General features: G+C 55.0%; 52 protein-coding genes and 3 pseudogenes. 25 read left to right on the forward strand and 30 right to left on the reverse strand.

Annotated elements, in window-relative coordinates:
* Positions 1-193 (forward strand): annotated as a pseudogene (locus tag ADJ24_RS15730) (LysR family transcriptional regulator); the annotation flags it as partial.
* Here ADJ24_RS15730 and ADJ24_RS15735 read toward each other — a convergent pair.
* The 4 genes from ADJ24_RS15735 to ADJ24_RS15750 form a co-directional block, all read right to left on the reverse strand.
* Positions 168-956 carry a substrate-binding domain-containing protein gene (locus ADJ24_RS15735; protein ID WP_023312330.1) on the reverse strand — a complete coding sequence of 263 codons (789 nt, stop codon included), beginning with the start codon at positions 954-956 and terminating at the stop codon, positions 168-170. The pseudogene ADJ24_RS15730 and the gene ADJ24_RS15735 overlap by 26 nt on opposite strands.
* The gene (locus ADJ24_RS15740) at positions 953-2,266 is read right to left on the reverse strand and encodes an MFS transporter (RefSeq protein WP_023312329.1); all 1,314 of its coding nucleotides are present in this window, start codon (positions 2,264-2,266) and stop codon (positions 953-955) included. Before ADJ24_RS15740 ends, ADJ24_RS15735 begins: the two co-directional genes overlap by 4 nt.
* A 282-nt stretch (positions 2,267-2,548) precedes the next feature.
* Positions 2,549-4,198 (reverse strand): class I fumarate hydratase FumA, encoded by a 1,650-nt coding sequence (gene fumA, locus ADJ24_RS15745; RefSeq protein WP_023312328.1) that lies wholly within the window; start codon positions 4,196-4,198, stop codon positions 2,549-2,551.
* 53 nt (positions 4,199-4,251) lie between these two features.
* The gene (locus ADJ24_RS15750; protein WP_023312327.1) at positions 4,252-5,760 is read right to left on the reverse strand and encodes an anion permease; all 1,509 of its coding nucleotides are present in this window, start codon (positions 5,758-5,760) and stop codon (positions 4,252-4,254) included.
* 604 nt (positions 5,761-6,364) lie between these two features.
* Here ADJ24_RS15750 and ADJ24_RS15755 point away from each other — a divergent pair.
* Both ADJ24_RS15755 and ADJ24_RS15760 read left to right on the forward strand, forming a co-directional pair.
* Complete coding sequence (locus tag ADJ24_RS15755; protein WP_023312326.1) at positions 6,365-9,145, forward strand: flavocytochrome c; 2,781 nt, start codon at positions 6,365-6,367, stop codon at positions 9,143-9,145.
* 94 nt (positions 9,146-9,239) lie between these two features.
* Entirely contained in the window at positions 9,240-10,202 is a 963-nt protein-coding gene (locus ADJ24_RS15760) for an FAD:protein FMN transferase (RefSeq protein ID WP_048702928.1), read from the forward strand.
* Here the strand turns inward: ADJ24_RS15760 and dcuR are convergent.
* Together dcuR and ADJ24_RS15770 are read right to left on the reverse strand one after the other, a co-directional pair.
* Positions 10,183-10,902, reverse strand: coding sequence for a two-component system response regulator DcuR (gene dcuR / locus ADJ24_RS15765; protein WP_023312324.1), 720 nt, complete (start codon positions 10,900-10,902; stop codon positions 10,183-10,185). The genes ADJ24_RS15760 and dcuR overlap by 20 nt on opposite strands.
* Complete coding sequence (locus ADJ24_RS15770; protein ID WP_023312323.1) at positions 10,899-12,515, reverse strand: sensor histidine kinase; 1,617 nt, start codon at positions 12,513-12,515, stop codon at positions 10,899-10,901. The genes dcuR and ADJ24_RS15770 overlap by 4 nt, the downstream gene beginning before the upstream one ends.
* Positions 12,516-12,679: 164 nt before the next feature.
* Between ADJ24_RS15770 and ADJ24_RS15775 the strand changes: the two genes are divergently transcribed.
* Complete coding sequence (locus tag ADJ24_RS15775) at positions 12,680-13,543, forward strand: N-acetylmuramic acid 6-phosphate etherase (RefSeq protein WP_023312322.1); 864 nt, start codon at positions 12,680-12,682, stop codon at positions 13,541-13,543.
* 55 nt (positions 13,544-13,598) lie between these two features.
* On the opposite strand, the gene ompC is transcribed toward ADJ24_RS15775, so the two are convergent.
* Positions 13,599-14,774, reverse strand: a complete 1,176-nt coding sequence (ompC, locus tag ADJ24_RS15780) for a porin OmpC (protein ID WP_023312321.1) — start codon at positions 14,772-14,774, stop codon at positions 13,599-13,601.
* A 284-nt stretch (positions 14,775-15,058) separates the two neighbouring features.
* Here ompC and ADJ24_RS15785 point away from each other — a divergent pair, with 284 nt between their 5' ends.
* The 3 genes from ADJ24_RS15785 (at position 15,059) to ADJ24_RS15795 (ending at position 17,709) form a co-directional block, all read left to right on the forward strand.
* Positions 15,059-15,760, forward strand: coding sequence for a phosphohydrolase (locus ADJ24_RS15785; protein ID WP_023312320.1), 702 nt, complete (start codon positions 15,059-15,061; stop codon positions 15,758-15,760).
* Between the two features lie 61 nt (positions 15,761-15,821).
* Entirely contained in the window at positions 15,822-17,237 is a 1,416-nt protein-coding gene (locus ADJ24_RS15790) for a DNA cytosine methyltransferase (protein ID WP_023312319.1), read from the forward strand.
* On the forward strand, positions 17,218-17,709 hold the full coding sequence (locus ADJ24_RS15795; protein WP_023312318.1) for a very short patch repair endonuclease: 492 nt from the start codon (positions 17,218-17,220) through the stop codon (positions 17,707-17,709). Before ADJ24_RS15790 ends, ADJ24_RS15795 begins: the two co-directional genes overlap by 20 nt.
* Here the strand turns inward: ADJ24_RS15795 and yedA are convergent.
* On the reverse strand, positions 17,681-18,595 hold the full coding sequence (gene yedA / locus ADJ24_RS15800) for a drug/metabolite exporter YedA (RefSeq protein WP_023312317.1): 915 nt from the start codon (positions 18,593-18,595) through the stop codon (positions 17,681-17,683). The two genes, ADJ24_RS15795 and yedA, sit on opposite strands and share 29 nt — an antisense overlap.
* 178 nt (positions 18,596-18,773) lie before the next feature.
* Between yedA and ADJ24_RS15805 the strand changes: the two genes are divergently transcribed.
* The 3 genes from ADJ24_RS15805 to dgcQ all read left to right on the forward strand — a co-directional run bounded on the left by ADJ24_RS15805 (position 18,774) and on the right by dgcQ (position 21,708).
* Positions 18,774-19,685: a DUF808 domain-containing protein gene (locus ADJ24_RS15805; RefSeq protein WP_023312316.1), complete on the forward strand. Its 912-nt coding sequence runs from the start codon at positions 18,774-18,776 to the stop codon at positions 19,683-19,685.
* 78 nt (positions 19,686-19,763) lie between these two features.
* Positions 19,764-19,946, forward strand: coding sequence for a YodC family protein (locus ADJ24_RS15810; protein WP_023312315.1), 183 nt, complete (start codon positions 19,764-19,766; stop codon positions 19,944-19,946).
* 73 nt (positions 19,947-20,019) lie between these two features.
* Positions 20,020-21,708 carry a cellulose biosynthesis regulator diguanylate cyclase DgcQ gene (gene dgcQ, locus ADJ24_RS15815; RefSeq protein WP_023312314.1) on the forward strand — a complete coding sequence of 563 codons (1,689 nt, stop codon included), beginning with the start codon at positions 20,020-20,022 and terminating at the stop codon, positions 21,706-21,708.
* On the opposite strand, the gene ADJ24_RS15820 is transcribed toward dgcQ, so the two are convergent.
* Both ADJ24_RS15820 and yodD read right to left on the reverse strand, forming a co-directional pair.
* Positions 21,705-22,505, reverse strand: a complete 801-nt coding sequence (locus ADJ24_RS15820) for a mannosyl-3-phosphoglycerate phosphatase-related protein (protein ID WP_023312313.1) — start codon at positions 22,503-22,505, stop codon at positions 21,705-21,707. The two genes, dgcQ and ADJ24_RS15820, sit on opposite strands and share 4 nt — an antisense overlap.
* A gap of 301 nt (positions 22,506-22,806) precedes the next feature.
* Complete coding sequence (gene yodD / locus ADJ24_RS15825; protein WP_008500310.1) at positions 22,807-23,034, reverse strand: YodD family peroxide/acid resistance protein; 228 nt, start codon at positions 23,032-23,034, stop codon at positions 22,807-22,809.
* A gap of 129 nt (positions 23,035-23,163) precedes the next feature.
* Between yodD and dsrB the strand changes: the two genes are divergently transcribed.
* Positions 23,164-23,352: a protein DsrB gene (gene dsrB, locus ADJ24_RS25365; protein ID WP_023312312.1), complete on the forward strand. Its 189-nt coding sequence runs from the start codon at positions 23,164-23,166 to the stop codon at positions 23,350-23,352.
* Between the two features lie 101 nt (positions 23,353-23,453).
* Here the strand turns inward: dsrB and rcsA are convergent, their stop codons facing one another.
* The 14 genes and pseudogenes from rcsA to fliF form a co-directional block, all read right to left on the reverse strand.
* Positions 23,454-24,077: a transcriptional regulator RcsA gene (gene rcsA, locus ADJ24_RS15835; RefSeq protein WP_023312311.1), complete on the reverse strand. Its 624-nt coding sequence runs from the start codon at positions 24,075-24,077 to the stop codon at positions 23,454-23,456.
* A gap of 287 nt (positions 24,078-24,364) precedes the next feature.
* Positions 24,365-25,157, reverse strand: a pseudogene (fliR, locus tag ADJ24_RS15840) (flagellar biosynthetic protein FliR); the annotation flags it as partial.
* 7 nt (positions 25,158-25,164) lie between these two features.
* Positions 25,165-25,434, reverse strand: coding sequence for a flagellar biosynthesis protein FliQ (gene fliQ, locus ADJ24_RS15845; protein ID WP_008500315.1), 270 nt, complete (start codon positions 25,432-25,434; stop codon positions 25,165-25,167).
* A 9-nt stretch (positions 25,435-25,443) separates the two neighbouring features.
* Positions 25,444-26,181 carry a flagellar type III secretion system pore protein FliP gene (fliP, locus tag ADJ24_RS15850; RefSeq protein ID WP_008500316.1) on the reverse strand — a complete coding sequence of 246 codons (738 nt, stop codon included), beginning with the start codon at positions 26,179-26,181 and terminating at the stop codon, positions 25,444-25,446.
* Positions 26,181-26,555 carry a flagellar biosynthetic protein FliO gene (gene fliO, locus ADJ24_RS15855; RefSeq protein ID WP_023312309.1) on the reverse strand — a complete coding sequence of 125 codons (375 nt, stop codon included), beginning with the start codon at positions 26,553-26,555 and terminating at the stop codon, positions 26,181-26,183. Before fliO ends, fliP begins: the two co-directional genes overlap by 1 nt.
* 2 nt (positions 26,556-26,557) lie before the next feature.
* Positions 26,558-26,971, reverse strand: a complete 414-nt coding sequence (gene fliN / locus ADJ24_RS15860) for a flagellar motor switch protein FliN (protein WP_023312308.1) — start codon at positions 26,969-26,971, stop codon at positions 26,558-26,560.
* Entirely contained in the window at positions 26,968-27,972 is a 1,005-nt protein-coding gene (gene fliM / locus ADJ24_RS15865) for a flagellar motor switch protein FliM (RefSeq protein WP_023312307.1), read from the reverse strand. The genes fliN and fliM overlap by 4 nt, the downstream gene beginning before the upstream one ends.
* A gap of 4 nt (positions 27,973-27,976) precedes the next feature.
* Entirely contained in the window at positions 27,977-28,447 is a 471-nt protein-coding gene (gene fliL / locus ADJ24_RS15870) for a flagellar basal body-associated protein FliL (RefSeq protein ID WP_023312306.1), read from the reverse strand.
* A gap of 106 nt (positions 28,448-28,553) precedes the next feature.
* Entirely contained in the window at positions 28,554-29,786 is a 1,233-nt protein-coding gene (gene fliK, locus ADJ24_RS15875; protein ID WP_048702933.1) for a flagellar hook length control protein FliK, read from the reverse strand.
* On the reverse strand, positions 29,783-30,226 hold the full coding sequence (gene fliJ / locus ADJ24_RS15880; protein WP_023312304.1) for a flagellar export protein FliJ: 444 nt from the start codon (positions 30,224-30,226) through the stop codon (positions 29,783-29,785). Before fliJ ends, fliK begins: the two co-directional genes overlap by 4 nt.
* Positions 30,227-30,247: 21 nt before the next feature.
* Positions 30,248-31,618, reverse strand: coding sequence for a flagellar protein export ATPase FliI (gene fliI, locus ADJ24_RS15885; protein ID WP_023312303.1), 1,371 nt, complete (start codon positions 31,616-31,618; stop codon positions 30,248-30,250).
* On the reverse strand, positions 31,618-32,325 hold the full coding sequence (gene fliH, locus ADJ24_RS15890; RefSeq protein WP_023312302.1) for a flagellar assembly protein FliH: 708 nt from the start codon (positions 32,323-32,325) through the stop codon (positions 31,618-31,620). The genes fliI and fliH overlap by 1 nt, the downstream gene beginning before the upstream one ends.
* Positions 32,318-33,316: a flagellar motor switch protein FliG gene (fliG, locus tag ADJ24_RS15895; RefSeq protein ID WP_023312301.1), complete on the reverse strand. Its 999-nt coding sequence runs from the start codon at positions 33,314-33,316 to the stop codon at positions 32,318-32,320. The genes fliH and fliG overlap by 8 nt, the downstream gene beginning before the upstream one ends.
* Positions 33,309-34,988 (reverse strand): flagellar basal-body MS-ring/collar protein FliF, encoded by a 1,680-nt coding sequence (gene fliF, locus ADJ24_RS15900; RefSeq protein ID WP_023312300.1) that lies wholly within the window; start codon positions 34,986-34,988, stop codon positions 33,309-33,311. The genes fliG and fliF overlap by 8 nt, the downstream gene beginning before the upstream one ends.
* Positions 34,989-35,216: 228 nt before the next feature.
* Here fliF and fliE point away from each other — a divergent pair, with 228 nt between their 5' ends.
* Positions 35,217-35,531: a flagellar hook-basal body complex protein FliE gene (gene fliE, locus ADJ24_RS15905; protein WP_008500329.1), complete on the forward strand. Its 315-nt coding sequence runs from the start codon at positions 35,217-35,219 to the stop codon at positions 35,529-35,531.
* Between the two features lie 74 nt (positions 35,532-35,605).
* Positions 35,606-36,019 carry a lipoprotein YedD gene (gene yedD / locus ADJ24_RS15910; protein ID WP_023312299.1) on the forward strand — a complete coding sequence of 138 codons (414 nt, stop codon included), beginning with the start codon at positions 35,606-35,608 and terminating at the stop codon, positions 36,017-36,019.
* Between the two features lie 138 nt (positions 36,020-36,157).
* Here the strand turns inward: yedD and amyA are convergent, their stop codons facing one another.
* From amyA to fliD, 4 genes are read right to left on the reverse strand one after another with little or no spacing between them, the layout of a single operon-like run.
* On the reverse strand, positions 36,158-37,645 hold the full coding sequence (gene amyA / locus ADJ24_RS15915; protein ID WP_032668508.1) for an alpha-amylase: 1,488 nt from the start codon (positions 37,643-37,645) through the stop codon (positions 36,158-36,160).
* Positions 37,646-37,696: 51 nt separating this feature from the next.
* On the reverse strand, positions 37,697-38,071 hold the full coding sequence (gene fliT / locus ADJ24_RS15920) for a flagella biosynthesis regulatory protein FliT (protein WP_023312297.1): 375 nt from the start codon (positions 38,069-38,071) through the stop codon (positions 37,697-37,699).
* 5 nt (positions 38,072-38,076) lie between these two features.
* The gene (fliS, locus tag ADJ24_RS15925) at positions 38,077-38,481 is read right to left on the reverse strand and encodes a flagellar export chaperone FliS (RefSeq protein WP_023312296.1); all 405 of its coding nucleotides are present in this window, start codon (positions 38,479-38,481) and stop codon (positions 38,077-38,079) included.
* Positions 38,482-38,502: 21 nt separating this feature from the next.
* Positions 38,503-39,927 carry a flagellar filament capping protein FliD gene (gene fliD / locus ADJ24_RS15930; protein WP_023312295.1) on the reverse strand — a complete coding sequence of 475 codons (1,425 nt, stop codon included), beginning with the start codon at positions 39,925-39,927 and terminating at the stop codon, positions 38,503-38,505.
* A 400-nt stretch (positions 39,928-40,327) separates the two neighbouring features.
* Here fliD and ADJ24_RS15935 point away from each other — a divergent pair, with 400 nt between their 5' ends.
* From ADJ24_RS15935 to sdiA, 9 genes are all read left to right on the forward strand, one after another.
* Complete coding sequence (locus ADJ24_RS15935) at positions 40,328-41,152, forward strand: flagellin (protein WP_023312294.1); 825 nt, start codon at positions 40,328-40,330, stop codon at positions 41,150-41,152.
* A gap of 62 nt (positions 41,153-41,214) precedes the next feature.
* Positions 41,215-42,420: a flagellin lysine-N-methylase gene (gene fliB, locus ADJ24_RS15940; RefSeq protein ID WP_023312293.1), complete on the forward strand. Its 1,206-nt coding sequence runs from the start codon at positions 41,215-41,217 to the stop codon at positions 42,418-42,420.
* Positions 42,421-42,549: 129 nt separating this feature from the next.
* The gene (locus ADJ24_RS15945) at positions 42,550-43,269 is read left to right on the forward strand and encodes an RNA polymerase sigma factor FliA (protein WP_014170714.1); all 720 of its coding nucleotides are present in this window, start codon (positions 42,550-42,552) and stop codon (positions 43,267-43,269) included.
* Between the two features lie 54 nt (positions 43,270-43,323).
* Positions 43,324-43,875 (forward strand): flagella biosynthesis regulatory protein FliZ, encoded by a 552-nt coding sequence (gene fliZ, locus ADJ24_RS15950; RefSeq protein WP_023312292.1) that lies wholly within the window; start codon positions 43,324-43,326, stop codon positions 43,873-43,875.
* Positions 43,876-43,961: 86 nt separating this feature from the next.
* Complete coding sequence (gene tcyJ / locus ADJ24_RS15955) at positions 43,962-44,762, forward strand: cystine ABC transporter substrate-binding protein (protein ID WP_023336163.1); 801 nt, start codon at positions 43,962-43,964, stop codon at positions 44,760-44,762.
* 106 nt (positions 44,763-44,868) lie between these two features.
* On the forward strand, positions 44,869-45,855 hold the full coding sequence (gene dcyD, locus ADJ24_RS15960) for a D-cysteine desulfhydrase (protein WP_023312290.1): 987 nt from the start codon (positions 44,869-44,871) through the stop codon (positions 45,853-45,855).
* Between the two features lie 21 nt (positions 45,856-45,876).
* Positions 45,877-46,545 carry a cystine ABC transporter permease gene (tcyL, locus tag ADJ24_RS15965; protein WP_023312289.1) on the forward strand — a complete coding sequence of 223 codons (669 nt, stop codon included), beginning with the start codon at positions 45,877-45,879 and terminating at the stop codon, positions 46,543-46,545.
* Positions 46,542-47,294 (forward strand): L-cystine ABC transporter ATP-binding protein TcyN, encoded by a 753-nt coding sequence (gene tcyN / locus ADJ24_RS15970; RefSeq protein ID WP_023312288.1) that lies wholly within the window; start codon positions 46,542-46,544, stop codon positions 47,292-47,294. The genes tcyL and tcyN overlap by 4 nt, the downstream gene beginning before the upstream one ends.
* Before the next feature lie 220 nt (positions 47,295-47,514).
* Positions 47,515-48,237 (forward strand): transcriptional regulator SdiA, encoded by a 723-nt coding sequence (gene sdiA / locus ADJ24_RS15975; RefSeq protein WP_045356857.1) that lies wholly within the window; start codon positions 47,515-47,517, stop codon positions 48,235-48,237.
* A gap of 66 nt (positions 48,238-48,303) precedes the next feature.
* On the opposite strand, the gene ADJ24_RS15980 is transcribed toward sdiA, so the two are convergent.
* Together ADJ24_RS15980 and ADJ24_RS25865 are read right to left on the reverse strand one after the other, a co-directional pair.
* The gene (locus tag ADJ24_RS15980; protein ID WP_008500345.1) at positions 48,304-48,528 is read right to left on the reverse strand and encodes a DUF2594 family protein; all 225 of its coding nucleotides are present in this window, start codon (positions 48,526-48,528) and stop codon (positions 48,304-48,306) included.
* Positions 48,529-48,553: 25 nt separating this feature from the next.
* Positions 48,554-48,622, reverse strand: a pseudogene (locus tag ADJ24_RS25865) (hypothetical protein); the annotation flags it as partial.
* A 372-nt stretch (positions 48,623-48,994) separates the two neighbouring features.
* On the opposite strand from ADJ24_RS25865, the gene uvrY reads away from it, so the two are divergent.
* Genes uvrY through pgsA form a run of 3 tightly spaced genes read left to right on the forward strand, consistent with a single transcriptional unit; the run spans position 48,995 to position 52,085 of the window.
* Complete coding sequence (gene uvrY, locus ADJ24_RS15985) at positions 48,995-49,651, forward strand: UvrY/SirA/GacA family response regulator transcription factor (RefSeq protein ID WP_013096026.1); 657 nt, start codon at positions 48,995-48,997, stop codon at positions 49,649-49,651.
* On the forward strand, positions 49,648-51,480 hold the full coding sequence (gene uvrC / locus ADJ24_RS15990) for an excinuclease ABC subunit UvrC (protein ID WP_023312286.1): 1,833 nt from the start codon (positions 49,648-49,650) through the stop codon (positions 51,478-51,480). Before uvrY ends, uvrC begins: the two co-directional genes overlap by 4 nt.
* Positions 51,481-51,536: 56 nt before the next feature.
* The gene (gene pgsA / locus ADJ24_RS15995; protein ID WP_023312285.1) at positions 51,537-52,085 is read left to right on the forward strand and encodes a CDP-diacylglycerol--glycerol-3-phosphate 3-phosphatidyltransferase; all 549 of its coding nucleotides are present in this window, start codon (positions 51,537-51,539) and stop codon (positions 52,083-52,085) included.
* Positions 52,086-52,286 lie beyond the last annotated feature (201 nt).

The raw sequence follows: 52,286 nt of genomic DNA on the forward strand, positions 1-52,286 counted from the left end.
GGCGGGGATCGGCATTGCTGCCGTTCCCGCCATGTCGATGCCGACGTCAGAGCACACGCTGCTGACGCATCTGCCGCTGGTGGCGCCGGAAGTGAAACGCACCGTGGGGCTTATCCGGCGCCGGGGGCGCATCCAGTCCTACATTGCGGCTGAACTGGAAAAACAGATCACCGAGCAGTATCGCCGGACGTAACGGGGATCATTCCCGTCTTCTGGATGACGTCCCTGGAGGGCGGTGAGGCGAGATAGGTTAGCAGCGCTTTCCCCTCCGCGGGATATTCTGCGTGACGGGTGACCGCACCCGCGAAGCGCGTGATGTACTGCAGATTATCTGGGATTTTCCCGATAAAGGTGACGCCCTGAACCGGCAGCAGCTCGCTCACCTGCTGGAAACCGACGGCGTATTTTCCTTTCGCCACTTCTGAGGCGACCGGGATACGCTCGACCATTGTCGCTTTATCCGCCACTTCCTTTTCAATCCCCAGCTTTTTGAACAACGTCTGGCTGACGTACCTGCCGCTGGCGCTGTCAGAGTAGGCGATGGAGCTGGCCTGCAGCAGCGTTTTACGCAGAGCCGCCTCGCTGCTGATATCAGGGACATCCGCCCCTTTTTTCACCACCATGCCAACGGGGGAGTCCGCAAGTTCGGTTCGCGAACCCGGCTGGGTCTGGCCGGCTTTTTCGAGCTTCTCCAGCGCATCGCCCACCATAATCACCACGTCGGCTTTCTCGCCGCGCGCCAGTCGGTTTGGGATCGCCTGCGGCGTAGCGCCCATTGAGGGTCCGGGAATAATCACGATTTTATCCCCGGTCCGGCGTTCATAGTCCGGGGCCAGCTTTTCCAGGGCGGCCTTGAAGCCGCCTGAAATCATGACCTTCACGTCCTGGGCACAGGCATTAACGCTCAGGAGCGCCAGCACCAGCGCGCTGGCGGTAAAGCGATAGGTGCGTTTCATACTGCCCCCTGTGACTTGACGGTGTTTTGCAGCGATACCGCGCGGCGGCGGTAGAGGTAGAGCGTGGCCAGCAGGGCACACACGGCGGCGAAACTCATCCAGTAGCCAGGCGAGGCTTTGTCACCGGTGTATTCAATCAGCGCGGTGGACATGACCGGGGTAAAGCCGCCAAAGATCGCCGTTGCCAGGCTGTAAGCCAGAGAGAACCCCGCCACGCGCACTTCAGCAGGCATAATCTCCGTCAGGGCCGGGATCATCGCGCCGTTGTACAGGCCGTAGAGGAAGGAGAGCCACAGCAGCACGATCAGCATCATGGAGAAGCTGGGCGCGCTCGCCAGCAGCGTCAGGGCAGGGTAGCTGGTCGCCAGCGCAAGCAGGGCCATGGCAATCAGCACCGGCTTGCGCCCGAAGCGATCCGACAGCGCGCCGCCCACCGGCAGCCAGATGAAGTTAGAAATCGCCACCAGGAGCGTGACCAGCAGGCTGTCCGAGGCGCTGAGCATCAGCACCTTTTTGCCAAAAGTGGGGGCGTAGACGGTGATCAGGTAGAACGCGGTGGTGGTCATCGCCACCATCAGCATGCCTGCGACCACCACCTGCCAGTTGCCGAGCAGCGTTTTAAAGACCTGACGCATCTCCAGATGCTGGCGGCGCGCGCTGAACTCTTCCGTCTCCTCCAGCTTGCGGCGCAGGAAAAAGATAAACGGCACGATTAAGCAGCCGAACAGGAACGGGATGCGCCAGCCCCATTCGCGAATGGCGCTCTCCTCCATCAGGGCATTCAGGGCAAAGCCCATCGCCGCGGCGACCATAATGGCGACCTGCTGGCTGCCGGACTGCCAGCTGGTGTAAAACCCTTTGCGCCCCGGCGTGGCGATTTCAGCCAGATAAACCGAGACGCCTCCAAGCTCCGCACCGGCGGAAAAGCCCTGCAGCAGACGGCCCGTCAGCACCAGCAGCGGCGCCCACAGACCGATGCTTTGATAAGAGGGGATAAGCACGATCAGGAACGTCCCCGCCGCCATGATGGAAAGCGTGACGATTAGCCCCTTTCTGCGCCCCACCTTGTCGATATATGCGCCAAGCACGATGGCGCCTATTGGACGCATCAAAAAGCCCGCGCCGAAGACGGCGAAGGTCATCATCAGCGACGCAAATTCACTGCTTGCCGGGAAGAACGTGTGGGCGATGTAGGTGGCATAGAAGCCGAAAAGAAAGAAATCGAACTGCTCAAGAAAGTTGCCGGACGTCACGCGAAGTATGGCGCCCGCTTTCGAGCGTACGGTTGCAGGTGAGGTTGAGGAAAACATGGTTATCTCCAGTTTATTGTTGACGTTTTACGCGTCTGTTTTTGAAAACTGGATCAGGATGAGGAAATAGATAAGCGCAAATGCCGCATCGGCTGATGCACTTTTTGCATGAATAGCCTTCGCGGGATAAATACAATTAATGACAACAATAACTTAACAATTAATTGATTTTTTATTCACCACGTTTTGCTAAGTGGCTGATATCACGGTTTTGTGACATGACGCAGGCGCATGTCTTTCTGCGACTGCCGGGCAGCGTTGCGCCACCCGGACTGTCTCGACCTAGCGCTGTGAACAACCCGCGCACTGTTTGTTCTGGATCTGCTGGAAGAAATCGTTGCCTTTGTCATCCACCAGGATAAACGCCGGGAAGTTCTCGACTTCAATTTTCCAGATGGCTTCCATTCCCAGCTCCGGATACGCGACGCATTCCAGGCTCTTAATGCTGTTTTGCGCCAGCACCGCCGCCGGGCCGCCAATGCTGCCCAGGTAGAAGCCGCCGTGCTTATGGCAGGCGTCGGTTACCTGCTGGCTGCGGTTACCTTTCGCCAGCATGATCATGCTCGCGCCGTGGGATTGCAGTAAGTCCACATACGAGTCCATACGACCAGCCGTGGTCGGGCCGAGTGAGCCAGACGCGTAGCCTTCCGGCGTTTTGGCCGGGCCTGCGTAGTAAATCGGATGATCTTTAACGTACTGCGGCAGTTCTTCACCGTTGTCGAGCAGCTCTTTCAGCTTCGCGTGGGCAATATCGCGCGCCACGATGATGGTCCCGTTCAGCGACAGGCGGGTAGAGACCGGGTGCGCGGAAAGCTGTGCCAGGATCTCCTTCATCGGCTTGTCCAGATTGATGCTCACCACGTCGCCTTCGCCCTGCTGGCGCAGTGATTCAGGAATATACTGGCCCGGGTTGTGTTCCAGCTTCTCAATCCAGATCCCGTCGCGGTTGATCTTCGCTTTAATGTTGCGGTCTGCGGAGCAGGAGACGCCCATGCCGATTGGGCAGGAGGCACCGTGGCGCGGCAGGCGGATCACGCGGATATCGTGGGCGAAGTATTTACCGCCGAACTGCGCGCCGAGGCCGAGGTTCTGCGCTTCCTGGAGCAGTTCCTGTTCGAGCTGAACATCGCGGAACGCCTGGCCGTGTTCATTACCTTCCGTCGGCAGCGCGTCGTAGTAGCGCGTGGAAGCGAGCTTCACGGTTTTCAGCGTGGCTTCCGCTGACGTACCGCCAATCACAAACGCGATATGGTAAGGCGGGCAGGCCGCAGTGCCCAGGGTACGCATCTTCTCAACCAGGTAGTTTTTCAGCTTCGCCGGGGTGATCAGCGCTTTGGTTTCCTGATAGAGGTAGGTTTTGTTGGCAGAACCGCCGCCTTTTGCCATGCACAGGAATTTGTATTCGTCCCCGTCCACGCTGTAGAGATCGATCTGCGCGGGCAGGTTGGTACCGGTATTCACCTCTTTATACATGTCCAGCGCCGCATTTTGCGAGTAGCGCAGGTTATCTTCAATGTAGGTGTTATACACGCCCTGGCTCAGCGCCGCTTCGTCACCGCCGCCGGTCCAGACGCGCTGGCCTTTTTTGCCCATGATGATAGCAGTGCCGGTATCCTGGCAGGTTGGCAGAACGCCTTTTGCGGCAATTTCAGAGTTACGCAGGAACTGCAGGGCAACGTATTTGTCGTTCTGGCTGGCTTCCGGGTCGTTGAGAATGGCGGCAACCTGCTTCTGATGGGAAGGACGCAGCATAAACGCGGCATCGTGGAAGGCCTGCTGCGCCAGCAGGGTCAGGGCTTCCGGCTCCACTTTCAGCACTTCCTGACCGTCGAATTCGGCAACGGAGACGTGCTCTTTGGTCAGCAGGTAGTATTCGGTGTCGTCATGGGAAAGAGGGAAGGGGTTCTGATAAAAAAACGGTTTATTCGACATAGTATTGCTCCACAAAAATAAAACCGCCGGAGGAAACGTCCGGCGGTCAGGAATCAGAACATCATGGACATCCACGGATAACCAATCAGCAGCAGGGCCGCCAGGAAGATGGCACCGAAGATGGTGCCGAGGCGCCAGTAGTCTTTGGTTGGCAGGTAGCCGCTACCGTAGTAAATCGGGCTTGGGCCAGTACCGTATGGGGTGATGATCCCCATCACGCCCAGCGAAGTCACCATCAGCAGAACGAACACTTCCATATTCATGCCAGGGATGGTGGAGGCGATGGTCAGCATCGCTGGCAGCAGCGCTGTGGTGTGCGCTGTGGTGCTGGCAAACAGGTAGTGCAGCAGGTAGAACGCCAGCAGCAGAACGATGGTCGCCACGCCCGGAGAGATACCGCTCATCAGCAGACCGCCTTCTTTACCTAACCAGCTGATAAAGCCGGTAGAGGAGAGGCCATCCGCCAGCGCAACCAGGGTGGCGAACCAGACGAAGGTGTTCCATGCGGCCTTGTTACCAGTGATATCGTTCCACTCCAGCACGCCGGTCCACAGCATCAGACCGACGATGAGCAGGGCCGCCATGGCAGGCTCAATCCACGCGGCGGCGAAGATCCACATCAGCAGCGCGCAGCACACGAACACCAGCAGCAGAATTTCGTTGCGGGACAGTTTGCCCAGTTTTTCCAGCTCGCGGGTCGCCCACAGCGGCACTTCGTTATTCACTTTGACTTCAGGTGGGTAGAACCAGTAGGCCAGCAGCGGCATGGTCAGAATCAGCAGGATACCCAGCGGCAGGAAGGCGAGGAACCAGGTGCCCCAGGAGATATCAATCCCAACCGTACTTTTCACCAGCGCCAGGGCCAGCAGGTTTGGCGCGAGGGCGGAGAGGAACATTGAGCTGGTGATACAGGCGGCGGTGATCGCCACCCACATCAGGTATGAACCAATCTTACGCGCGCTTGGGTCATTAGGTTTTGAACCGTACAGCGGCGGCAGGTTAGCGATAATCGGGTAGATGGTTCCGCCGCTGCGCGCGGTGTTGGACGGGGTGAACGGTGCCAGCAGCAGGTCAGCAAACGTAATGGCGTAACCGAGCGTCAGGCTGCGACGGCCGAGGTACTTCACCAGAATCAGCGCCAGACGGCGGCCGAAGCGGGTTTTGTCATAGCCTGCGGCGAACATAAAGGCACCGAAAATCAGCCAGACGGTAGAGTTACCAAACCCGCTCACCGCCCATTTAAAGGAGGCGCCCGCCAGTTTGAATTTCGGGTCAGCCAGCTGATCGGGGCTGAACAGCACCCACTGGCTGCACAGGGCGATGGCGACCACGCCGGTCAGGCCGATCACCGCACCCGGCAGCGGTTCGAAGATCAGACCGACGATCACGCCGACAAAGATGGCGAAGTAGTGCCATGCGTAAGGCGGCAAGCCTTCAGGAACGGGAACAAACAGCAGCAGTACGGCGACGATGACGGGTAGCGCCATCATCAGCAATCGTTTTGCGTTTCCATTTGATGCCTGGTTCGCCACAGGGGGCGTTACAGCAGTTTTTGTATTCATAGTTTCACGTCTTAAGTTGTCAAAAATTCGGTCACAATGAAAAAGCACTTTATTTAATTTCTTTGCTTTTTTTAGTTATTAAAGGTGCTTTCTTGTATTTTCAGTAATAGCGATTTAACGCGTTTTCGTGTGCGCTAAATTAAAAAATGATGATGTTTTTATATTGCGCTTTTGAATGCCATAACTATTGATCGCGATCAAAAAAATAGAATTGCAGCGTTATTTTTATGCTTTTACTGATAACCACTCTGGCGTATGTGGTTATTGCCTGTTTTTGGCATGTTTTTTATCATTTTTTTAACAGTTAAGATTGTGGTGTGTTTGTAGTGCATTGTTTTTATTGATCTTAATTTTGTTTTGGTGAATTGGTTTTACCATTAATCATTTAACGAATTTTAAATTATTGTGAATGGCTGAATTACAGTCGCTAACACCAATGTGTTATTTGTGTTATCGAAGAGATTAAATAGTTTTTTAACTAACGTAATAACTTTAGAAGCTAAAAAAATCATTATATTAATATCATGACATCGGCAAATAACGACGAAATAAAAAATCAATCCGATAACGAATTCTTAATTTTTAAAAGTTTGGAGTTTCTATTATGAGCACTAACGAACGCATTCTTAGCCCTTTCACATTACCGAATGGTACTGAACTGAAAAACCGTTTGTTAATGGCCCCTATGACAACCTGTACCGGCTATTTTGACGGCACCGTCACCAGCGAGCTGGTGGAGTACTATCGTGCCCGTTCCGGCAGCATTGGCACCATCATTGTGGAATGCTGCTTCGTCGACGATCTCGGTCTCGCCTTCCCGGGTGCCATCGGTATTGATAATGATGAGAAAATTGCCGGGCTGGCGAAAATCGCAGAGGCCATTAAATCCAAAGGATCTAAGGCGCTGCTGCAGATCTACCACGGCGGCCGCATGGTCGACCCAAAACTGATTGGTGGCCGCACCCCGGTTGGCCCGAGCGCCGTAGCCGCGCCGCGTGAAGGTGCCGCAACGCCGGTTGCTCTGACCGCAGAAGAAGTGGAAGGCATGATCGGCAAATTTGGTGAGGCCGTGCGCCGCGCCATCCAGGCCGGTTTCGACGGCGTGGAAATCCACGGGGCAAACACCTATCTGATTCAGCAGTTCTACTCACCGAATTCAAACCAGCGCGATGACGAGTGGGGCGGCAGCCGCGATAACCGCGCGAAGTTCCCGCTGGCCGTGCTGGACATTACCCACAAAATGGTGCGCCAGTACGCGGACGACGCGTTTATTATTGGCTACCGCTTCTCCCCTGAAGAGATGGAAGTCCCGGGCATCCGCTTTGACGACACCATGTACCTGCTGGAAAAACTGGCGGCGCGCGGCGTGGACTATCTGCACTTCTCCGTCGGCGCGACCCTGCGTCCTTCCATTGTCGACACTCAGGATCCAACTCCGCTTATCGAAAAATACTGCGCGATGCGTTCTGAAACGCTGGCGCAGGTTCCGGTCATGGGCGTGGGCGGCGTGGTGAATGCTTCCGATGTGAATGAGGCGCTGGATCACGGTTACGACCTGATTGCCGTTGGCCGCGCCACCATCGCTTATCCGGACTGGACAGACCGCATTGCGGCCGGGGAAAGCCTGGAGCTGTTTATGGACAGCACCAAACGCGAAGAGCTCAGCATTCCTGAACCGCTGTGGCGCTTCTCGCTGGTAGAAGCGATGATCCGCGACATGAGCATGGGCGAATCCAAATTCAAACCGGGTACCTTTGCTGAGAAAGTGCAGGATGACGCTAACGAACTGGTGATCAACGTCAGTCTGGAAACCGACCGCATTGCGGACATTGAGCTGGCCTCCGGCCCGAGCGAAGACGTTGAGTTTGTGACCAGCTTTGAAGAGATCCGTACCCGCATTCTGGATGCCAACACCCCGCACGTGGATGCCATCACCGGCGCAACCAGCCAGAGTGAAGCGGTGAAGAAAGCGGTCTCTAAAGCGATGCTGAAATCCAGCAAAGCGCTGGCCGCGGAAGAGGGCGTCGACCCGAACGAAACCCGCAGCGTGGACGTGGTCGTTGTCGGCAGCGGCGGCGCCGGTCTGGCGGCAGCGATCCAGGCTCACGACGAAGGCGCGAGCGTGCTGATTGTCGAGAAAATGCCGACCATCGGCGGGAACACCATTAAAGCCTCTGCCGGTATGAACGCCGCCGAAACCCGCTTCCAACGCGTGAAGGGCATTCATGACAGCAAGGAGCTGTTCTATCAGGAAAGCCTTAAAGGCGGCGGCAACAAGAACAACCCGGAACTGCTGCGTCGCTTCGTCGAAAACGCGCCGCAGGCAATTGAGTGGCTGGCAACGCGCGGCATCATGCTGAACGACATCACCACCACCGGCGGGATGAGCATCGACCGTACTCACCGTCCAAAAGACGGTTCTGCGGTGGGCGGCTACCTGATCAGCGGCCTGGTGCGTAACGTCAACAAACGCAACATCGAGGTGATGCTGGATACCTCCGTCAGCGACATCATCTTCGAGAACGGCGAAGTGACCGGCGTACGTCTGACCACCGAAGAGAACGAAACCGTCACCGTGGCAACCAAAAGCGTGATTGTTGCCACCGGCGGCTTCAGCGCCAACAGCCAGATGGTGGTGAAATACCGTCCGGATCTTGAAGGGTTCGTCACCACCAACCACAAAGGGGCAACCGGCGGCGGCATCGCGCTGCTGGAGCGCATCGGGGCGGGTACTGTGGATATGGGCGAAATTCAAATTCACCCAACCGTTGAGCAGAACACCTCGTACCTGATTTCCGAATCCATTCGCGGCGGCGGGGCGATTCTGGTCAATCAGAAAGGGGAGCGCTTCTACAACGAAATGTCGACCCGCGATAAGGTATCGGCGTCAATCATCGCGCTGCCGGAGAAATACGCATACATCGTCTTTGACGAGCACGTACGTGCCAAAAACAAAGCCGCGGATGAGTACATCGCAAAAGGTTTCGTGACCAGCGCCAGCTCGCCAAAAGCCCTGGCTGAAGCGCTGGGTATGGATTACCACGCTTTCCTCGCGACGCTGGAACGTTACAACGGCTTCGTTGAAAAACAGCATGATGACGATTTTGGTCGTACCACCGCGCTGCGTGCGCCTATCAACGAAGGGCCATTCTACGCCATTCAGATTGCGCCGGGCGTGCACCACACCATGGGCGGCGTGACCATCAACACCGAAACCTGCGTGCTGGACAGCAACCACAACGTGCTGCCAGGCGCGTTTGCGGCCGGTGAAGTGGTCGGCGGGATCCACGGCGGTAACCGTATCGGCGGTAACGCAGTGGCAGATATCATTATTTTTGGTACGCTTGCAGGACATCAGGCGGCTATGCGTTCGAAAAAGCAGTAAGGCCCCTGTGTTGTAGGCCGGATACGCGCAGCGTTATCCGGCATTTTCCCCGGCGGCGCGGTGCCTGCCGGGGCTACATCTGAGGACTCCAGTCATGCCTGATGACCATCGCGTTTACAGTTATTCCGCCGTCCTGATGGGCTCACCCATTCTCCTGAAACTCTTCTCCCACGACGAAGCCCTCGCGTCCCGCGTGTTTCGCCTGATCAAACAGTACGAAGATCTGCTCACCGTTAACCGCGCGCACTCGCAGGTGATGGACATTAACCATGCGGCTGGCCAGCATCCGGTTACCGTCAGCCGGCCGGTTTTTGAGCTGATCCGCTGTGCAAAAGCGGCAAGCCTGTTCAGGGACAGCGCCTTTAACCTGGCGATAGGTCCGCTGGTGAAGCGCTGGAAAATTGGCTTTCAGGGAGACAGCGTTCCGCCTGCGGAGGAAATTGCGTCGCTGCTGGCGAAAACCCGTCCTGAAGATGTCCTTCTTGATGAGGCCAGCAGCAGCGTGTTTTTGACCAGAGCGGGGATGGAGATCGATCTGGGGGCCATTGCCAAAGGCTATATCGCCGACAGGGTGCGAGATTACCTGCATAAAGAGGGCGCTGAGCTGGGGCTGATCAACCTCGGTGGAAACATTCAGACGTTAGGCTCACCGGAAGGGGGCTGGAGCGTGGGGCTGAAAAAACCGTTCGCGGGGGATGCGCTGATCGGCACGATGACCGTAGAGAACCTGTCCGTCGTGACGTCTGGAACCTACGAGCGCTACTTTGAGCAAAACGGCAAGCGCTATCACCATATTCTCGATCCGCGCACCGGGTATCCGCTGGACAACGAGCTGGACAGCGTGACGATTGTTTCGAAAGACTCTATCGACGGCGATATCTGGACGACGCTGATGTACGGCATGGGGGTAGAGAAGGGCTGCGCTGTGCTGCGCTCTCGCCCTGATATCGAAGCGATTTTTGTGACCAAAACAAAAGAAGTGGTGATCTCCTCGATGCACCACTTCCGTTTTACCCTGCTGGATAATGACTACCGCGTTACTGACAGTATTGCTTGAGCAGGCCGGTCTGCTCCGGCTGGAGACGATAGCGATACACCGGACGCCCGGTGGCACCGTAATGAATGCTGGTGAACAGAATGTTGATTTGCGCGAGCCAAATCAGGTATTTACGGCAGGATACGCGGGAGATATTGACGGCGTTAGCCAGGTCATCGGTAGAAAATTCCGTCTCCGGGTGAGCGTCAATCCACTGGCAAATCGTGCGCAGCGTTTGCGGCGTTAACCCCTTCGGCAGCTTTTTACTGTCCGCCAGTTCCGGCGCCCCACCGTGGATCAGCCGGTCAACGTCGGCTTGCTCATAATACTGGTGCGAACCCATCAGGCTGTGCTTTGCCTTCCAGCCGTTCAGCGCCTCTTCAAAGCGCGGGAACTGGAACGGCTTGATCAGATAATCCACCACCCCGTAATGGATAGAGGTCTGGATCGTGGCGGCGTCGGCAGCCGACGAGATCATAATCACATCGATTGGGCGCCCGGATGCGCGAATAACGGGCAGCAGATCCAGCCCGTTATCCTGCTGCATATAGACATCCAGCAGCACCAGATCGACAGGGTGCCCGGGGTTATTAATGATGGCCTCGGCCTGGTTTAGCGTGGAGGCGACGCCGCAGCAGCTAAAACCTTCAACACGGTTGACATACAGACGGTTGAGGTCGGCTACCATGGCGTCATCATCGACAATTAATACATTTATCACGCGATATTCCTCTCGCTATCCCAGGGGATGTGAACAAAAAATTGGGTAAAAACGCCGGGCTCAGACTCGACGGTGATATCGCCGCCGAGGTTCTGGATTTGCTGGCGCGCAAGGAACAGCCCAACGCCGCGGTTTTCACCTTTTGTTGAGAAGCCCTTTGTAAAAATAGCCTCCAGCTGAGCGGGATCAATGCCGGGGCCATCGTCGCTCACTTCGCAGCTGAGCCAGCCGTTCTGATAATGCAGCAGCAGGCCGATCTCACCTTCCTGCTGTCCTTCCATCGCGTCGAGCGCGTTTTCAATGAGGTTACCCAGCACGGTGATCAGCACCGCGACCTGCTCTTCGCTCGCGGTATCCGGTATCTGGAATTCATCCGCCAGCGTCAGGGTGACGCCCGCTTCTTTCGCCCGATTGATTTTACCCAGCAGGAACCCGGCAATAACCGGGGATTTTACCTTGCTCTGTATCGTACCGATATCCGTCTGGTAATTATGTGCCGTCTGGATGATGTACTCTTCCAGCTTGTCGTAGCGCTTCATGTGCAGCAGGCCCAGGATCACATGCAGTTTATTCATAAACTCGTGCGTATGGCTGCGCAGGGCATCGACGTAGTTAACCATGCCATCAATACGCTGCATCAGCTGGCTGATTTCCGTTTTATCACGGAAGGTGGTGATGGCGCCGATCACCCGATCCTGGCTTTTAACGGGCACCATATTGCACAGCAATAGACGCCCGTTACAGCTAATCTCGTGATCCTGGCGCGCGACGCCCGTCTTAGAGACTTCACGCAGGCTGGCCAGCAGGGGGGCGCTGGCGTTTTCGGTCTGCTTGCCGGAGGGGAGAAGCAATATTTCTCTGGCGGTCTGGTTGATCATCGTCACGCGCCCGTGAATATCGACGGCCAGCACTCCCTCGCGAAGCGACTGCAGCATCGCCTGACGCTGTTCGAACAAGGCGGAAATTTCGTAAGGTTCGAGCCCGAACAGGATGCGTTTCAGTACCCGCACCAGACCCCAAATCGCCATGGAGCTCATAAATATACTGAACAAAATGGTCCAGACGGCGTTGAGCCGTCCGCGGGCAATCTGATCTTCCACTTTTTTGAGGGAGATACCGACTACCACCACGCCGATCTGGTCGTGCTGGCTGTCGTAAACGGGGGTGAAGACGCGAAGCGCTTCGGCGAGGGCGCCACGGTTTACGGAGACATTCTCTTTACCTTCCAGCGCAGGTTCCAGGTCGTTGCCAATAAAATGCAGGCCGATGAGGGCTTCGTTCGGGTGCGAGTAGCGAATTCCCCGCATGTCGGTCACCACGGTGAGCAGCAGATCGTTGCGTTGGGTGACGGCTTTGGCGATGGGCTGAATGATGTCCGCCTGGGGTGGCTGCATCAGGCCGCGCTGGATCTCCGGGCTGTTTGCCAGCGTTCTGGCGATACCCAGAGCCGTATCTTTAACATCATCGCGGGTCGCCCGGGTGATTTGCACGGAGTAGAGCGCAAAAACCACCAGCAGCACAGAGGCAATAATCGCGCACACCATCAGCGTGACCAGGGTGTTCAGCTTCATGGGGCGCTTGCGCGTCGTAAGGAAAGGCTGCAAATCGCTCATCAACACTCCGCGATAATTAAGAAAGGGGTAATTATCGCCGATGACGCGCTTTTCTTAAAGCCATGTAAAGGCGTGGATTTGGTCCCCTTTTCGTGACACTCCTCGCAGGTCGTCTATATAAAACACTTTATAGTGTGTGGGTACTCATAATAAGGAGGCTGTTTATGAGCGTTATGCTTACCGGTTCGGTCAAGGAAAGACGGCACGCCAGCACGATGAATATTGATAGATTGTCCACGCTGGACATGCTGAAAGTCATTCACCAGGATGATGCACTCATTTCTGCTGCTATTACCCCCTGTCTAGATGCTATTGCCCGCGTGGTGGACAACGCCGCCGCGACGCTCAGCCACGGCGGTCGCCTGATTGTTGTTGGCGCGGGGCCGTCAGGGCGCGTAGCGCAACAGGTTGCCGATGAATATGCGCCGGGCAAAACTCCTGTTATGGCCGTTACGGCACAAGAAGGGGAAGGGAGCTACGAGCGCGGCGTTGCCGATCTGCAGGCCATCAAGTTTGGTGAACACGATATGATGCTGGCCGTGACCGTCAGCGGAAAAACGCCGTGGGTCTGGGGGGCAATGCGCCATGCGTGGTCGCTGGGTTCACCGGTCGCCATTGTTACCGGTGATGCGCAAAGCGAAGCCGCGCAGCTGGCAAGCATGGTTATCGCTCCGGAGCTGGGGGCCGATGTCGTCGCAGGCTATATCAACACTAAAGCGGGGATCGCGCAAAAAATGATCCTCTCGATGATCGCCACCGGGCTGGCCGTCCGCACCGGACGGGTTTACAGCAACCTGCGCGTGGATCTTGAGGCAGGCACAACCAAATGGGTTGAACGGCAAATTGCGATTGTAATGGAAGCGGGGGGATGCACTCGGGCCGAGGCAAAAGCCGCGCTGGCGAGCTGTAACCATAACTGTAAAACGGCGGTATTGATGGTGCTGACAGGGCTGGATGCATGGAAAGCCCATGAGCTGCTGGCGCAGAATAACGGGTTTATTCGCGTGGCGCTGCAGGAAGCGCCGTAATATTCCCGTGAAGAAGTAAAAAGGCCGCAATCGCGGCCTTTGGTTTTTTGAGGAATTAGAACTGGTAGGTCATGCCTGCGCCGACGATGTCATCTGTTGAGATGCCATTGGCTTCGTAGAAGCTTTCATCGTTGTCCAGCAGGTTGATTTTATAATCAACGTAAGTCGAGAAGTTTTTGTTGAAGCTGTAGGTCATACCGAGATCGATATAGTTCACCAGATCCTGATCGACATAGTTGTAAGTATTACCTGGGTTGTAATCATTGCCGCCAATGTCTTTACCTTTGGAGTAAACCCATGCCAGAGACGGACGCAGGCCGAAGTCGAACTGGTACTGCGCTACGGCTTCAAAGTTCTGCGTTTTGTTGGCGATACCAACCGTCTCACCGCTACCAAATGGCGTCATATTGCGGGTTTCCGCATACATCATGGCCAGGTAAACACCCTGCGCATCATATTTTGCGCCAATGGTCCAGGCTTCAGCGCGTTCGCCTCCTGCATATGGGCTGTAGCGGTTGTCGTTACCTGCACCGTATGCAACCTGTGTGTTCGTGCGGTCGGAAGATGAATATGCCGCACCCAGGCTCAGACCGAAGTCAAAATCATAAATGGTAGACATACCGAAACCGTCGCCGTTCTGGAAACGAACATCGTCATGGCCGTTTTTCGTGCCTTCCTGATCTTCTGTTGCATCCTGGCCTTCGTTCGTACCCTGATACTGCAGCGCGAAATTCAGACCCTCAACCAGACCGAAGAAATCCTGGTTACGGTAGGTGGCCAGACCGTTAGCACGACCGTTCATAAAGTTATCGGTCCAGGTGTAAGAGTCACCGCCAAATACAGGCAGCATATCGGTCCAGGCTTCAACGTCGTACACGACGCCGTAATTACGACCATAATCAAATGAGCCGTATTCGCCATATTTCAGGCCAGCATACGCCAGGCGGTTGAACGATTTGTTACCCGCGCCTTCGGTATCGTTAGCGAAGGTTTTGTATTCCCACTGACCGTAACCGATCAGGTCGTTAGCGATCTGGGTTTCGCCTTTGAAGCCAACCTGCACATAGGTTTCGTCGCCGTCGTCGCCGGGGTTGTCAGAGAAGGTATGACGCGCGTCGACTTTGCCGTACAGGTCAACTTTGTTGCCGTTTTTGTTGTACATTTCAGCCGCATTGGCTGCGCCTGCCATTAATAATGCGGGTACCAGAATTGCCAGAACTTTTCTTTTCATTATATATTCCCTTTAAATATAATTTACATGAATATATGTAATCACCCTCCGTAATTACAGGCTTGATACTATTCCAGGGAATGTTATTTAGTTTCGAAAATAAATGTAATTAAATTCTAATAAACATTTCCAGATATTTCTATTAATCTCTTTATTTTTCCTGTGAATTAATTCATTGAATTTATATGGTGTAATTATTATTAAGTATTTCGTGATTCTATTTTTAAATTGATTTAATTCGTCTATGTTATAATTCATGCACTTTTAAACAACAGGATATGACGATGGAACTTGTCCAGTGGCAGCAGCGATTTGAGCGCTGGCTCGAGGAAAACCACAGCACCGACGATACCGCACATGATATTTCGCATTTTCGTCGGGTCTGGATGACGGCGCAAAAAATCATGGCTGACCAGGCGGTGGAGCCGCTGGTGATCCTGACCGCATGCTATTTCCACGATATTGTCAGCCTGCCGAAAAACCATCCCGAACGCGGCCGGTCATCCCAGATGGCAGCGCGCAGGACGTGTGACATTCTGCGCCGCGACTTCCCTGATTTTCCGCCAGAGCACGCAGCCAGCGTCGCGCACGCGATTGAGGCGCACAGCTTCAGCGCCGGGATTGCGCCGCAGAGCATGGAAGCCAAAATTGTGCAGGACGCAGACCGACTGGAAGCGTTAGGCGCTATCGGTCTGGCGCGCGTCTTTGCCGTCTCGGGCGCGCTGGGCGTGCCGCTTTTTGATGCTGACGATCCCTTTGCCGATGCGCGTATCCTTGACGATCGTGCGTTTGCCCTGGACCATTTTCAGACCAAGCTGCTGCGATTGCCTGATACAATGCAAACGGAAATGGGCCGCGAGCTGGCACGTCACAATGCCGATTTCCTGATCCAGTTTATGGCGAAACTCAGTGCCGAATTACACGGTGACTGCATCGGGCTGGATAGCCAGGTGTTGAGCCGCTTCCGTCGCAGTTTGCGCAACTGAACTGTGGTAATCTGTTCCCAGTCTTTACTCTCCGGTTAAAAGAATGCAGGAAAATCTATCAGTGACAGAGCCCGCGCCCGAGCAGGCTGAGAAATCAACGGCAACGGTGCAGGCGTTGCTGCACCAGCTGTTGGATATCTATGATGCTAAAACGCTGGCCAATATGCTGGTGGCGCACGGCGAGAGCCACTGGAGCCCGGCGATCCTTAAGCGTCTGCTGACCAGCGAACGCGCAGGGCGTCGCCTGAGTGAAGGCGAGTTTCGTTATCTGCAAAACCTGCTTCCGCGTCCTCCTGCCGCGCATCCGAACTATGCCTTCCGCTTTATCGATCTGTTTGCCGGTATCGGCGGTATCCGACACGGTTTTGAAGCTATCGGCGGACAGTGCGTGTTTACCAGCGAGTGGAACAAGCATGCCGTCCGGACCTACAAGGCCAACTGGTACTGCGATCCGCACGAGCATCATTTCAACGCGGATATCCGCGATGTGACCCTGAGCCATAAAAGCGGCGTGAGCGATGAACAGGCCGCCGAGCATATTCGCCAGACGATCCCGGCGCATGACGTGCTGCTGGCCGGCTTCCCTTGTCAGCCCTTCTCGCTGGCCGGTGTCTCCAAAAAGAATGCACTCGGACGCGCCCACGGTTTTGCCTGCGATACCCAGGGAACGCTGTTTTTTGATGTGGCGCGCATCATCGATGCCTGCCGCCCGGCCATATTTGTGCTGGAAAACGTCAAAAATCTAAAGAGCCACGACGGCGGAAAAACCTTCCGCATTATCATGCAGACCCTGGATGAGCTGGGTTATGACGTGGCCGACTCGCAGGACATAGGCGCGGACGATCCCAAAATCATTGATGGGAAACATTTTCTGCCCCAGCATCGCGAACGTATCGTGCTGGTGGGTTTCCGCCGCGATCTCAATCTCAAGGGGGATTTCACCCTGCGGGATATCCCGTCTCTGTATCCCGAGCGTCGTCCTACCGTGGCCGATCTGCTGGAACCTGTCGTTGACGCGAAATTTATTCTTACCCCGGTGCTGTGGAAATACCTCTACCGCTATGCCAAGAAACATCAGGCGAAGGGCAACGGCTTCGGTTTTGGAATGGTAAACCCCAACGATCCGCACAGCGTGACCCGCACGTTGTCCGCTCGATACTATAAGGACGGGGCAGAGATCCTGATCGACCGAGGCTGGGACAAGGCGCTGGGTGAAAAAGATTTCGACGATCCGCACAACCAGCGTCACCGTCCGCGACGCTTAACGCCGCGGGAATGCGCCCGGTTAATGGGATTTGAGACCCCGCAGGGCTACCGCTTCCGCATTCCGGTTTCGGATACTCAGGCGTACCGCCAGTTTGGTAATTCGGTGGTGGTTCCCGCGTTCGCGGCCGTGGCAAAACTGCTGGCCTCGCGCATCAGACAGGCGGTGGCACTCCGTCAGGGTGAGGCCGTCAATGACGGATGTTCACGATAAGGCCACGCGCAGCAAAAATATGCGTGCCATCGGCACGCGTGACACCGCCATCGAAAAGCGCCTGGCCGGGCTGCTGACGCAGGCGGGGTTTGATTTCCGCGTGCAGGATCCCGCGCTTGCGGGTCGCCCGGATTTCGTCATCGACGCCTGGCAGTGCATCATCTTTACCCACGGCTGTTTCTGGCATCACCACGACTGCTACCTGTTTAAGGTCCCCGCGACGCGCACCGATTTCTGGCTGGATAAAATTGGCAAGAACGTCGAGCGCGACCGCCGGGATCTCAGCGCGCTGATTGCGCAGGGCTGGCGGGTGCTGATCGTCTGGGAGTGCGCGCTGAGAGGCAGATTAAAACTGAACGATACCGATCTGACCGAACGGCTGGAAGAGTGGATCTGCGGCGGCGGCCAGACCGCGCAGATCGACACGCAGGGTATTCACCTGCTTACGGTTTCTCCACCTCGCAAGGCGTGACCACAGGTTTTGCGGGCAGTAAATATTTGCCCAGGGTGACCAGCACGACGGCAAACACGATGATCCCTAAAGCAATCCATTCCACAGGTGAGAGCGTTTCTCCCCCCAATCCCGTTCCGAGCAGCACGGCCACGACCGGGTTGACGTAGGCATAGCTGGTCGCGACAGCCGGGGAGACGTTGCGGATCAGGAACATATAGGCGTTAATGGCGATGATGGAACCAAACAGCGCCAGGTAGCCTACCGCCAGAAAGCCCGACAGAGGCGGCAGGGTCGTCAGCTTTTCTCCCGTCAGCGTGGAGGCGAGCAGCAGCACAATTCCGGCGGCAAGCATTTCAATCGCCCCCGCCATCATGCCGGTCGGCAGTTCGATACGCGAACCGTAGACGGAACCAAACGCCCAGCTCATCGAGCCAATCAGGATGATGATTGCGCCCCACGGATTCCCGCTCAGGTTACCGCCGCTGTTCAGCAGAATGATGCCGGCAAGGCCAATACCAATCCCCAGCCATTCCAGCTTGCGGGTGCGGATACCAAAAAGGCGGCTAAAGCAGAGGGTAAATAGCGGTACGGTGGCAACGACCACGGCGGCGATCCCGGACGGTACGTTCTGGTGCTCGGCAATCGTTACAAACCCATTTCCCACCGCCAGCAGCAGCAGGCCGATCAGGGCGGCATTCATCATCGGGCGCAGCGGGGGAAGCTTATGCCCGCGCAGCAGCAGGAAGGCCAGCAGCAGCACGCCAGCCGAGAGAAAGCGAATGCCAGCCATCATCAGTGGCGGCCAGCTTTCCACGCCGATGCGAATGACAAAGTAGGTTGAGCCCCAGATGATGTACAGCGAAAAGAGTGCCCCAATGAGCGGTAGCAATTGCCGGAAACGCATAATCCCTCACGACGAAATAAAAAGGTCGCTGATAGTAAACGCGAAAACTATCGCGCTGGCGAGCCCTTTAATTGTGTAGCTGATGTGAATTTTTTGTTGACGTGAGGTGGGTGTTTCCGGGTTTGCGCTTTTGCTCCATACTATTCACCTAATTACCAAAAAATGAAGGATTAAGATTTTGGCAGGAAGTAGCTTATTAACATTGCTGGATGATATTGCGACCTTACTGGATGACATTTCAGTGATGGGGAAACTGGCGGCGAAAAAAACCGCAGGCGTGCTGGGAGATGATTTATCGCTTAACGCTCAACAGGTGAGTGGGGTAAGGGCTAACCGTGAACTGCCGGTGGTGTGGGGCGTTGCAAAAGGCTCCTTCCTGAATAAGGTGATTCTGGTGCCGCTGGCGCTGCTGATCAGCGCGTTTATTCCCTGGGCCATCACGCCGCTGCTGATGATTGGCGGGGCGTTTCTCTGCTTCGAGGGCGTAGAGAAGGTCCTGCACTCCTTTAGCGCGCGCAAGCAGAGCGATACGCCGGAGATGCGCCAGCAGCGTCTTGAAGCGCTGGCCGCTCAGGATCCGAAAACCTTCGAGCGCGATAAGGTCAAAGGCGCTATTCGGACCGACTTTATCCTCTCCGCGGAGATTGTCGCCATTACGCTGGGTATCGTGTCTGACGCGCCGCTCCTGAATCAGGTTCTGATCCTCTCCGGCATCGCCATTCTGGTCACCGTCGGCGTCTACGGCCTGGTGGGACTGATCGTCAAGCTGGACGATATTGGCTACTGGCTGGAAGAGAAAACGAGCGCGGTGGCAAGAGGCATCGGCAAAAGCCTGCTGGTGCTGGCCCCGTGGCTGATGAAGAGTTTGTCGGTGGTAGGCACGCTGGCGATGTTCCTCGTGGGCGGCGGGATCGTGGTTCACGGTATCGCGCCTCTGCACCATGCTATCGAACATTTTTCCTCGGCGCAGGGGGCCGTTGTCGCGGCAATTCTGCCCACGCTGCTGAATCTGGTGCTGGGCTTTATCATTGGCGCTATCGTGGTTGCGGCAGTGAAGCTGGTTGAAAAAATACGCGGCACGTCGCACTAATTGTTACCCGTTGTGGGATGCAAAAAGACCATTCCTCGTCTAAATTGAAACAGTTTCACCCTGATACAGGAGGCAGGTATGGTCTTTTTGGTCAGTGATGAAGTTAAGCCTAAGAAGGGCGGCCCACGTATGATTGTGACCGGCTATTCCAGCGGAATGGTGGAATGCCGGTGGCACGATGGCTATGGCATCAAGCGGGAAGCATTTCGTGAAGATGAGCTTCAGCCGGGGGACGGGCAGCACCAGCGGGACAAGGCTTAATCACATAACGCCCGGCTTTGCCGGGCGTTTTTATCTCCAGTACCGGGTGTAAGGCAGCGATCAGGGAGTGTGTGTGCAGCGCGATACCTTTGTTGTAAGAGAATCCTTTTTGCAATGGCTGCATAAGCGTAGCAATCCGGGGTTGATTGTTAATCTCTGTTTTCTGGTGGTTCTGGTATTTTCCACCCTACTGACCTGGCGTGAAGTGGTGGTACTGGAAGAGGCCTACATCTCCAGCCAGCGCAATCATCTGGATACGGTGGCCAGTTCTCTGGACCGGCAGCTGCAGAACAGCGTGGACAGGATGCTGTTTTTCCGTCAGGGCATGCATGATGCGATCGAGACGCCGCTGGCCTTTGAAGTCTTACAGGATGCGGTATCACGCTTTAATACCGTCCGCATGCTCCCAACCTGGCAGATTGCCGTTGATAAAAAGCGCACGCTTCCCATAAACGGGGTCTCGGATGTGTTCGTGGATAAAACCACGCTTCTGAATCGGGACGCTGAGCGCATCAGTCATGAAATTTCTGCCGCGCTCGAAGTGGGGTATCTTCTCAGGCTGGCGTCGTCGAGAGCACAAACGGAAGCGCGGGTGATCTACGTCTCTCGTGCCGGTTTTTTCCTTTCCACGGATACGCTGGACCAGGCGGGGGATATTACCTCCCGCTATTACCATCTGGTCACGCAGCCCTGGTTTACCCAGCAGTCAGAGCGGAACAATCGCGCTCGCGCGGTGCGCTGGTTTATCTCTACCCCGTCATCCTGGACCAATGATGAACGTACGATCACCGCCAGCGTTCCCATCTATTTCGATCGTTACTGGTATGGCGTCGTGGCGATGGATTTTACGCTTAGCACGATGCAGCGCCTGCTGGCCGATGCGACGGAAGACCGAACGGAAGGGGAGTATCAGCTGTACGATACCCGGCTCAATATGATTGCCACCTCTGCCCGTACGGGAAACGCGGTTAACCATTTTGACGAACGCGAAACGGCGCAGATTGCGCAGGCGATTGAGCACGCTACCGGCGGCGGGATCCGCCTCGGAAGTCGTTTTGTGAGCTGGGAGCGGCTCGATCACTTCGACGGCGTTGTCCTGCGGATCCACACCCTGCACGAAGGGGTACAGGACGACTTCGGCAGCATCAGTATCGTGCTGGCGCTGATGTGGGCGCTCTTTACCGCCATGCTGTTGATCTCGTGGCTGGTGATCCGCCGCATGGTGAGTAACATGTACACGCTTCAGCACTCGCTCCAGTGGCAGGCCTGGCATGACCCGCTTACCCGGCTGAATAATCGCGGCGCGCTGTTCGACCGCGCAAAATTGCTGGCGGAAACCTGTCGCCAGCAGTCGCTGCCGTTCTCGGTGATTCAGATCGATCTCGACCATTTTAAAAACATCAACGACCGCTTCGGCCATCAGGCCGGGGATAAGGTGCTCTCCCACACGGCAGGGCTGATTGCCAGCGCGTTACGCAAGAATGATGTGGCAGGGCGCGTAGGCGGGGAAGAGTTTTGCGTCGTCCTGCCGGGGATCGGCCTGGAGGAGGCGAGAAGCGTCGCGGACCGTATTCGCTGCCGCATCAACAGTAAGGAGATCCTGGTGAAGAAGAGCACGACCCTGCGCGTCAGCGCGTCGCTGGGGGTCAGCAGCGCGGATGAAGCGGGAAACTACGAGTTTGAACAGCTGCAGTCCGTGGCGGACGTCCGGCTGTATCAGGCCAAACAGAGCGGGCGTAACCGGGTCGTCTGGCGCGATTAAGAGAGAAAGTGATCCAGCCCCTCCTGCCAGCCCTCCGGGCCGGGCTGTCGGGTGTGATAAACCCGGGCGGGGTTATCGTCCCGTAGCGTGATGCCCTCACGGTTAATGCCCTTAATCACTACCGCGAAGTCAACGCTGTCGAGCAGCGGCGCATCATTGGGACCGTCGCCGAGCCCCAGCGTGGTGGGTTCAATCTCTTCCAGCTCGCGGTATTGCTCAATCAGCCAGTTTACCGCAACGTCTTTGCCGCAGCGGGCGTCCAGCACATGCCAGAAGCGCGCGCCCTGCAGGCATTTCAGTCCGACATTCGCCAGCTCTTCTTCAAACTGAACCATTTTCTCGTCGGTATCGCGCCAGATGAGCGTGACGGACGCTTCATGCTTGCGGGCAAGCGCCGAACGGTAGCGCGTCAGTCCGGTCCACTCGCTGATAACGTGCTCATCCACGTCGTCAAAGGTAGTGAATTTATAGCCCGTCTGCAGGCGAATTTGCTCGATTCGCGGGCGAATATCCCGGTGCGTCATCCCCCTGATCTGGCGCTGAATCTTATCCCAGCGTACGTCAGGCTGAATCACCGCGCCGTTCTCGGCAATAAAAGGCAAGCCTTCAAGCCCCAGATCCAGCTGGAGATCCAGCATCTCTGCCGCGGTCTTGCTGCTGCAAAGAATGACCGGAACCTGATTATCCAGCAGCCTGTCCAGCCAGGGCATGGCGGGTTGCCACTCATAGGTGTGAATATCCAGCAGTGAACCATCCAGGTCAGAGAAAATCAGCAATGTATCCCGCAGTGAAGGCATAGCGACTCCTGGTAACAGATGCGTTTCGACCTAAGAAAATTCCTAAAAAATAATTGAGGCGAAAACCGCAGATAAGAGGGATGCCCCTGGCAAACCCGCATTCGGCGTGTGTTATTGCTCATAACTAAAAGCATTATGTTAAAAATATTATATTCATCGTAAGAATATATGCTTGTCAGCCAAATACGTTGGGGATAGTGTGGCATGTACATCAGATTTCCTGGTGTAACGAATTTTCAAGTGCTTCTTGCATAAGCAAGTTTTGATCCCGGTCATCCCCATGACCGGGATTTTTTTCGCCCTACCGATTGGCTTCTGACACGCTAAAGTCGTGAATATCAAGCTCGAAGGCCTCCGCCAGCTCGCGATAGGTGTGATAATCCCTTCCGTTGACAATGACGCGGTCCGAATTGTCGTCCGACCGGCGGACTTCTGACTCACTGATCTCATTGATGGCGGCCAGCAGGGCATCGACATCCACCTCGACTTCGCGCTTGATGGTGTCGCTGTACTCTTTATCGGTCTTCATTACGGGGTTCCTCATTCAACCGTGTCCAACGGTAAGTATAGACTGTGCATAAAAACGCCATTCACACCGGGCGGCGATGTGCGTTTTTGCGTTTTGTTCTACACTGGCTCAAAACCAGAGGAGGAATGTATGAAGGTCAACGATCGGGTAACCGTTAAAACGGACGGTGGGCCGCGCCGCCCGGGTGTGGTGCTGGCAATTGAAGAGTTTAGCGAAGGCATAATGTACCTGGTATCGCTTGAAGACTACCCGCTCGGCATCTGGTTTTTTAACGAACTGGGGCATCCGGACGGTATTTTTGTCGAGAAGGCGGAGTAGCACGGCGTCGGGTAGCACATCGCGTGCCCGACAACCTCTCCAGAAGCAAAAATCTCTGGCCAGGCCAGAGATCAAAGGTAGGGTGCACAGGTCTTAAGCGACTAACGCATGTTGACGAAAATCCCGTTCGTCACATTATCGGTCAGGCGTACCACGTGGTAGATCACTTGCTTATTATGCGTTTTAATTTTCCTTTTAATATTTCCTTTGTGTGACGAAACGGTTTTCGCTTTAATATTCATCTGGTCAGAGATCTGAATAGTTCCTTGTCCCGCCATCCACATTCGCAGCATACTTGATTCAGTCCTGCTTAATGATAGGGTGGGTAAGTTAACCGCTCCTACATTTTTAACTTCTTTATTCAAATAATCACCCAGAATGTCATCCAGCGACTCGGGTTTAATCGATTTAGAACTGATCAATAAATTTTTACGGACCAACAAATACTCATCGAAATGGATATTCGCGATCGCCATAAAAACAATAAACAGGGTTTTTGGATGCTGATTAATGATTTGCTTAATGTGCTGACTGTTGGCTGGATCGTGAATGAAACAGTCCTCATTAATAAACACCACGCCTGGTTTTAGTTCTTCACAAGCGGCTGCGAGTTCGTCAACGGTGTGTGCATCGTTGATGTCTCTCTTTCTTACCCCTCTGCTTGCCAGGTACCCGGTTAACCCTAGCCGGGTGTAGCTGCATAAATCCATAATGATCGTTGACATGGCATACCCTCACTCAATGCGTAACGATAATTCACCATCTGCCTGAGAGCTCAAAACAGCCATACGGGATGGAAAAAAATAATAAACCTGTGAGCATGACAAAGACTTTCAGGCGGACTCACTATCCCGTAAAGTTACGTATAATTTGCCAGGAATCTTCTTAAAGTAAAGTAAATATTAAGTATTGTGAGATGGTTAGAAACAATTAAACCGCGTCAGATATATCCTGGAAGATGTTTTACGCGTTTTATTTTAGGAATATCCTCAGAAAGACAATAGCAACAGTGAGGGCTATTATTTGCGTGGCAGCTCGCTGACAATATCCGCTAACAGGTTGAATATCTCGCCGAATAAATGTTCACAGAAGGGAGCGATAAGTGGCATCAGTAATGACATTAATAAAATCCCAACCGTCAGCGTCAGCGGAAAACCAATGACAAACACTGAAAGCTGCGGCGCCATTCGGTTGAGTAAACCTAACGCCAGGTTGACGGTCAGCAGCAGGGTGATGATCGGCAGCGCCAGCATCAGCCCGTTGAGGAAAATCAGCCCCGCAGCGCGAGTAAACGCGAGAAAAGCGTTGCTGTTCACCGGATTTTCGCCAATCGGTAGCGTATGGAACGTATCTACCAGCATGGAGATAAGCCACAGATGGCCGTTGAACGACAGGAACAGCAGCATGGCGAGCAGATCGATAATGCGCGCCAGCACGGGCATGTTGAGATGACTGCCGGGATCGACAAACGTGGCGAACGATAGCCCCATCTGCAGGCCGATCAGTTCCCCAGCGGTACGCACCGCGGCAAAGGCGAGCTGCATGGTAAAGCCGACGGCGACGCCAATCATCACCTGCTGCAGGGCCACCCACACCGCATTCGCTGAGAAGATCGGAATATCCACGGGGGGAAGAGAGGGCGCAACGATAATGGAGATGATGATGCCCAGCCCCACCTTGACCCGCTTGGGTATCGATTTCTCACTGAGAATGGGGGCGGTGGATATCAGCGCCATGATGCGCAGCATCGGCCAGAAATAGACGCCGAGCCACTGAACCCACTGGTCGCTGGTGAAGTGCAGCATCGTCAGGTCAGCCGATGATGTACGGCAGATTGGTAAACAGGTTGCGCATATAGTCCAGCAACAGGTTCAGCATCCACGGCCCGGCCACGATAATCGCCACGAACACGGCGATGATTTTCGGGATGAACGACAGCGTCATTTCGTTAATCTGCGTGGCGGCCTGCAGGATACTGATAATCAGACCGGTAACCAGCGCAACAAGCAGCAGGGGCGCGGCAACGGCAATCGCGATTTTCATCGCTTCCGTGCCCATCATCATGACCGATTCGGGTGTCATTGCCGTTCCTTAACTGTAGAAACTCTGCGCCAGCGAACTGACCAGCAGCTGCCAGCCGTCGACCAGTACAAAGAGCATGATCTTAAAGGGCAGGGCAATGGTCGCGGGCGGCACCATCATCATCCCGAGCGCCATCAGGACGCTGGCGATCACCAGGTCGATAATCAGGAACGGAATAAAGATGGTAAAGCCGATCTGGAACGCGGTTTTCAGCTCGCTGGTGACATAGGCAGGCAGAAGAATACGCATTGGCACCGCTTCCGGTCCCTGCAGCTCGCCGGTGTTGGACAGGCGGGCAAAGAGGGCCAGGTCGGCTTCTCGCGTCTGGCGCAGCATAAACTCTCGCAGCGGCTGGGCGCCTTTATCCAGCGCCTCCTGCATGGAGATTTTGTCTTCGCTGAACGGCTGATAGGCGTCGGTATAAATCTTGTCGATAACCGGCGACATAATGAAAAAGGTCAAAAACAGCGCCAGCCCCAGCAGAACCTGGTTTGGCGGGGCGGAAGGGGTTCCCAGCGCGTTTCGCAGCAGACCAAAGACGATGATGATGCGGGTGAAGCTGGTCATCATCAGCAGGATGGCCGGAATAAACGTCAGCGAGGTGATGAACACCAGCGTCTGCACCGGAAGCGACCAGCTTTGTCCGCCGCCCGCGAGAGGGGTGGAGACCAGGCCGGGCAGCTGTGCATAAACCGCGGGAGCAAACAGGCCAACGCCCGCAAGCGTCAGGGATAACAAACGGCGCATCAGGATCTCCCGGAACGCTTAAGCAAACTCTTCATGACGGACTGAAAATCCGCAGGGGCGTCTGCGCGCTCGTCCACCACAACAGGGGCGGGCGGCAGCTTGTGTAATACGCTGATGTTTGAGGCCGTGACGCCCAGGACCAGGCGCGCATCGTCTACCTCGACGATGACCACGCGCTCGCGTGGACCCAGCGTGGTGCTGGCGCTGACCTTCAGGCCGCGGGCACCGGCGGTTTTACCCGCCAGGCCAAAGCGCTTCGCCAGCCATGCGGCGATAAGAATAAAGGCAATAATACCGAACAATGCCCCGCTCACCTGGAGCAGAGGCGAGCCGGGAACGGCAGAAGGCTGTGATATTGTTGCCTGGGTTTTCATGCTTAACGGCTCAGACGACGCATACGTTCAGACGGGGTGATGATATCGGTGATGCGTACGCCGTATTTATCGGCAACCACCACCACTTCACCCTGGGCAATCAGATAACCGTTGATCAGAATATCCAGCGGCTCGCCGGCCAGACCGTCAAGGGCCACCACGGAACCCTGCGTCAGGCGCAGCAGTTCTTTGATGGTCATGCGGGTGCGTCCCAGCTCAACGGTCAGCTTAACCGGGATATCCATAATCAGGTCGATATCCTGCAGCGTGCCGCTGACGTCACCGCCGCCGAGCTGCTGGAATACGGCATCCGCTGCACTTTTGGCCGGGGGTGCTTTTTGCTCGTTTAACGCGTCAGCCCACAGATCGTCCAGTGCTCCGCTGTTCTCATCGGACGGATTGTTCATGTCACTCATTTGGGCTGTTCCTCATTCAGCGAATTCAAAATCGGGTTGATCAAGTGCTCAACGCGTAACGCATACTGACCGTTAATCGTGCCGTACTGGCTTGTCAGCACGGGGACACCATCCACATGGGCAATAATGCGGTCGGGTTTTTCTATCGGCAAAACATCGCCGGGTTGTAATTTCAGGATCTGAGATAACCGCAGCGGGATATCGGCGAAGCTCGCCACCAGCTCAAGCTGCGAATGCTGGACCTGGCGGACCAGGTTTTCACGCCAGTTCTGGTCTTCGTTGCGGGAGTTCTCCAGCGGCGGGTTCACCAGCAGCTCGCGCAGCGGTTCGATCATGCTGAACGGCAGGCAGATGTTGAACTCGCCGGTCAGGTTACCGATCTCCACGTGGAACGGCGTGTTAACGACGATATCGTTCGGGGAGGTGGTGATATTGGTAAATTTCACCTGCATCTCAGAACGGACGTACTCCACTTCCAGCGGGTTAATCGCTTTCCACGCGTCGCTGTATGATTCCAGCGCCAGCTTCAGCATGCGGTTAATGACGCGCTGTTCGGTGTGGGTGAATTCACGACCTTCTACTTTGGTCGGGAAACGCCCGTCGCCGCCGAACAGGTTATCCACCGCGATGAACACCAGGCTTGGCGAAAACACCACCAGGCCGGTGCCGCGCAGCGGCTTCAGATGAATCAGGTTAAGGTTGGTCGGCACCGGCAGGTTGCGGGCAAACTCATGGTACGGCTGAATGCGGATCGCACCGACCGTAATATCCGGGCTACGACGCAGCAGGTTAAACAGCCCCATACGGAACTGACGTGCAAAACGTTCGTTAATGATCTCCAGCGCCTGCAGACGTTCACGTACCACGCGACGCTGGGTATTCGGGTCATAGGGACGAATATCGCTATCGCCGCCAATACCCGGTTGCGGATCATCATTGTTATCGCTGTCGCCGTTGAGCAGCGCATCGATTTCTGCCTGAGAAAGAATACTGTCGCCCATGTCGTTACCGCAGAATGAATGCTGTATACAGAACGTCAGTGACTTCCTGCTTAGGTTGGCCGTTTACCAGCGGGGTCGCCAGCGTTTGTTTAATGGCGTCGACCAGCTTTTGCTTACCCACATCGGTAGCCAGCGCCGAAGCGTCCTGACGAGAGAACAGCAGCAGAAGGCGGCTGCGCACTTCAGGAAGGTAATCGTTCAGACGTGAACGGGTGGCTTCATCTTTCAGGCGCAGCGTAATGCCAACGTAAAGCACGCGATCCGCATCACCCAGATTGACGGTGAAGGTATCCAGCGGGAAGAACACTGGAGCCGGCGGAGGAGGTGCTTCAGCTTTGGCTGCAGCGGTGGTCGGTTCCTGCTGCATACGCCAGTAACTATAGCCCGCGGTAGCGCAGGCGGCGAGCGTGATCAACACCAGCAGCGGGATCCAGATGGAACGCTTACTTTTTTTGGTGATAGCGGAGTCAGTCATCTGATACGAGCTTCCTGTTTCGGTACAGCTTAATAAGGTGATTATCCCGTGTCCTGCTGTCGTCAAAGCGTGGAAAAGACGGGGATAATCACGCTACCTCTGGCGTTTAGGCGAAGATGTCTACGGCACTGTTACCGCGCGCTGCGGACTGCAGGGCGGCAGGGACAGGCAGCAACTCATCGCTCTCTTCAGTAAAACCGCCGTTGTTGCCGGAACGCGAAGCCTGATGCTGCTGGGATGAGGACTGCTGCTGCCCGGCAAAGCTCTCGCTGCTGACGCTGCTCTGCGCAAGCTGAATGCCGTTTTCCGCCAGCGAGGTCCGCAGTACCGGCAGCGCGGCTTCCAGCGCCGCACGAACGTGGCTGTGTGAAGAGACCATCTGCAGCTGGGCCTGATTGTCATCCAGCTTAAGCGAAATTTGCACCTGACCCAGATCTTCCGGGTGCAGGCGCAGCTCTGCCGTCTGCTGGCCCTGTTTGGTGAACAGGGTGATATGCTGGCTCAGGGACTGCTGCCATTCGTGGGTACCCAGAGGCTGGCTTAACACCGGCGCGGGGGCGACGGTGGCGGCCGCCTGACTGGTCGCATGGCTGGACATAATCGGTGCCAGAGTGGCCGTTGGTGATGATGAAGAGGACGAACTGGCGAGCTCCTGCTTCTCTGTCGCCGCGGCCACGGCCGGTGTAACAGGCGCGTTGCCCTGCATGGCCGGCTCGTTATTTTTCACCTGGCTCTGATAAGGCGCAGAACTCTGCGCTTTATCATGGCTACCCGGAGGCGCGTTCAGGGACAGTTGGCCCGCGCCGTTTTGCGAAAGCGTCGCGGAATTCAGCGTTGAGGTGGCGGATACGCTCTCGTTGCCTGCCACGCGAGAGGCGGTAGTTTGCTGCTGGTGCGGCAGCATCGCCATCAGCGCGCTTAATCCGGCCAGCTCTTCTTCGCTCAGGTCGCTCTTACCGTCATCTTTGCCGTTTGCCGCATTGAGCGTCTTCAGCGCGTCGCCCTTAGACAGCGGCACCAGCCCGGAAACCAGCGTATCAAGCGACGTGACGGGCGACGTTTCATCGCCGTTCAGCGCGGGCTGGCGCGAGAGCAGGTCGGCAATTTTGGCCTGCAGGGTGGTATCCCCTTTGGCGTCCTGAGCCACTTTCGACAGCTTACTGCCGGCGGCTTTCAAATCGGCCAGGGTTAGCGGCGCATCTTTGCCCTTGCCCGTTGCGTCCGAGAGGGCGCCCGCCAGCAGAGAGAGAAAGTCCTGTGCACCGTCGGCGCCTTTCCCCGTTTGCGTGCCGCCTGACAGGTCGCTGTCGCTCATCAGCAGTTGTTGCAGTGTGATCATTCCGGTTTCCTCATTGATGCGCGCTGGGCAAACTCATCCATTTTCTTCTGATCCAGACGGTTTTCCGCCAGGGTCGTTGCCGCGATCTGTCGGTCCTGTAAAGTCTGCCAGGCCTGCAGCCGCTGCTTCTTCTCGCGCCAGAAATTGAGCGCGGTATCGACTTTCTGGGTCCACTGGTTAAGCTGCTGGCGATGCTGATCTATCGCCTTCTCCAGCGTCTGGATAAACTGCTGATAGTTAATCCAGCGCTGGCTGCCAATGCCCTGTGTCATATCGGTATTGAGGTTGGTGCGATATTCATGCTGATAGTCGATCAACATCTTCAACTGTTCTTCAGCCTGCTGGCACCCGCGTCGCATTGCGCCTAGCTGCAATGCGGCATCATCAACTTCTTTTTCAGCCAGATCTTTCAGCGTTGATAACGCGCTGTTTTGCGCCATGACCTTCGCCCTCCACCTGTGTTACACCTGCGGGAAAATCAGCTCCAGTGCCTGAATTGAATCTTCCCAGTCGGCGCGTTCAAAAATGCCTTGTTGCAAAAATGCCTCCAGCTGTGGCCACAGGCTAATCGCCTTGTCGAGCATCGGGTCGCTGCCTTTGGCATACGCCCCCACGCTGACCAGATCGCGGTTGCGCTGGAAGCTGGAAAGCAGTTGTTTGAAGTTACGCACGCGGGCGTAGTGCTTCTCGGTTATCAGCGCCGTCATTGCGCGGCTGATAGAGGCTTCAATATCGATGGCCGGATAGTGTCCGGCTTCGGCCAGACGACGCGACAGCACAATATGACCGTCAAGGATCGCGCGCGCGGAGTCGGCAATCGGGTCCTGCTGGTCATCGCCTTCCGTCAGTACCGTATAGAACGCGGTGATGGAGCCGCCGCCGCTGATGCCGTTCCCCGCGCGTTCCACCAGCGCAGGGAGCTTGGCGAAGACCGAAGGCGGGTAGCCTTTGGTCGCCGGTGGCTCACCGATGGCCAGCGCGATTTCACGCTGCGCCATCGCGTAACGGGTCAGGGAATCCATGATCAGCAGCACGTGCTTGCCGCGGTCTCGAAAATCTTCGGCGATACGGGTGGCATACGCGGCACCCTGCATGCGCAGCAGCGGCGACACGTCTGCCGGTGCGGCGATCACCACCGAGCGGGCGCGGCCTTCCGCACCCAGAATGTTTTCAATAAAGTCTTTTACTTCACGACCACGTTCGCCGATCAGCCCCACGACGATCACGTCGGCCTGGGTATAGCGCGCCATCATGCCGAGCAGGACGGATTTGCCTACGCCTGAGCCGGCGAACAGGCCCATACGCTGTCCACGTCCCACGGTCAGCAGGGCGTTAATCGGGCGCACGCCGGTGTCCAGCACATGCTCGATAGGGGTACGCTGCAGGGGGTTGAACGGCTGGGTGATCAGCGCGCCGGTTTCGGTGGTGTCCGGGGAGGGCAGTCCGTCGAGCGGTTTCCCGCTGCCGTCCAGCACGCGGCCCAGCAGGGCAGGGCCAAGCGGCAGCTGTTTCCCGCTTTGCAGCCCGTCGCCAGAAATATTTTTGGCATACACGCGCGCGCCGGGCAGAATGCCTTCCACCTCTTCAAGCGGCATCAGGAACAGGCGCTGGCCGTTAAACCCGACCACCTCGCTTTCAACTTCACGCGTTTCCAGACCATCCTGACGCTCAATGACGCAGGTCGCGCCCAGCGGAAGCTGCAGACCGGTGGCTTCGAGAACCAGGCCGGTGGCGCGCGTCAGTCGCCCATAACGACGAACGGATGGCAGTAGCGCCATCTTCGTCTCAAAGTTGTCGAGCGTGGTGAGCCAGCGGGTGAGGCGCGCGGTCATCAGACGACTCCCGGTGCCGCCAGGCGGCACAGTTCCTGCCAGCGGGTGGCGACGCTGGCATCCAGATCGCCTTCATCGGCAGAGACTTTGCAGCCGCCATGATGTAGCGACGGGTCGCCGCGCAGGCGCCAGCCGTGCAGGTTAAGCGTCGCGCCCAGGCTTTCTTCAACGCGCTGCAGGTCGTCCGGATGGACGCGCAGCTGAGGTTTCCCGCTGAACAGCGGCTCCTGCTGAAGCAGACCCTGAATTTGTTTGATAAGCGCGGTGTTATCCACCACGGGCGTCTGGCCGATGACCTGACGCGCGGCTTCCAGCGCCATCTGCATCAGTCGCGAGGCAATCACGCTGTCCAGCGCGTCCAGGGTGTGCTGAAACTCGCTGACCAGCTGCTGCATGCGGGCATGGATCGGCGCCTGCTGCTGGCGCGCCTGATCGATACCGTGCTCTAACCCTTTCGCCAGACCTTCCTGATACCCCTGCTCGTGGCCTTTCTGGCGGCCTTCGTTCAGACCGGCGTTATAGCCCTGCTCGTGCGCCTGCATTTGCAGCTGCGCCAGCATCTGGGCCTGCTGCTCCTCTTCGGTCAGCTCGGGCTGCTCGACGTCCGGGTCAAGCTCTTCGGTTGCGATGACGGCCGGCGTGAACTCGGAGAGGGGAGGCGCCAGATCGTCCGGCGTCCAGCGCTTCCAGGGCAGCTCATTAGACATAGGTGTCGTCTCCGCTGCCAATCACCATCTCGCCGGTTTCCGCCAGACGACGAACAATAAGCAGAATGGCTTTCTGTTCGTTTTCCACCTGAGACAGACGAACCGGGCCGCGGTTGGCAAGGTCGTCGCGCAGGATATCGGCCGCACGCTGAGACATGTTGCGCAGGAACTTCTCGCGCAGCGGCTGCTCGGCGCCTTTGAGGGCGATAAGCAGCGACTCGGAATCCACTTCCTGGAGCAGGCGCTGGATGCTGCGGTCGTCCACTTCGACAAGGTTTTCGAACAGGAACATCTCGTCGATGATTTTCTGTGCCAGCTCGCCGTCGAATTCGCGAACCGCCGTAATGACGGCCTCTTCCTGCTGCGTTTTCATCAGGTTGATGATTTCCGCCGCCGTTCTCACGCCGCCCATTTTGCTGCGCTTGAGGTTCTGACCGTCGAGCAGGTTGTTCAGCACTTCGGTCAGCTCCGCCAGCGCGGCCGGCTGGACGCCGCCGAAGGTCGCGATACGCAGCATCACATCGTGACGCAGGCGTTCTTCGAACAGCGCCAGAATATCGGCCGCCTGACCACGTTTGAGGTGGACAAGGATGGTGGCGATAATCTGCGGGTGCTCGTCGCGGATAAGGTCGGCGGCACTCTGCGGCTCCATAAAGTTAAGCGTTTCGATACCGCTGGCGGTATCGCGCGTTTCCAGAATGTCTTCCAGCAGGCTGGAGGCACGCTCTTCGCCCAGCGCCTTGACCAGCACGGAGCGCAGGTAGTCGTTGGCGTTGATGTTCAGCGCGGCAAACTGTTCGGCTTCCTGTTCAAACTCTGCCAGCACTTCGGTCAGCTGCTTGTTGGAGATCTGACGCACGTTGGCCATGGCCGCACTGAGAATTTGCACTTCTCGCTGGGAGAGGTGTTTAAACACCTCTGCCGCACGATCTTCGCCAATGGTCATCAGCAGGATGACGCTTTTATCGGTGCCCGTAAGCGTATTACTCATGTTCGTTACCCATCCACTGGCGGATGACCAGCGCCACGACGCGCGGATCGTTATCTGACATTTCGCGAATGCGCTGGCTCATCACCTCAGCGCCCATGCGCTGGTTAGCACGACGCTGCTGCAACTGTTCATCTTTGCTGAGGCGCACTTCAACCGCTTCTTCCGTTTCCTGGCGCGCATTCATCTGCTCGCGAGCCGCTTTTTCGGCTTCAGCACGGCGCTGGAGCTGCGGACGAACGCCCTTACGCCACAGCAGCCATGCGACAATCAGCACCAGCAGCCAGCGTCCTGCGGACATCAGCTGGTCGATAAACGCCTGCTGTTGCCAGAACGGCAGTTCACCGCCGGTCTCATCAACCGAGTTGAACGGTGAGTTCACCACGTTGAGGGTATCGCCGCGCTTCTCGGAGTAACCCATCGCTTCACGGGTCAGGTTTTCAATCTGCTTCATCTGCTCGGCGGTCAACGGCAGCGGTTTGCCGTCCGCCAGCGTTTTGTAGTTCACCACTACCGCAACGGAAAGACGCTGAATATCGCCCACGTTCAGTTTAGTGTGGCGAATCGTTCTATCCACTTCGTAGTTCGTGGTTTCATTACGGCTGGTGTTTCGTGGGCCGCTGTTATTCGCCGTTGAGGTGGTCTGCTGGTTAGTCTGCTGACCGTTCTGCTGATTGGCCGGCGGCGTAGAGATCGGCGCCGCGTTAGCCGGGGCAGGCTGGTTAGACAGCGCGCCCGGCACGCCGCCCGGGTAGGCACCGCCGACCTGTTCGTTCGAATTGATCTGGCGTGAACGCATCACCGCCTGAGCCGGATCGCCGTTCGGGCTGTACTGCTCTTCAGTTTGTTCTTTATTCGCGAAGTCGATCTGCGCGGTAACCTGCGCGTGCACGTTGCTGTTACCCACCACCGGGCCGAGGATGGCTTCAATACGGCGCTGGAGACGGTTTTCGACATCGGCGGCATACTTCAGCTGCGCGTCATTCAGATCGCGACCGGCGGTATTGGACTGCGTCAGCAGGTGACCGCTTTGGTCGACCAGCGTCACGTTACCCGGCGGCAGACCGGCGACGGCGCTGGAGACGAGGTGCGTCACCGCGCTGATTTGCCCTTCGTCCAGCGCGCGGCCAGGCTCAAGGTTCACGGTAACGGAAGCTGAAGGTGATTTCTGTTCACGGACAAATAAAGAAGGTTTAGGCATCGCCAGGTGCACGCGGGCACTCTTCACCGGGCCTAATGTTTCAATGGTGCGGGCCAGTTCACCTTCCAGCGCACGCTGGTAGTTCACCTGCTCGCTGAACTGGCTGATACCGAATTTTTCCTGATCCAGCAGCTCAAAGCCCACCGCGCCGCCTTTCGGCAGCCCCTGCTGAGCCAGACGCAGACGCAGTTCGTGCACCTTATCAGCCGGGACCTCCAGCGCACCGCCATTATCGGCAAAGCGATAAGGGATGTTCATCTGGGTAAGCTGGGTGACGATGGCGCCGCCATCCTGATCGGAAAGGTTGCTGTAGAGCGTCCGGTAATCAGGGCTTTTCGCCCACAGGACCATCGCTACAAGGATCGCAATTGCGGCAGCGCCTGCCACGATCAACGGGATTTTAGGATTCGCGCGAAGGCGGTTCATCCACTCGAGTGATTTATTCTGCGGCGCTGTCGATGCTGTTGCACTCATTGCGCACCTCTTAAATCCTGGTGGTTTACGTTATTCGTGTAGAGAAACAAAACTGACTCCCGGGTCGGCAAACACGACAAAAGTTCCATATTGATGGCCCTGCCATTATTTGATGATTCGTGATTTTCTATGCGTCAAATAACCTGGTTTTTTCATGCTATTTACCGCCATTATCTTATTGACAAGCTGTTAGTCTTGACCGCGTAAAAAACCATCCAGGGGAGAGTCATGGCTATACAGGGCATTGAAGGGGTAATCAGTCAGTTGCAGGCAACGGCGATGACGGCCCGTAATCAGAATGTGGCAGATCAGCAGCCGAGCATCAGCTTCGCGGGGCAACTGCATGCCGCTCTTGACCGTATCAGTGATACCCAGACCGCCGCGCGCACTCAGGCCGAAAAGTTCACCCTCGGTGAGCCGGGCGTGGCGCTGAATGATGTGATGACCGATTTGCAAAAAGCCTCGGTTTCCCTGCAGATGGGGATCCAGGTGCGTAACAAGCTGGTGTCTGCGTATCAGGAAGTCATGGGGATGCAGGTTTAAGGCCTGTCGATCTTCGCTGGCAGCCGCAGCGCTTTAATGCCACAATATTTTTTTCTTCGAATGCAGGAAAGATGATGAAAAAAATAGCAATTGCTGGCGCGCTGTTGGCACTGACCGGGTGCGTTCAGGTCGATAACTATAACGACGTGATCAAGCATCCTGTCCCGGCGCATCTGGCGGGATACTGGCAGTCGAAAGGGCCGCAAAGCAACATGGTCAGCCCGAAGGCGATTGCCACGCTGGTGGTGACGGAAGAGGGCGATACGCTGGACTGCCGTCAGTGGCAGCGCGTGATTGCCGTGCCGGGTAAAATCATGCTGCGTTCAGACAGTTATTACAACGTGACGCGTAAGCTGGATATCTATCCGCTGGAGCGCGATGGCTCGACGCTTGAGTATGACGGGCTGGAGCTGCAGAAGGTCGACCGCCCAACGGTTGAGTGTGCCGATTACCTGAGCAAGAATCCGCTCGAGAGTAAACTACCGTAGCCGTTTGTTGCCGGGTGGCGCTGACGTTTACCCTGCGGTTAAAAGCAAAACGGCAACCTCGTTGCCGTTTTTGGTGTATGCGCCCTCTCCCCGTGGGAGAGGGACGGGGTGAGGGCATCAGGCCGCACTTTGCCAGTACTACAACGCATCCTCTATCACCCAAACGCTGACGCTTCCCCCATTACAGGTAAACGTCCCTTCGCCATCCGCCGCCGTGGTGATGGTTTCTTCGCGATTGCCGAGAAAATCCCGCCACGTTTTGTTGCCGTAGTTTTCCCCAAGACAAATCACTTTTTCACCATCATCCCCGTTCGACATCACCACCACGCAGCCGGGATCGTCTTCCGTACCGCTGCGGCTGAAGGCGATGCAGTTTGGATGGTCGAAAAACAGCGTCTGCACGCCGTGGGCAAAACGCTGGCGTGCGAGGATCAGCTCGTGAAGCTGCTCAATCACCGGCATATCAATATGGTACGTTTCACCGTCTCCTCCCGCGTCGTCATAGCTGGCGCCGAAGAGATCCGGATAAAAGACGCTCGGCACGCCATTTTCCCGCAGCAGGATCAGCGCGTACGCCAGCGGTTTAAACCAGGCTTCGACCGGTGCTTCAAGCGCCTGCAAAGGCTGGGTGTCATGGTTCGCGACGAGGGTGACCGCATGAAACGGATCGGCTTCTACCAGGGTGCCGGTGAAGATTTGGCTCATGTCGTAATCCCGGCCCTGACGTGACGCCTCGTGGAATTTCATCTGCAGAGGGGCATCAAACAGCATGGTTTTGCCTTCGACCTGGTCAATATAGGCCTGAAGTTTATCCACCTCATGGGACCAGTATTCCGCCACGATAAACAGCGGCTGGTCGGCGACTTCCTGGACGTGCTCAATCCACTCTTTGTAAAACCAGGCGGGAATATGCTTGACGGCGTCCAGACGAAAACCGTCGCAGTCCGTCTGTTCCATGACCCAGCGTGCCCAGTATTTGATCTCCTCGGTCACGGCGTGATTGCGAAAGTCGATATTTTCGCCCATCAGGTAATCGAAGTTGCCCATCTCATCATCAACCTGATCGTTCCAGCCTTCGCCGGTGTAGTCGTTGACGATTTTAAAGATGCCGTCTTCATCGGGGTTTTCAATATGGTCGACGCCGCTGAAGCATTTGTAGTCCCAGATAAACTGTGAGTACTGCCCGGCCCGGACAGGGAAGGTGTAGCGAGTCCAGGCTTCGCATTCAATGACCTCGTCATCGATTTGCGTGCGGTCCTGTTCGTTCACGCGCTGAACGCGCACGGGCTCTTTTTCATCGGCGCCCATTTTGTGGTTGACCACCACGTCCAGCAGTACGGCAATGTCGTTACTTTTGAGGGCATCAATGGCCTCCAGCAGCTGCGTCTTGTCGCCGTATTTCGTGGCGATACTGCCTTTCTGGTCAAACTCGCCAAGATCGAACAGGTCATAGGTGTCATAGCCGACAGAATACCCGCCGGATGCCCCTTTACAGGCGGGCGGCAGCCAGATCATGTTGATGCCGATTTCGTTAAGATTGGGAGCTAACGCCGTGACCTCTCGCCACAATTCACCGCCAGCAGGGTAGTACCAGTGAAAACATTGTAACAGGGTGGGGTTTTTCATCATCCTTGCTCCAGAAGCCATTGGCAGACTTCTGGAGTATGGATGAAGAAATCATAGTTGTGTGTCGCGGGTAAAACTTTCTGGATAAAGAATATTCCCTGACAGCTTTCCATAGGTAGACGTGATGGATTGCTGTTTACCGGTTTGATCAATCAGATTGCGCAGTTCGTCCATGCGGACTTTCAGCAGTGCCTTTAGCGCATTCTCATTTTCAAGGATCATTTCCAGCAGCGCACGCGCTTGCTCAACCTGAGCCGGAGGGCATGACATGATGGGCGTTTGAGAAATCTTTTCCACCAGTTGAACGTAATGCATTTCCTGCTCGATAAGCGCATCCCATTGACCAGAATGTGCGAGATTTAGCATAGCAATGCTCTGAGCATGTAGCGCCTGCCAGTGGCTAAGCGCTGCGCTGGGATTATTCATCAAAATTATCCTGAAATAGAGGACGCATTGGGGCCGATTTGCTTCCACGCATCCGCAATGTTGTTTAATAAACCCTCGACTTCAACAATTGCGTCTACGTCGTTACTGACATTCGCCAGCAACAAACGTCGAACCATATATTCGTACAAGGAGGCAAGATTACCGGACAATTCGCTCTCAACCTCCATGTTCAGTCCTGCTTTCAAACCGTTGTCGATGATGTTGATGGCTTTGGATAAGGCTTCGCCTTTCTCGCGAATTTGTCCGGCTTCCATGAACAAACGCGCGCGAACAAGGGCGCTATGCGCCCCGTCGAACAACATGACAATCAGCTGGTGTGGACTGGCATTCATGACTGCGCTTTCTACTCCTATCTGCTGATAGGATTGAACACCAGAGGTCTTATACATATCCACTCCTGAAGGCTACGACTACTTTTGTGAGAACTGTTGGGTCAGGTAGTTGGCTGTACTGGTCATTTTGGTGACTAATACGTCCAGACTGGTGAACTGGGTTTTGTAACGCGCCATGGTGGCTTCAATTTGAGCATCCATGGCATCGTAACGTTCGCCCAGCGTTTTCAGCGTTTTGTTGATCCCGTCTTTCGCGTTCTGGATCACCCCGGCGCTGCCGGTACTGGTGCTGAGCATAGTGATCAGCGTGTTGTTCATCTGAGTGGCCATACCGGTTTTCTTTCCGTCACCGACAAAATACTGCTGTACGGCGTTCGGGTTGTCGGTCAGCGCTTTTTTCAGCTTATCGGTATCGACTTTCAGGTTACCGACGGTACCGTCCGAGCCTTTCACCGGGTCCTGGGTGATCCCCAGCTGGGCCATGATCTGAATGGAGCCGGTCTGCACTTCGGTCAGCAGGCCGCGCAGCTGGGACTGAACCCCGCGCACGTTCGCATCACCGACCAGCGCACCGTTGCTGGTAGACTGGCTGCCGGCGCCTGCATCAACCGGAACATACTTCGTCAGGCTGTTAATGGTGGACTGCAGCGAGTTATACGCCGTGACCCAGTCGGTGATCGCCTTCTGGTTCGCATCCGTTGCGCGTGAAACCTCAAGAGTTTCATCGGCTTTGCTCTCGGCCTTCACCGAGAAGGTCACCCCAGGCAGCGCATCGGTAATGGTATTCGACTGGCGCTCGATGGAGATGTTGTTCACCACCACAATCGCGTTCTGCGCGTCGGTGTTGACCGTCAGCGCGCCCGTTTTGGTGGTTGAATCATAACCAATGGCGCTTTGCAGCTTGGCGTCGCCGGTAACGCTTACCGTCATCGCACCATCCGTACCGGTGGTTTTGGATGACAGCATCAGGCGGTAATCACCGTCTTTCGCTTTAATGACGCTGGCGGTGACGTTGCCGTTCGCTTTATTAATGGCGCTCGCGATGCCGGCCAGCGACGTATCGCCATCCGCCAGGGTGACCTCTAAAGGCGTTTTCGTGCCCGGCTGGGTGATGGTGATTTTACGCGTTGTACCTGTCGTATCGCCCAGCAGATCCGTGTTGTTTGCATAAGAGCCGGTAGTGAGTGCCTGCGCCTTTGCAACCTGGTTAACGTTGACAACAAAGGAACCCACGGACGCGTCAGCCGTTGTCGTGGCGGTAAAGGCCGTGTTGGTGCTGCTAACGGACGTTGAGTTCCAGGTGGTTGCTTTACCCAGTGCAGCCGTGGCAGTCTGCAGCGATGTCATGGCGCTCTGCAGTTTGCCGTAAGCGCTTAACTGTGCGTTATACGTTGATTGCTGGGAAGTAATCGTCGTCAGCTTGGTTTTCTCTGCCGCTTCCAACTGATTATATAAATCCCCGAGTCCTGCAGAACCTATCCCGAGGTTACTGATAGTAGCCATGCATATTTTCCTTAAATACGAAAGTAGTTCAGGACTCTTATCGGCCTCTTAAAGTAAAAGTTTACGATCGTGAGAAAAAAATAATCCAAAGAATAGACGCGTCCTGGCGGGGTAAATGAAAGGATTGCACTTTAGTGTCATTATCAGCGCATTGAAAACATGAAAAAGTGTGTGCCTTTTTTGTCATCTCTTTGAGCGTTAAAAAAGCGTAAATAATAAGCCTCCGGCAGACCTTAATTGATTTTTTAAAAATAAAATCATTAATAATCAGTATGTTATAATTTTTTCAAAATTGATTCTAAAGTCTTTTGGGGACCCGTCGATAACCTTGTTGACGGTGAGAGACGCTGTGAGTGTTAGGCACCGGACCTAAAACCCAATTTTTGAAGGAAACAAAATTATGGCAGTTATCAATACTAACCTGTTGTCCCTGACCACTCAGAACAACCTGAACAAATCTCAGTCTTCTCTGGGCACTGCTATCGAGCGTCTGTCTTCCGGTCTGCGTATTAACAGCGCGAAAGACGATGCTGCTGGCCAGGCGATTGCAAACCGCATGACCGCTCAGATCAAAGGGATGACTCAGGCAGCGCGTAACGCCAACGACGGTATCTCCATGGCGCAGACTGCTGAAGGTTCTCTGAACGAAATCAACAACAACTTGCAGCGTGTTCGTGAACTGGCTGTTCAGGCAAGCAACGGCACCAACAGCGCATCTGACCTGGCTTCTCTGCAGGATGAAGTTACCGCTCGTCTGGCTGAAATCGACCGCGTTGCGGGCAAAACTGACTTCAACGGCATCAAACTGCTGGACGGCACTGCAGGTACTGCTGGTGTGGTTAAAATTCAGGTTGGCGTTAACGACGGCGACACCATCAACCTGGATCTGAGCGGCGCTAAAGCTGACTCTACTACTCTGGGCGTGAACGCTATCGACCTGAAAGCAATGACCGCTACCGACCTGAACACCATCGACAAAGCTATCGCTACTGTTGATAAAGCACGTTCTGGTCTGGGTGCTGTGCAGAACCGTTTCACTTCTGCAATCAACAACCTGAACAACACCTCTAACAACCTGTCTGCTGCTCAGTCCCGTATCCAGGACGCTGACTACGCAACTGAAGTTTCCAACATGTCCCGCGCGCAGATCCTGCAGCAGGCTGGTACTTCTGTTCTGTCTCAGGCAAACCAGGTTCCACAGACCGTTCTGTCTCTGCTGCGTTAATATTACGCGTGAAACCCCGCTTCGGCGGGGTTTTTTTATCTCTGCTATTTGAGAATCCGCCTGTGAAACAAATCAGTGTCACTCAACCAAAGCTGGTCGCAGATTTTTCATGTGTCGGTGGGGAATGCCGTGAACATTGTTGTCAGGGCTGGACCATCGCATTTGATAAATCCTCCGTTAACCGCTACCTGAACAGTAAAAATGCCGCCATTCGTCAGACGGCGAAAACGGCGATAAAAGTCACCAAAAAAAACTATGACCACTGGGGTGAAGTGATTTTCCATACGGAAAGTAAAAACTGCCCGTTTATGGATACGGAAAAACTCTGTTCTGTTCATGGCGCCATGGGCGTCCAGGCCTTAAGCCCAACCTGTTCGACATTTCCACGGACAAGCCGGGTCTATAAAAATGAAATCGAAAAATCGCTGAACCTCTCGTGTCCGGAAGTGACCCGACTTCTGTTGAACGATCGGGAGTCTATGTCGTTGATGGAATCTGTCATTGTTCAGCAGGACGTCAATAATGCGCCGATGATTGATTTGAAGGCCAAGGTCATCAATCTCTTCTGCCAGAATATTTTCAGCGTTGAGGGCGTCAGCGTTGAAGAGCAGGTTTACGCCGTAGTGAAATTCCTCATGGTGGCTGAAAAGCTCGATAACATCGCAGAGAATATCGGCACGCTCGAAACGGTCTATTTCTCGCTGGTTAACGAGTTGGTGAGCGGTAAAATCAAAACGGAATTAGGCGGATTTAATCAGAACTACAGCCTGAAATTCGCGTTAATTTCGCTCATCCAGAGCTACTTCACGAAGAAAGTGACAGCCCGCGGCGGTGCGGTATTAAACCGTTATTTTACCCAGCTTTATCAACAATTTGAGTCTTCGGGTGACACCGTCCCGGCAGAGAAGGTCATGGAGAACATCGAGTCCGTCTGGCGCGATGTGGCGGGCAGTTACCTGGCGACCAATGACCATTTATTTAAGAACTTTTTTAAATACAAACTCTGGGAGCAGGGTTTCCCGCAGAACAATGGCCGCAGCATGTTGAATAATCTTTATTTAATCGTTGCGGAGTTCTATTTCCTTAAAACGTTACTTGCCGGTCAGGCGATCGTGGCGGGGAAAATTGAACAAGATAATATTATTGATGTTATTTACAGCTTCCACTCCCTTAGCCAGCATAATCAGGAAGCGGGAAAGCTCTTTCATCAACATATAGATAGCGTCAAACTGGGCGACGATCTTTCATTGTTACAACTGTTAATTTAGCCAGAATAGTTGCCCCTGTTGTGGGCAACCTCAGAATAACCTCACTTTATCCCCCTTTTTCATCCAATTGAACGCCCTGCAGAATCGGATAATCATGCCGATAACTCAACTAACGCAGGGCTGTTTATCGTGAATTCACTCTATACCGCTGAAGGTGTAATGGATAAACACTCGCTGTGGCAGCGTTATGTCCCGCTGGTGCGTCACGAAGCATTGCGCCTCCAGGTGCGCTTGCCGGCGAGCGTGGAACTCGACGATCTGCTACAGGCGGGCGGTATCGGGTTATTGAATGCAGTTGACCGATACGACGCTCTGCAAGGAACGGCATTTACGACTTACGCAGTTCAGCGTATTCGTGGTGCGATGCTGGACGAGCTGCGCAGCCGAGACTGGGTGCCGCGCAGCGTTCGCCGCAACGCGCGCGAAGTGGCGCATGCGATGGGGCAGCTGGAACAGGAACTGGGACGTAACGCAACGGAAACCGAAGTGGCGGAACGTCTTGGCATTGCTGTTGAAGAGTATCGTCAGATGTTGCTCGATACCAATAATAGCCAACTCTTCTCTTATGACGAGTGGCGAGAAGAGCATGGCGATAGCATCGAGCTGGTGACGGACGAGCACCAGCAGGAGAACCCGTTACACCATTTAATGGAAGGGAATTTACGCCAGCGCGTCATGGAGGCTATTGAAGCTCTGCCTGAACGCGAGCAGCTGGTATTGACCCTTTATTACCAGGAAGAGCTTAACCTCAAAGAGATTGGCGCTGTTCTGGAGGTGGGAGAGTCGCGGGTGAGCCAGCTGCACAGCCAGGCCATTAAACGCTTACGAACCAAGCTGGGTAAGTTATAGGTGATTGATTCACCTTAAAAATGCCGCACAACGTATTGACAACCAGGAGTTATCATGACGGTGCAGCAATCTAAAAGACGGCCTTTAAGCCGCTACCTGAAAGACTTTAAACACAGCCAGACGCATTGCGCCCACTGTAACAAGTTACTCGATCGTATCACGCTGGTTCGCCGGGGCGAAATCGTCAATAAGATTGCGATTTCGCGTCTCGACACGTTGATGGACGAAGCAGCATGGCTCGAAGAGCAAAAAGAGTGGGTGGCGCTTTGCCGTTTCTGTGGGGATCTCCACTGCAAAGAGCAAAGCGACTTCTTCGATATTATCGGCTTCAAGCAGTTCCTGTTTGAACAAACGGAAATGAGCCACGGCACCGTTCGCGAATATGTCGTTCGCCTGCGCCGCCTTGGGCAACATCTGTCCGTAAACAATATTTCTCGCGATCTGCTGAAAACCGGTTATCTGGATGAAAATCTGGAGCCGTGGCTGCCTGCGACCAGCACCAACAACTACCGAATTGCGCTGCGCAAGTATGCTCAATACAAGGTACAAATGCCGGGTGCCATAAAGCAGAAAGCCCACGCCGGAACAACTTCTGATATATATTAAAAAAGAATAAGATGTAGCGCAGTCGCCTTTGACGTTGCAGGCGATTTCTCTACACTACGTAAAAATTCCACTATATCGGGGTATTTATGAAATTTGCACTTCTGGGTCGTCAGGCGCTTATGGGTGTTATGGCCGTTGCGCTGGTTGCGGGTATGAGCGTGAAAACGTTCGCCGCAGAAAACCTGCTGAATAAAGTAAAAGAGCGCGGTACGCTGCTGGTCGGGCTGGAAGGAACCTATCCTCCGTTCAGCTTCCAGGGCGATGACGGTAAGCTGACCGGTTTTGAAGTGGAGTTTGCTGAAGAGCTGGCGAAGCACCTCGGCGTTAAAGCGTCACTGAAACCGACCAAATGGGACGGTATGCTGGCGTCGCTGGACTCCAAACGTATTGATGTGGTGATTAATCAGGTGACCATTTCTGACGAGCGTAAGAAGAAATATGACTTCTCTACGCCGTACACCGTGTCCGGTATTCAGGCGCTGGTGAAGAAAGGCAACGAAGGCGGAATTAAAACTGCCGCGGACCTGAAAGGGAAGAAAGTCGGTGTCGGTCTGGGTACCAACTACGAAGAGTGGCTGCGCCAGAATGTGCAGGGCGTGGATATCCGTACCTATGATGATGACCCGACGAAATACCAGGATCTGCGCGTGGGCCGTATCGACGCCATTCTGGTTGACCGCCTGGCTGCGCTGGATCTGGTGAAGAAAACCAACAATACCCTGGCGGTAGCGGGTGATGCGTTCTCTCGTCAGGAATCAGGCGTTGCCGTTCGTAAAGGTAACGAAGACCTGGTCAAAGCGATTGATTCCGCGATTGCTGACATGCAAAAAGACGGCAGCCTGAAAGCGCTCTCCGAGAAGTGGTTCGGTGCAGACGTCACGAAATAAGCTTCTGCCGTAAAAAAAGGCGCTTTTAAAAGCGCCTTTTTTATTTCTTTCGCGTCTGCGTGCATAATGAAAAATATCACATTTTGTCAGAGTTACCGGAGAACCCATGTCACTACAGAATTTAACGCGCTTTCCCCGCCTGGAGTTCATCGGCGCGCCAACGCCGCTGGAGTACCTGCCGCGATTTTCTGATTATTTAGGGCGCGATATTTTTATCAAGCGTGACGACGTGACGCCGATGGCGATGGGGGGCAATAAGCTGCGCAAGCTGGAGTTTCTGGCGGCTGATGCACTGCGCGAAGGCGCGGATACGCTCATTACCGCCGGGGCTATCCAGTCCAACCACGTTCGTCAGACGGCGGCAGTGGCGGCAAAGCTCGGGCTCCACTGCGTGGCATTGCTGGAAAACCCGATTGGCACGCGGGCAGAAAACTATCTCACCAACGGCAACCGTCTGCTGCTGGACCTGTTTAACGTGCAGGTCGAAATGGTGGATGCGTTGACCGATCCGGCCGCCCAGCTCGACGAGCTGGCGACGCGTCTGGAAGCGCAGGGGTTCCGCCCCTACGTTGTCCCCGTCGGCGGTTCGAACGCGCTGGGCGCGCTGGGATATGTGGAGAGTGCGCTGGAAATTGCGCAGCAGTGCGAAGGTGCGGTAAGCCTCTCCTCCGTGGTTGTCGCGTCCGGAAGCGCGGGCACGCATGCCGGGCTGGCGGTGGGGCTGGAACAACTGCTGCCGGACGTCGAGCTGATTGGCGTGACGGTGTCCCGCAGCGTCGCCGAGCAGAAGCCGAAAGTGGTCACCTTACAGCAGGCGGTAGCCGAGCAGCTGGAGCTGAAGGCCAGGGCCGACATTCTGCTCTGGGACGACTATTTTGCGCCGGGTTACGGCACGCCTAACGAAGAGGGCATGGAGGCGGTGAAGCTGCTGGCGCGCCTCGAGGGGATACTGCTCGATCCGGTCTATACCGGCAAAGCGATGGCCGGACTGATTGACGGCATTGCGCAGAAACGCTTTAAGGATGAAGGGCCGATTTTATTTGTCCATACCGGCGGGGCGCCTGCGCTGTTTGCCTACCATCCTCATGTCTAAAAATCAGGTCGAAAAATAATAATGCAAGAAAGTATTCAACTGGTTATTGATTCTCTGCCGTATCTGCTGAAAGGTGCGGTATTTACGTTACAGCTCAGTATCGGCGGGATGTTCTTCGGGCTGGTGCTGGGATTTGTGCTGGCATTAATGCGCATGTCATCCATCCTGCCGGTGCGCTGGCTGGCGCGCTTTTATATTTCCGTATTTCGCGGCACGCCGCTTATCGCCCAGCTCTTTATGATCTACTACGGCTTGCCGCAGTTTGGTATCGAGCTGGATCCGATCCCCGCAGCGATGATTGGTCTGTCGCTCAATACCGCGGCGTACACGTCAGAAACCCTGCGAGCGGCGATCTCCTCCATTGACAAAGGGCAGTGGGAGGCAGCTGCCAGTATCGGGATGACGCCATGGCAGACGCTGCGTCGGGCCATTCTGCCGCAGGCGGCACGCGTGGCGCTTCCACCGCTGAGCAATAGCTTCATTAGCCTGGTGAAAGATACGTCCCTTGCGGCAACGATTCAGGTTCCGGAACTGTTCCGTCAGGCGCAGCTCATTACTTCGCGCACGCTTGAAGTCTTTACCATGTATCTGGCCGCCTCGCTGATTTACTGGGTGATGGCGACGGTGCTGTCTGCCCTGCAAAACTACTTCGAAAACCAGCTTAACCGCCAGGAGCGTGATCCAAAATGAGTGCTATCGACGTCAAAAACCTGGTGAAAAAATTCCACGGTCAAACGGTGCTCCACGGGATCGATCTTGAAGTAGAGCAGGGTGAAGTGGTGGCGATTATCGGACCGAGCGGTTCGGGAAAAACGACGCTGCTGCGCAGTATTAACCTGCTTGAACAGCCGGAAGGCGGCACCATTCGGGTTGGGGATATCACGATTGATACCGGGAAATCCATCAGCCAGCAGAAAGGGTTAATTCGCCGCCTGCGCCAGCATGTCGGCTTTGTATTCCAGAACTTCAATCTCTTCCCTCACCGTACGGTTCTGGAGAACATTATTGAAGGGCCGGTGATTGTAAAAGGTGAATCGAAAGAGGAAGCGACGGTACGCGCGCGTGAACTGCTCGCTAAAGTCGGGCTGGCGGGGAAAGAGACCAGCTATCCTCGCCGTCTGTCGGGAGGGCAGCAGCAGCGCGTAGCGATAGCGCGCGCGCTGGCGATGCGCCCTGATGTGATCCTTTTTGATGAACCGACCTCTGCGCTCGATCCGGAACTGGTGGGTGAGGTGCTGAACACCATTCGCCAGCTGGCGCAGGAGAAACGGACGATGGTGATTGTGACACATGAGATGAGCTTTGCACGCGATGTTGCTGACAGAGCCATCTTCATGGATCAGGGGCGGATCGTGGAGCAGGGACCGGCGAAAAGCCTGTTCGCTAACCCTCAACAGCCCCGAACCCGTCAGTTCCTTGAAAAATTCCTTATGCAGTAGAATTTTTGCACTAATTTGCTCCAGAAAGTTAGGCTGGAGCAAATTATTCTCCCTTCGGGGGCAGTCGTTTGTTTTTTTATTCCATCCGGCCCGGATAAACCTTATCAATAGTAAAGTTAATTGTGCTCATGCCGATATTTTGTAGTTAGAAAAAAGTTTTATGTGTTAGGTTATATTCACCATAATAATGATTATCTTTTAGAGGCTTCATTTAGTAAGTATGAAGGATTCAGACTTTTTCACCTGGCGACGGGATTGCTCCCTCCGGTTTCAGGAATTGACGAATACCGATGAGGTATATCGGGAGCTAGAGCGGCAAACTCAGGCGCTGGAATTCGATTATTACGCGCTCTGCGTGCGGCATCCCGTGCCCTTTACGCGCCCTAAAATCTCTTTGCAGACCACTTATCCAAAGCCGTGGATGGCGCAATATCAATCCGCGAACTATTTCGCTATCGATCCTGTTTTAAAAGCGGAAAATTTCATCCAGGGTCATTTGCCCTGGACAGACGCATTATTTGCCGAGGCTCAGGAATTATGGCATAGCGCCCAGGACCACGGTTTACGCGCGGGAATAACGCAGTGCCTGATGCTGCCTAATCATGCGCTTGGCTTCCTGTCTGTTTCTCGTACTAGTGTACAGGAAGGGCCTTTTGCCCGTGAGGAAATAGAACTGCGGCTGCAAATGCTGGTGCAAATGGCCTTAACTTCTCTGATGCGTTTTGAAGATGGGATGGTTATGCCACCCGAAATGAAATTCAGCAAACGCGAGCGCGAAATTCTGAAATGGACTGCGGAAGGGAAGACGTCAGCGGAAATAGCGATCATTCTCTCTATCTCTGAGAATACCGTTAACTTCCATCAGAAAAATATGCAGAAGAAATTCAACGCGCCCAACAAAACCCAGATTGCTTGCTACGCGGCGGCAACGGGACTGATCTGACAGGATACTACGTTCTGCGTGACAGACGAACAAACGGCTGAATGCACTGCATCCAGCCGTTTTTTGTTACTGGCGGTAGGCTTGTTTGATTTGCTTAACGGTGTTAGCAAATACCGCAGATTCAGCCTGGTCTTCCATCTCAGCGATTTGTTTTTCCATTTTAATGATCACACGACCGGCATCCGCCTGGCCCATCGCCTGCAGCATCAGCGTCAGCAGTGCTTTCAGGCAGTTTACTTCCTGTGCCAGTTCCTGGTTATTCTCCGCAGTGGCAAATTCAGGTGTGCTCATTTATTTTCCTCATTATTTAACGGCGCTAAAGCGCGACGACGAAAGTCAAGGCGGCGGAGTATACCACAAGCTGAAGCAAAAAATGCAGCGGTTGTTTTTTGTACTTTTACGTGGATGTTTAATTGCGTAAACAGAACGTACCGGTAAACTGTACCGTCGTCAAAGGCTATTAATTGTTTATGCCCGGTTCGCTTGCCGTTAATTATTGTTACAAAAATTTGAGATCTGTTTTTTTGCAGGAAAAGCCTGCAAGTTTTTTGTAACTTTTTGAATACAGATGCTTAAAAAAAGCTGCAAAAGCCCTGAATGCATGGTCTCTCTTTCCACGGACTGTACAGCCTAATTTCCAAAAACGAGAGCAAAATCGAATAGCCGGTTTTTTAACGTTTTAATCTTGTGAGGAAAACCGTTAATATAAACCAAATTATCACTCAGTAGCGTTATCCCTATTCTGGAGACATTTCCTTTGATCAACGTCCTTCTTGTTGATGACCACGAACTGGTGCGCGCAGGGATACGACGCATTCTTGAAGATATTAAAGGTATTAAAGTTGCCGGTGAGGCGTGCTGCGGCGAAGATGCGGTAAAATGGTGCCGCACAAACTCGGCCGATGTGGTATTGATGGATATGAATATGCCCGGTATCGGTGGTCTTGAAGCAACACGCAAAATCGCGCGTACCTTTGTTGATACCAAAGTCATCATGCTGACCGTGCATACCGAAAACCCACTGCCCGCGAAAGTGATGCAGGCGGGCGCAGCGGGCTACCTGAGTAAAGGTGCTGCGCCGCAGGAAGTCGTCAATGCAATCCGTTCCGTGTTTGCCGGACAGCGCTACATTGCTTCCGACATTGCCCAGCAGATGGCGCTGAGTCAGATCGAGCCCGAGAAAACCGAATCACCGTTTGCCAGTTTGTCCGAGCGTGAATTGCAGATTATGCTGATGATCACCAAAGGTCAGAAGGTGAATGAGATCTCGGAACAACTGAATCTCAGCCCGAAAACGGTGAACAGCTATCGTTACCGGATGTTCAGTAAACTGAACATTCATGGTGACGTCGAACTGACGCACCTGGCCATCCGGCACGGTTTGTGTAATGCGGAGACGTTGTTAAGTCAGTGAGTGATGTGTTCGATTCAAAAGCATTTCTGAAAACTGTAACCAGCCAGCCTGGCGTCTATCGCATGTATGACGCTGGCGGTACGGTTATCTACGTGGGGAAGGCAAAAGATCTTAAAAAACGCCTCTCCAGCTATTTTCGCAGTAACCTGGCCTCCCGTAAGACCGAAGCGCTGGTCTCACTCATTCAGAATATTGATGTCACCGTCACGCACACCGAGACAGAAGCGCTGCTGCTTGAGCACAACTATATAAAGCTCTACCAGCCGCGCTATAACGTCCTGCTGCGTGATGATAAATCCTACCCGTTTATTTTTCTGAGCGGCGACACCCATCCGCGCCTCGCCATGCACCGCGGTGCAAAACACGCTAAGGGCGAATATTTCGGGCCGTTCCCTAACGGCTATGCCGTGCGAGAAACGCTGGCGCTGCTGCAAAAAATCTTCCCGATCCGCCAGTGTGAAAACAGCGTTTACCGTAACCGCTCGCGCCCGTGCCTGCAGTACCAGATTGGACGCTGCCTGGGGCCCTGCGTGGAAGGGCTGGTAAGTGAAGAAGAGTATGCCCAGCAGGTGGATTATGTGCGCCTGTTCTTAGCCGGAAAAGACGATCAGGTCTTAACGCAGCTGATCGCGCGCATGGAAAAAGCCAGCGCCGCACTCCAGTTCGAAGAGGCCGCGCGGATCCGCGACCAAATCCAGGCGGTGCGCAGAGTCACTGAGAAACAGTTTGTCTCGAATACCGGTGACGATCTCGACGTCATCGGCGTAGCCTTTGACGCCGGAATGGCCTGCGTGCACGTGCTGTTTATTCGCCAGGGCAAAGTGCTCGGTAGCCGCAGCTATTTTCCGAAAGTGCCTGGCGGTACCGAACTGGGTGAAGTGGTGGAAACCTTTGTCGGCCAGTTCTATCTGCAGGGGAGCCAGATGCGCACGCTGCCTTCTGAGATCCTGCTCGATTTTAATCTTGACGATAAAACCCTGCTGGGCGAGTCGCTCTCTGAACTGGCGGGGCGTCGGGTCAATGTACAAACCAAACCGCGCGGCGATCGTGCGCGTTATCTGAAGCTGGCACGCACCAACGCGGCGACGGCGCTCACCACTAAGCTATCGCTGCAGTCGACGGTGAATCAGCGTTTAACGGCCCTGGCAACGCTGCTGAAACTGCCGGAAGTGAAACGGATGGAGTGTTTCGACATCAGCCATACGATGGGGGAACAGACGGTGGCCTCCTGCGTGGTGTTCGATGCTAACGGCCCGCTGCGCGCCGAGTATCGTCGCTATAACATCACCGGGATCACGCCGGGCGATGACTATGCGGCGATGAATCAGGTGCTGCGGCGTCGCTATGGTAAAGCCATAGAAGAGAGCAAAATCCCGGATGTGATCCTGATTGACGGCGGGAAAGGGCAGCTCGGCCAGGCAAAAGAGGTATTTGAGTCGCTTGATGTCAGCTGGGATAAAAACCATCCGCTGCTGCTTGGCGTTGCAAAAGGGGCCGATCGTAAGGCCGGTCTGGAGACACTGTTCTTCGAGCCGGAAGGTGAGGGCTTCAGCCTGCCGCCGGACTCCCCGGCGCTGCACGTCATCCAGCACATTCGCGATGAATCACACGATCATGCCATCAGCGGTCACCGCAAAAAAAGGGCGAAGGTAAAAAACACCAGTAGCCTGGAAACGATCGAAGGCGTGGGGCCAAAACGTCGGCAGATGCTGCTGAAATATATGGGCGGTTTGCAAGGATTACTCAACGCCAGCATCGAGGAAATTGCAAAAGTGCCGGGTATTTCGCAAGGGCTGGCAGAAAAGATCTACTACTCGTTGAAACATTGAGGGCTCTGTAGCAACATAGAGCTAAATTTTACTGACAACAAACAGTTACCGTTATTATGCAATTTAATATCCCTACGTTGCTCACTCTCTTTCGTGTTGTACTCATTCCGTTCTTTGTACTGGCGTTTTATCTGCCGGTCGTCTGGGCACCTTTCGCCTGCGCATTGCTCTTTCTGATCGCGGCAGTCACCGACTGGTTTGATGGCTATCTGGCCCGTCGCTGGAATCAAAGCACCCGTTTCGGTGCCTTCCTCGATCCGGTGGCAGACAAAGTGATGGTCGCTATCGCCATGGTGCTGGTAGCCGAGCACTATCACACCTGGTGGGTAACGCTGCCGGCGGCAACCATGATCGGCCGTGAGATCATTATCTCTGCGCTGCGCGAGTGGATGGCGGAACTGGGTAAACGCAGCAGCGTGGCGGTCTCGTGGATTGGTAAAGTCAAAACGACGGCGCAGATGGCGGCGCTGGTCTGGATGCTCTGGCGTCCGAACGCCTGGGTTGAATGGGCGGGAATTGGTCTGCTGTGGGTGGCGGCAGTGCTGACGCTGTGGTCCATGCTGCAATATTTGAACGCTGCGCGCGGGGATTTGCTTGATCAGTGATCGTTTCGCCGTAATTTTCAGCAAACGATCCGGGGATGCAAAAAATAACGTTGACTCATAACGTCATATCAGTAGAATGCAACGCATCGAACGGCGGCACAGTCAGCCGGACGATAATGAAATCAAGTGGTTAGATGTTTACTTGATGTTCTGCGGGAATAGCTCAGTTGGTAGAGCACGACCTTGCCAAGGTCGGGGTCG

The sequence above is a fragment of the Enterobacter sp. 940_PEND genome (assembly GCF_001059415.1).
In the GTDB taxonomy this organism is placed as follows: domain Bacteria; phylum Pseudomonadota; class Gammaproteobacteria; order Enterobacterales; family Enterobacteriaceae; genus Enterobacter; species Enterobacter cloacae_M.

What these genes read in the sequence shown, in the direction of transcription:
- yedA (WP_023312317.1), bottom strand. Translation starts at nt 18,595, where the DNA reads ATGCGTTTCCGGCAATTGCTACCGCTCATTGGGGCACTCTTTTCGCTG.
- ADJ24_RS15770 (WP_023312323.1), bottom strand. Translation starts at nt 12,515, where the DNA reads ATGAGCGATTTGCAGCCTTTCCTTACGACGCGCAAGCGCCCCATGAAG.
- fliI (WP_023312303.1), bottom strand. Translation starts at nt 31,618, where the DNA reads ATGACCGCGCGCCTCACCCGCTGGCTCACCACGCTCGACAACTTTGAG.
- amyA (WP_032668508.1), bottom strand. Translation starts at nt 37,645, where the DNA reads ATGAAAAACCCCACCCTGTTACAATGTTTTCACTGGTACTACCCTGCT.
- ADJ24_RS15795 (WP_023312318.1), top strand. Translation starts at nt 17,218, where the DNA reads ATGACGGATGTTCACGATAAGGCCACGCGCAGCAAAAATATGCGTGCC.
- fliJ (WP_023312304.1), bottom strand. Translation starts at nt 30,226, where the DNA reads ATGGCGCAAAACAGCGCGTTATCAACGCTGAAAGATCTGGCTGAAAAA.
- fumA (WP_023312328.1), bottom strand. Translation starts at nt 4,198, where the DNA reads ATGTCGAATAAACCGTTTTTTTATCAGAACCCCTTCCCTCTTTCCCAT.
- dsrB (WP_023312312.1), top strand. Translation starts at nt 23,164, where the DNA reads ATGAAGGTCAACGATCGGGTAACCGTTAAAACGGACGGTGGGCCGCGC.
- fliE (WP_008500329.1), top strand. Translation starts at nt 35,217, where the DNA reads ATGGCTATACAGGGCATTGAAGGGGTAATCAGTCAGTTGCAGGCAACG.
- fliK (WP_048702933.1), bottom strand. Translation starts at nt 29,786, where the DNA reads ATGATCACACTGCAACAACTGCTGATGAGCGACAGCGACCTGTCAGGC.
- ADJ24_RS15755 (WP_023312326.1), top strand. Translation starts at nt 6,365, where the DNA reads ATGAGCACTAACGAACGCATTCTTAGCCCTTTCACATTACCGAATGGT.
- fliS (WP_023312296.1), bottom strand. Translation starts at nt 38,481, where the DNA reads ATGTATAAGACCTCTGGTGTTCAATCCTATCAGCAGATAGGAGTAGAA.
- fliT (WP_023312297.1), bottom strand. Translation starts at nt 38,071, where the DNA reads ATGAATAATCCCAGCGCAGCGCTTAGCCACTGGCAGGCGCTACATGCT.
- ADJ24_RS15935 (WP_023312294.1), top strand. Translation starts at nt 40,328, where the DNA reads ATGGCAGTTATCAATACTAACCTGTTGTCCCTGACCACTCAGAACAAC.
- dcyD (WP_023312290.1), top strand. Translation starts at nt 44,869, where the DNA reads ATGTCACTACAGAATTTAACGCGCTTTCCCCGCCTGGAGTTCATCGGC.
- sdiA (WP_045356857.1), top strand. Translation starts at nt 47,515, where the DNA reads ATGAAGGATTCAGACTTTTTCACCTGGCGACGGGATTGCTCCCTCCGG.
- pgsA (WP_023312285.1), top strand. Translation starts at nt 51,537, where the DNA reads ATGCAATTTAATATCCCTACGTTGCTCACTCTCTTTCGTGTTGTACTC.
- fliO (WP_023312309.1), bottom strand. Translation starts at nt 26,555, where the DNA reads ATGAAAACCCAGGCAACAATATCACAGCCTTCTGCCGTTCCCGGCTCG.
- ADJ24_RS15810 (WP_023312315.1), top strand. Translation starts at nt 19,764, where the DNA reads ATGGTCTTTTTGGTCAGTGATGAAGTTAAGCCTAAGAAGGGCGGCCCA.
- ADJ24_RS15750 (WP_023312327.1), bottom strand. Translation starts at nt 5,760, where the DNA reads ATGAATACAAAAACTGCTGTAACGCCCCCTGTGGCGAACCAGGCATCA.
- tcyN (WP_023312288.1), top strand. Translation starts at nt 46,542, where the DNA reads ATGAGTGCTATCGACGTCAAAAACCTGGTGAAAAAATTCCACGGTCAA.
- fliL (WP_023312306.1), bottom strand. Translation starts at nt 28,447, where the DNA reads ATGACTGACTCCGCTATCACCAAAAAAAGTAAGCGTTCCATCTGGATC.
- ADJ24_RS15980 (WP_008500345.1), bottom strand. Translation starts at nt 48,528, where the DNA reads ATGAGCACACCTGAATTTGCCACTGCGGAGAATAACCAGGAACTGGCA.
- fliN (WP_023312308.1), bottom strand. Translation starts at nt 26,971, where the DNA reads ATGAGTGACATGAACAATCCGTCCGATGAGAACAGCGGAGCACTGGAC.
- ADJ24_RS15785 (WP_023312320.1), top strand. Translation starts at nt 15,059, where the DNA reads ATGGAACTTGTCCAGTGGCAGCAGCGATTTGAGCGCTGGCTCGAGGAA.
- ADJ24_RS15735 (WP_023312330.1), bottom strand. Translation starts at nt 956, where the DNA reads ATGAAACGCACCTATCGCTTTACCGCCAGCGCGCTGGTGCTGGCGCTC.
- fliH (WP_023312302.1), bottom strand. Translation starts at nt 32,325, where the DNA reads ATGTCTAATGAGCTGCCCTGGAAGCGCTGGACGCCGGACGATCTGGCG.
- fliZ (WP_023312292.1), top strand. Translation starts at nt 43,324, where the DNA reads ATGACGGTGCAGCAATCTAAAAGACGGCCTTTAAGCCGCTACCTGAAA.
- ADJ24_RS15760 (WP_048702928.1), top strand. Translation starts at nt 9,240, where the DNA reads ATGCCTGATGACCATCGCGTTTACAGTTATTCCGCCGTCCTGATGGGC.
- fliD (WP_023312295.1), bottom strand. Translation starts at nt 39,927, where the DNA reads ATGGCTACTATCAGTAACCTCGGGATAGGTTCTGCAGGACTCGGGGAT.
- yodD (WP_008500310.1), bottom strand. Translation starts at nt 23,034, where the DNA reads ATGAAGACCGATAAAGAGTACAGCGACACCATCAAGCGCGAAGTCGAG.
- fliQ (WP_008500315.1), bottom strand. Translation starts at nt 25,434, where the DNA reads ATGACACCCGAATCGGTCATGATGATGGGCACGGAAGCGATGAAAATC.
- fliP (WP_008500316.1), bottom strand. Translation starts at nt 26,181, where the DNA reads ATGCGCCGTTTGTTATCCCTGACGCTTGCGGGCGTTGGCCTGTTTGCT.
- ADJ24_RS15820 (WP_023312313.1), bottom strand. Translation starts at nt 22,505, where the DNA reads ATGCCTTCACTGCGGGATACATTGCTGATTTTCTCTGACCTGGATGGT.
- fliF (WP_023312300.1), bottom strand. Translation starts at nt 34,988, where the DNA reads ATGAGTGCAACAGCATCGACAGCGCCGCAGAATAAATCACTCGAGTGG.
- tcyJ (WP_023336163.1), top strand. Translation starts at nt 43,962, where the DNA reads ATGAAATTTGCACTTCTGGGTCGTCAGGCGCTTATGGGTGTTATGGCC.
- yedD (WP_023312299.1), top strand. Translation starts at nt 35,606, where the DNA reads ATGAAAAAAATAGCAATTGCTGGCGCGCTGTTGGCACTGACCGGGTGC.
- ADJ24_RS15775 (WP_023312322.1), top strand. Translation starts at nt 12,680, where the DNA reads ATGAGCGTTATGCTTACCGGTTCGGTCAAGGAAAGACGGCACGCCAGC.
- ADJ24_RS15740 (WP_023312329.1), bottom strand. Translation starts at nt 2,266, where the DNA reads ATGTTTTCCTCAACCTCACCTGCAACCGTACGCTCGAAAGCGGGCGCC.
- ompC (WP_023312321.1), bottom strand. Translation starts at nt 14,774, where the DNA reads ATGAAAAGAAAAGTTCTGGCAATTCTGGTACCCGCATTATTAATGGCA.
- tcyL (WP_023312289.1), top strand. Translation starts at nt 45,877, where the DNA reads ATGCAAGAAAGTATTCAACTGGTTATTGATTCTCTGCCGTATCTGCTG.
- rcsA (WP_023312311.1), bottom strand. Translation starts at nt 24,077, where the DNA reads ATGTCAACGATCATTATGGATTTATGCAGCTACACCCGGCTAGGGTTA.
- fliM (WP_023312307.1), bottom strand. Translation starts at nt 27,972, where the DNA reads ATGGGCGACAGTATTCTTTCTCAGGCAGAAATCGATGCGCTGCTCAAC.
- fliG (WP_023312301.1), bottom strand. Translation starts at nt 33,316, where the DNA reads ATGAGTAATACGCTTACGGGCACCGATAAAAGCGTCATCCTGCTGATG.